Source organism: Nonomuraea sp. NPDC049758 (assembly GCF_040674635.1).
Classification (GTDB): Bacteria; Actinomycetota; Actinomycetes; order Streptosporangiales; family Streptosporangiaceae; genus Nonomuraea.
In genome coordinates this window covers 166106-223776 of sequence record NZ_JBFAMZ010000005.1, presented here as the reverse complement: position 1 = coordinate 223776, position 57671 = coordinate 166106, and the positions used below count along the sequence as shown (strand labels likewise).

Below are 57671 nucleotides of genomic sequence, written 5' to 3'. Positions count from 1 at the left end.
GCGTGTCCCGCAAGCAGATCACAGGCATCGGCCCCGCGCCGCGGACCGGGGTCGATGACAGCGGCTGCCCGATTCTCCACGTCGACATGGACGCCTTCTTCGCCAGCGTCGAGCTGCTGGAACGGCCGGAGCTGCGGGGCCGCCCGGTGATCGTCGGCTCGCCGGCCGGGCGCGGCGTCGTGCTCAGCGCCACCTACGAGGCCAGGGCGTTCGGCGTCCACTCGGCGATGCCGATGAGCAGGGCGCGCCGGTTGTGCCCGCAGGCCACGATCATCCCGCCCAGCCACGGCAAGTACTCCGAGGTCTCCCGGGGCGTCATGGAGATCTTCCACTCGATCACCCCGCTGGTCGAGCCGATCGCCTCCGACGAGGCGTTCCTCGACGTCGGCGGCGCCCGGCGGCGGCTCGGCCCGCCCGCGGCGATCGCCGCCATGATCAGGGAGCAGGTCCTCGACCGCTACGGCATCACCTGCTCGGTGGGGGTGGCCTCCAGCAAATTCGTCGCAAAGCTGGCCTCCAAGCAGTGCAAGCCCGACGGCCTGCTGGTGGTGCCCGAAGGGCAGGTGGTCGACTTCCTCCACCCGCTGCCGGTCGCGGCGTTGTGGGGCGTGGGGGAGCGCACCGAGCAGTCCCTCGTCCGGCTCGGCATCCGCACCGTCGGCGACCTGGCCAGGGTGCCGCTGGGCACGCTCCAGCGCGAGCTCGGGCAGGCCGTCGGCGGCCACCTGGCGACGCTGGCCTGGGGGCGCGACGAGCGTCCGGTGACCGCGCACGTGCCCGACAAGAGCATCGGCAACGAGGAGACCTTCGCGGCCGACGTCGACGACCCCGAGGTGATCCGGCGCGAGCTGCTGCGCCTGGCCGAGCGCGTGGCGGCCCGGATGCGTAAGGGCGGACACGTGGGCAGAACTGTAAGTGTGAAGCTGCGCCGGGCCGATTTCACCACGATCACCAGGTCGCGCACCCTGCGGGAGCCGACCGACGTGGCCCAGGTGATCTACGCCACCGCCTGCGAGCTGTTCCAGGCCGCCGGTCTCCAGCGGGTGCGCCTGCGCCTGGTCGGGGTCCGGATGGAGAACCTGCGCCCGGCCGGCGAGGCCACCCATCAGCTCGGTCTGGGCGAGCGCGAGACCGGCTGGCGCGAGGCCGAACAGGCGATGGACAAGGCGATCCGGAGATTTGGCCCCGATGCGGTGCTCCCAGCGTCGCTGGTACGTGGCAAGCTTGATGAAATAGAGACATGACGCCCATGTCCTACTTGATCGGCCAGTCGGGTAGGAGAAGGATGTCGCGATTTTGGGGGAAGGGGTGCGAGATGGTCCACAATGGAGCCATGACGTCACCTCCGGTTTGGTCTGCGTTGGACGTTTGCTTTCGCCTACGTCTACAGCCTCGTATTCTGGGGATAACCGACCGCGAGGTTCGGACACCCCGTGTCGTCCGTTGCCGTCTTCCCCGTCCTGGGGCTGTCCTTGGGAGGCGCCGTGCCGCTCTCTGAGCACGAGCAGCGCTTGCTCGACCAGATCGAGCAGGCCCTCTACGCCGAGGACCCGAAGTGGGCCAACACCGTAAGGATCAGTGACCCGCGCAGCCATTACAAGCGTCGCCTGATCAAAGCCTCCATCGGCTTTGCGCTCGGCGTCGTGATCATGATGGTCGGCGTGGTCATGAGTCAGATCCCGCTCGGCGTCGGCGGTTTCGTGGTCATGCTCGCCGCGTGTCTGTGGGGTCTGTCCAGCTGGAAGCGCATGAACGGGTTCGGCGACTCGCCGCCGGCCCCGGGCGCGGGCGCTACGGGCAGGCAGCCCCGGCGCGCCAACCGGGGCACCTTCATGGAGCGCATGGAGGAGCGCTGGCGCCGTCGTCACGACGAGCGCTGACCTCCTCGCCGGTCCCGGATCTTCCGCCCTACGCGAACGTGCGGCCGTTCCCCCTCCGGGGAGCGACCGCACGCTCGGTCCTGGGCAGGCGGCTCAGGCGCCCTTGTGGGCCGCCGTCCGCCGCAGCCTGATGTTCTCCAGCAGGTCGAAGCCGTCCAGCAGGCGCTCGCCCAGCGCCCGCAGCCGCCGCAGCGTCGAGGGCGGCAGCAGCACCGCCCGCATCCGCCGTCCCCGCGACACCGTCGCCGCCAGGGCCTGCCGCACCTTGCGCAGGTCCTTTCTCATGGGCCCGATCGTGCCCGGGTCCCTGGCGAACAGCACCCGCTCGACCGTCGTCGCGATGGCCGTCATGGCGGCCGCCGACTCGGCGTCGAACTCGTACTGCCGGCTCAGCCGCCGGGCCAGGGCCCGCGGGGTCTCGCTGGCGCCGCGGGTCATGCCGTAGTCGCACAGCACGTCGTCCAGCTCGGCCCAGACGGCCGCGATCGACGGGTGGTGGGCGGTCGCGATCCTGGCCGTCAGGTCGTCGGCCGGTTGCGAGACCTTCCAGCCCAGTGCGCGCACCCGCCGGTTCCTGGTGAGCAGCCGCAGCGCCGCCGGGACCAGCAGGAGCAGCAGCAACGCGCCCGCGCCGATGCCGATCTTGCCGATCAGCGGCATCGAGTCGTCCGGCGGCAGGCCGCCCGTGGCGATCAGGCCCTCACGGTCGAGCTCGCGCGGGTTGCGCCGGGTGGAGGGGTTGATCGGGTCGTCGGCGCCGGACTCGGTCGCGCCGCTGCTCGGCGAGGTGGACGGGGACGTCGAAGGCGCCGGCGGGACCGTGTAGTCCGGCACCCGCGCGCTGCCCTGCCCCAGCGACCCGGACGGCGTCGGCTCGAACGGCAGCCAGCCCACGCCCTCGAAGTACAGCTCGGGCCAGGAGTGCGAGTCGCCGGTCGTGACCGTCCAGTTGTCGCCGGCCTTCGTGCCGCCGGTGTAGCCGATCGCCACCCGCGACGGGATGCCGACGATCCTGGCCAGCACCGCCATCGAGGCCGCGAACTGCTCGCAGTAGCCCGTGCGGTCGCGCAGCAGGAAGTCCCGCAGCGCGGAGTTGCCGTGGCCCTGCGTCCGCAGGTCGTAGCGGAAGTCGCCATCCTTGGTGAAGAACTGCTGGAGCTTGACCGCCGCCTCGTAGTTGGAGTTGGTCTGCGCCGTCAGCGAACGCGCCAGCCGGACGATCTCCGGCGGCAGGTTGTCCGGCAGCTTCAGGTAACGCCGGTCCACGCTCGGCTGGACGCCCTCCAGCGACTCCAGCAGCTCCGGCGTGGCGGCCGGCTCGCTGGTGGCGACCTCGTACTCCAGGCCGGCCGCCTCGTCGGGGATGGAGAAGACCATCAGCGTGCCCACGTCGGCGCGCCAGTCGCCGTCCACCCGGATCTGCCGCGGCGGGTACGGCAGCGGCAGGAACTGCAGCCGCTCGATCTCGTCGCTCATCCGGATCCTGGTGACGACGTTGCTGACCTTCGTGCTCGCGCTCAGCCCCGGAGGCGGCGGCAGCGGGCCGTTCTCCGTCCTGTTGTCCGGCGAGCCCTTCGGCTCGGTCATGCCGAACTGCTGGCCGTCGAAGGTGTCCAGCGCGTAGATCCGCAGGTACCTGGGCTTGTTGTCGTTGTTGTTGTAGGTGAGCACCACGCGCCGCTCGGGCAGTTCGAGCTGCCCCCGCAGGCTCGCGATCGGGCTCGCGATGCTGATCGAATTGCCCTTGCCGCCGCCCCGGCCGCCCACGCCGAACTGGAAGAAGGAGACCGGCTCCATCACCGGCAGCGCGGCGGGCAGGAGCACGGCCAGCGCGATGGCGGCGAACCCGATGCGCTTGCCCGACAGCCGCAGTCCGCTGGTGTCGGCCCTGGCCCCGCCGGTGTCCGGACGCGGCCCGGTCGCCGCCCTGGTCCGGCGGACGAGCACCGCCCGTCCCCAGTGGCCCACCCGCTCGCGCCCGTCGGCGATCAGCAGGCTGACGAAGCCGAGCGCGGCGATGATGAAGGCGGGCCAGCTGATCGGCTCGGCCAGGATCGTCGCCGGGACCGTGGCCAGCGCCAGCAGCGGCAGCCCGGCCAGCGCCGCCCGCCGCAGCCGCGCGGCGAGCAGGTCCACGGCGATCGCGATGACGCCCACGCCGCCCGCGGTCAGCAGCGTGATGCCGTCCGTGGACGGCACGGGCGCGGCGTAGCGCTGGATGTCGGCCCAGCCGACCCCGAGCAGCCGGCCCAGCTCCCACACCGACTCCTTGGTCGGGATCACCAGCGCCCACGCCTTGCCGGAGGCGAAGACCACGGTCAGGAAGATCCATAACGCGGCCAGCCCGGCGAGCGGCGCGGCCCAGGCGGGCAGCGACAGGCGGGAGCCGATCACCCCGGCGGCCATCACGGCCAGCACCGCGCCGAGCGACGTCCAGAACCAGGCGCCGCCCTGGAAGAGCGGATAGAGCAGGATCGCCGCGGTGAACGCGGCCACACCCGAGGCGGCCGTCAGCCTCATGCCGCACCTCCTGTGGGGTTGAGCACGTACCTGCCGCGGTTGGCGGCGTCCGGCCAGACCGAGGCGATGGAGGTGCCGGCGGGCAGGCGGACGATCCGCCAGCCGTAACCGGCCAGGACGCCCTGAACGGCGTCGAAGTTCTCGTGCGAGCCCCGGCCGGCGCCCTCCCAGGTGCCGGCGTCGAGCAGGACCGCGACACCGGTGACGCCGCTGTGCCGCAGCCTGGCCAGCTCCCTGGCCTCCTCGGGGTCGAGCGCGCCGAGCACGGCCACGATCAGGCCGTCGCCGCCGCCCTGGCGCAGGGCCGAGACGCCCATCTCCAGCGAGCGGGCCGAGCTGTGCCGCACCACGGCGAGCGTGTCCAGCAGCGAGTAGCTGAGCCCCTGGTCGGTCAGGTGCTCGGCGCCCTGGTCGGTCACCAGCCGCAGGCCCAGACCCTCGTGGGCGAGGTGCACGCCGATCGAGGCCGCGGCCGAGACCGCCACCTCGAAGGAGGAGCGCGGGCCCTCGCCGCGGTGGGCGTGCCTGCGGGTGTCCAGCAGGAGCGCGCCGCGGCTCTGCCACTGCTGCTCCTCGCGGCGCACCATCAGCTCGCCGTGCCGGGCGGTCGAGCGCCAGTGCACCCGGCGCAGGTCGTCGCCCTGCCGGTACTCGCGCGGCGCCACGTCGTCGTCGCCGGCCGCGGCCACGCTCCTGGTGCGGCTGTCGCCGCCGCCCGTCCACTCGCCCGACAGCCGTACGTGCGGCAACGCCACCACCTGCGGCGTCACCACGAGCGTGTCGCTGATCGTGAACGCCCGCGTCAGCTCCACCAGCCCGAACGGGTCGGCGATGCGTACCGACAGCGGCCCGATCGTGTACCTGCCGCGCAGGTCGGACCGGACCCGGTAGTCGATCTCACGCACGCCCTTGGACTCCACCCGGTCGAGCACGAACCGCGGCCGCACGCCCAGCGCGTACGGCACGGTGTCCTCGATCAGCAGCAGCCCGGTCGGCAGCCTGGTCACGTTCTCCAGGCGCAACGTCACCGTGGCCTCCCCGCCCACCTCCGCCCTGGGCGGGTCCAGCCTCCGCGCGCAGCTCAGCCGGTACCTGGTACGTGCCACCACCAGCGCGGCCAGCAGCGGCAGCGCCGTGACCAGCACGCCGATCCTGAACAGGTCGTTCTCGCCGAGGATCAGCGCCATCAGCAGCGCCGCGATCCCCGAGGCCAGGAACGACCTGCCGCGGGAGGTCAGCGCCCGCAGTCCGGCCCTCACGACGCTCGCGTCTCCGGCACCGGCACACGCCTGACGAGGTCGGTCACCACCTGCTCGGGCAGACGGCGCTGGCCCTGGGCCTCGACGCTGGGCAGCAGCCGGTGCGCCAGCACGGGCACGGCCAGGTCCTGCAGGTCGTCGGGGATGACGTAGTCGCGTCCGGCCAGCGCCGCGTGCGCCCTGGCCGCGCGGACGAGCTGCAGCGTGGACCGGGGGGAGGCGCCCAGCCGCAGGTCGGGGGAGTGCCGGGTGGCCACGACGAGGTCGATGGCGTACTTCTTGACCGGCTGCGAGACGTACACGCCGCGCACGGCCTCGATCAGGGCGCGCACCTCGGCGGTCGTGGCGACCGGCTCCAGCTTGTCCAGCGGCGAGGTGCTGCCGTGCACGTCGAGCATCTCCAGCTCGGCGGTCGGCTCCGGGTAGCCCATGGCGACCCGGGCGGTGAAGCGGTCGCGCTGGGCCTCGGGGAGGGGATAGGTGCCCTCCATCTCGATGGGGTTCTGGGTGGCGATCACCATGAAGGGGGCGTCCAGGGGGTACGTCACGCCGTCCACGGTGACCTGGTGCTCCTCCATGCACTCCAGCAACGCCGACTGCGTCTTGGGGGAGGCGCGGTTGATCTCGTCGCCCACGACGATGTTGGCGAACACCGGCCCGGGCTTGAACTCGAACTCACGCGTCTGCTGGTTGTAGGCGCTGACCCCGGTGATGTCACTGGGCAACAGGTCGGGCGTGAACTGCACGCGGCGCACCGGGCAGTCGATGGACCGCGCCAGAGCCTTGGCGAGCATCGTCTTGCCGACCCCCGGCACGTCCTCGATCAAAAGGTGGCCCTCGGCGAGCAGGACGGTCAGCGTGAGACGGACGGCGTCGCTCTTTCCCTCGATCACCGACTCGATGGCCTGCCGAATTCGGTGGGCGGTGGAGACCAGCTCGTCAAGCTGGGGAGGGACGTCATGGGTTAGTGCCACCAGGCCTCCATAGTGCGACGGCTGTCCCGCACGGTGCCATTACGGGAGCCATGCCATTCCTTTTCCATTGTCTGTACGACCCTACGACGCTGCGGGTTCTTGAGCGACATTTGTGGATATTCCAGGGAACCCCGCTGATGTTCCTGTTCTTGTCGCATAGCAGTGCGAATCCCGTGACACTGACCCCCTTGGCCGCCCCACTTTCCTCCACCCCCGCCTTCGCGCCCACCGCGAGCCCCTATACCGCCGGTCTTTCCAACCCTCGACACGCCCATGAGGGTTGGCCCGCCCCCCGGCGCCCCCCACCCTCGCTCCACCGCTCTGACCTGCGGTAACGCAACGGAAACTGATGATGAAGACGGTTCGAATCAGTTGACGGTGGGGAGAAGTGGAGTATGGTGGTGCGCAGTGGAGGGCCCGGTGCACCAGCGCTGAGCGCTTCGCTGAGGCACGGGAGGTGGCGCCGATGTTCCTCGGCACCCATCAACCGCGTCTTGACGACAAGGGACGGCTGTTCCTGCCGGCTAAGTACCGTGAGGAGCTGGCGGAGGGTCTTGTGATCACCAAAGGCCAGGAGCGATGCCTCTACGTCTTTCCAGTAGAGGAGTTCCAGCGCATAACCGAGGCTCTCAGCACCGCCCCGGTCACCGCCAAGGCGGTGCGTGACTACAGCCGCGTCTTCTTCGCAAGCGCGTCCGACGAGAAACCAGACAAGCAGGGACGCGTCACGATCCCGCAGAGCCTGCGTCAATACGCCGGCCTGGAGCGTGACTGCGTCGTCATCGGGGCCAACACCCGGTTGGAGATCTGGGACTCGCAGGCTTGGGACACCTATCTCAACGCGCAGGAGCAGGCGTTCGCCGATCTGTCGGAGGAGGTGCTGCCAGGGATCTTGTAGTGACCACGGTCGATCCGTCGGTGATGTCGTTCGGCGAGGTCTCCACCCGCAACCACTGCCTGCCAACTGATGCACCTTCCCCGGTGTCAGAGGGCGGGCGTCCACGAAGAGGGTGCGGATGGGGACCTGGCCGGACGGCGCCGGGTGGGGACCCAGGAATGACTGACGATTGACCGATACGCGTCATCCGCGAGCAGGACGCGAGAGGGGGGTTGGAGATGGACGACAACGTAGGCACGGGCGGTCACGTTCCGGTGATGCTCGAGCGCGTACTGGAGCTGCTGGGCCCGGCGCTGTCGGGGCCGGAGCCGGTCGTCGTCGACGCCAATCTCGGGCTCGGCGGCCACTCCGAGGCCCTGCTCGCCGCGTTCCCGTCCCTGCACCTGATCGGGATCGACCGCGACCCGTTCGCGATCGACTTCTCCACCCGCAGGCTCGCCCCCTACGCCGGCCGCACCACCCTGGTCCACGCCTCCTCGGGCGACCTGGCCCAGATCGTCGCCGAGGCCGGGCATCCCACGGTCCACGGCGTGCTGTTCGACCTCGGCGTCTCCTCGCCGCAGCTCGACGAGGCCGAACGCGGCTTCGCCTACTCCTACGATGCCCCGCTCGACATGCGCATGGACACCGAGCAGGAGCTGACGGCCGAGCGGGTGGTCAACACCTATCCGGCCGCCGACCTGGCACGAATCCTGCGCGACTACGGCGAGGAACGTTTCGCGCCGAGGGTCGCGGGGCTTATCGTCAAGGAACGCGCCAAGGAGCCCATCACCTCCACCAAGAGACTCGCCGACATCGTGCGCGACGCGATCCCCGCGGCGACCAGGCGCACCGGCGGCAACCCCGCCAAGAGGACTTTCCAGGCGCTGCGCATCGAGGTCAACGCGGAGCTGTCCGCCCTGGAGGCGGCGCTGCCCGCGGCGCTCGACGCGCTGGCGCTGGGTGGGCGGGTCGTCGTGCTCTCCTACCACTCCCTTGAGGACCGGCTCACCAAGCAGGCCCTCACGGCGCGAACCAAGGACACCAGCCCGCCAGGGCTGCCCGTCCCGCTACCGGCACACCAGCCGAGGTTCCGCCTGCTGACGAGGGGAGCCGAGCTCCCCAGCGATGAAGAGCTCGCCCGCAACCCGCGGGCGGCCTCGGCCCGGCTACGGGCGGCAGAGAGGATCCGCGTTGACGATTGAGCAGGAGACCGGCCGGGTCGCGCCCGTCCGCCGCGCCATGCCCAAGCCGGGCACGCGCAGGCCGGGCGTCTCGCACCAGACCAAGCCGCGGCCCCGTCCTGACACCGGCGACCGGCGGCCGGCGGCCGCGCGTCCCGGCGAGAGCGCCGCGCCCGCGCGCCGTCCCGCCGCGCGGCGGCCCTCGACCAAGCGGCAGCGGGCGCCGTTCGTGCTGCTCGTCGTCGGGTTGATGTGCGGTGGGCTGGTGAGCCTGCTGCTGCTCAACATCATGCTCAACCGCGACGCCATCACCGACGCCAAGCTGCGCGAGGAGATCGCGGTTGCCCAGCAGGAGGCGGAAGCGCTCCGGCTGGAGTACGAGCGCAAGATGCAGCCCCAGGACATCGCGGGCCGCGCCGAGGCACAGGGCTACCACCCGGACAAGAACCTGCGGACATGGGACAAGGGCGAGCCGAGTGACCAGGCGGTCCCGGAGCGGTGAGGGATTCAGGCGGCAGGGGACAGGGTCCCGGCCGCGGCGCTGGCGGCGCCGGCTCTCCTGGAGGGCCCGGCGCCGCTCGTCGTACGCCGGGCGGTCCTGGGCGGGCAGGGCGAGGGGGATCTGCCCGTTCTGACGGGGCGGGCCGCCCGGGGGCGCCGGACGACTCGCCGCGCAAGCGTCCCCCCGACCCGTTCGACCTGCCGTTCGACGACGACCTGAGGGGCCGCCGGCCCCACGACCCCGACGACGACGCGCGCGGCAGCGCCCGCCGCGACTCCGCGGGCGGCTCCCGCGGCCGGCAGCGCCGCGACGACGGCGACCGCGCCCGGCCCCGCGACGACGAGGAGGGCACCCGCTCGCGCCGCGACCCGGGCGACGGCCCACGCCGCCGTCCGCGCGACGACTCCCGCGACGATTCCCGCAACCGCGCCGCCTCCCAGGGGCGCGACGACGACGACCGCCCGCGCGGGCGCACCCCGCAGAGCCGCGACGGCGACGACCGTCCGCGTGGCCGTGCCGCCCAGGGACGGGACGAGAGCGACCGGGCGCGCGGGCGCGCGTCCCAGGGGCGCGGCGACGGCGCCAGGGACAGGGCGCCGCAGGAGGGGGCGCGCCGTCGCGGCGACGGCCCCGCCCCCGACCAGGCCCGCGGCTCAAGATCCGACCAGGGGCGCGGCTCCCGGCCCGACCCGGCGCGCGGCTCGCGATCCGACCAAGGACGCGGCTCGCGGTCCGACCCGGCGCGCGGCTCAGGATCCGACCAAGGACGTGGCTCGCGATCCGAGGCGGCGCGGCCCGGCTCGGGGCCGGGCCAGAGCCGGAGCTCCCGGCCCGACCAGGGGCGCGGCGGCAGGCCCGACCAGACCCGCGGTCCCAGGGCCGGTCAGGCGCGCGGTCCGGCGTCCGGCCAGGCGCGCGCCTCCGGGCTGGACCAGGCGCGCGGGCGTGAGCGCGGCATGCTGCGCCGCGGCGCGGACGTGCCGCCCCCCAGGGGCCCGCGCCGCCCGCCGCCCACCCCGCCGCGGCCCCCGCTGGTGCTGCGCCTGGGCAGCCCGCGCCGGCGCATCAACATCGGCCTGATCGGCATGACGTTCATCCTGTCGATCTTCGCCGGCCGGCTGATCCAGATGCAGGGCCTCGACTCCAAGGTCTACGAGGCCGCCGCCGTCGGCCAGCGCCAGCACGTCGAGGAGATCCCCGCCAAGCGCGGCACGATCACCGACGTCAACGGCAACGCGCTGGCCCGTACGTCGGAGGCCCGCGAGGTGTCCATCGACCCCTCCAAGGTCCCCGCGGACGTCCGCGCCAACGTCGCCGCGATCCTGGCCAGGCAGCTCGGCAAGACCGTGGAGGAGATGACCGCCAAGCTGTCCAGGACCGGCAGCCGCTACCAGCTCCTGGCCCGGGACGTCGACCCGGTCGTGGCCACCCGCCTGCTCCAGGCCCGCGTGCCCGCCCTCAGCACGAAGAAGACCTACCGCCGCGACTACCTGGCCGGCGACCTGGCCGGCAGCCTCATCGGCTTCGTCGGCGACGAGGGCAACGGCCTGGGCGGCATGGAACAGGCCAAGAACACGATCCTGGCCGGCCGCGACGGCAAGCAGCGCGTCGAGACCGGCCGCGACGGCCTGCGCATCCCCATGACCAGCAGCGAGCGCACCGCGCCCGTCAACGGCCAGGACGTGCGGCTCACCATCGACCGCGACATCCAGTGGGCCGCCCAGAAGGCGGTCGCCGATCAGGTGCGCGAGTCGGGCGCGAGCAGCGGCGCGGTCATCGTCATGGACGTGAAGACCGCCCAGATCATCGCCATGGCCAACGCGCCCGAGCTCGACCTGGGCAACTGGCGCAAGGCCCCCGCGTCCTCCTACGTCAACAAGGCCGCCGCGGACGTGTTCGAGCCCGGCAGCACCAACAAGGTGATCACCGCCGCCGCCGCGCTGGAGGCCAAGGAGGTCACCCCCGACACGGTGTTCCAGGTGCCCGACAACATCAGGTGCGCCGACCGGGTGCTGCGCGACGCCCACGCCCACAAGCCCGAGGCGATGACCTTCCGGCAGGCCATGGCGCAGTCCAGCAACGTCGCCACGATCATGGCCGCCCGCAAGGTCGGCAGCGAGCGCCTGTACGCGATGCTCAGGGCGTTCGGGTTCGGCACCACCCCGGCGGGCGGCGTGCCCAACGCCGAGGCGGGCCTGCTGCCCAACTACAAGAACTGGTCGGGCAGCCAGAGCTGCACGGTCGCCTACGGCCAGGGCGTGTCGGTGACCGCCCTGCAGACCGCCAGCGTCTACCAGACCATCGCCAACGGCGGCGTCCGCGTCGATCCGCAGATCGTGGCGGGCACCACCGACGCGTCCGGCAGGTTCGTCCCGGCTCCCGCGGGCAGGCAGACCAGAGTGGTGAGCGAGACGACGGCCAAGGAGATCACGACGATGCTGGAGACCGCGGTGAGCGCCGAGGGCACCGGCGCGCTGGCCGCCATCCCCGGCTACCGGGTGGCGGGCAAGACCGGCACCGCCGACCGCTACGACGCCGAGCTGGGCCGCTACGACGGTTACACGGCCTCCTTCGCCGGGTTCGCGCCCGCGGACGCGCCCCGGCTGGTGGTGCTCTCGGTGCTCCAGAACCCCAAGAACGGCCATTTCGGCGGCCAGCTCGCGGCCCCCGTGTTCAAGGATGTGATGACGTTCGCCATCAAGAGCAGGAAGATTCCTCCCACAGGCTCGGACGCGCCGCCGGTGCGTACGCGCGCGGGACAGTGAGCAGGGAAGGTACGCTCTCGCCGTGCGTCCCCCGTCGTCTATGCGTCCCAAGACCAGCCCGCCCCGTCCGCTGACCGGGCTCGCGACCATGCTCGACGCCGATTCCGGCACGTCGAGGTCGCCCCATGCCGCCCTGACCGGCGTCACCATCGATTCCCGCGCCGTGCAGCGCGGCGATCTCTACGTGGCGCTGCCGGGCAACCGCGTGCACGGCGCGACCTTCGCCGCCGAGGCGATGGCGCGCGGAGCCGTGGCCGTCCTCACCGACCCGGCCGGGCGGGAGGCCGCCGTGGCCACCGGCCTGCCGGTGCTGATCGTGCCCGATCCGCGCGCGCTGCTCGGGCAGGTCTCCTCCTGGGTCTACGGCCAGCCGGCCCACGACGTCCAGGTCATCGGGGTGACCGGCACGAGCGGCAAGTCCACCACCACCTTCATGGTGGAGGCCGGCCTGCGGGCGGCCGGCCACACGACGGGCCTGGTCGGCGGCGTCGAGATCGCCGCCGGAGACCTCCGCTTCGAGCCCACGCTGACCACGCCGGAGGCCCCGCAGCTGCACGCCCTGTTCGCGCTGATGCGCGAGCAGGGGGTCACCGCGGCCACCATGGAGGTCTCCAGCCACGCGCTGGCGCTCGGCCGGGTCGACGGCATCTTCTACGACGTCGCCCTGTTCACCAACCTCTCCCAGGACCACCTCGACTTCCACAAGGACTTCGAGGACTACTTCGCCACCAAGGCCAGGCTGTTCCAGCCCGAGCTGAGCCGCGTCGGCGTGACCAACATCGACGACCCGCACGGCCGGGAGCTGCTGCACCGGGCCAAGGTGCCGATGACCACGTTCTCGGCGCTCGGCGACCCGGAGGCGGAGTGGCGGGCGCTGGAGGTCCGGCTCGGCGCCGACGGCAGCGCGTTCCGGGTGGCCGGTCCCGGCGGGGTCGAGGCCGACGCGCAGATCTCGCTGCCCGGCCCCTTCAACGTCGCCAACGCGCTCGGCGCGATCGTCTGCCTGGTGGAGTCGGGGGTGCCGCTCCAGACCGCCGTGCACGGCGTGGGCAGCCTCACCGGGGTGCCCGGGCGCATGCAGCGCATCACCTCCGCCGAGGAGGAGTTCCAGGCGCTCGTGGACTACTCCCACAAGCCGGGCGCCGTGGAGTCGGTGCTGCGCTCGCTGCGGGAGGTGACCGCGGGCACGCTGACCATCGTGCTGGGCTGCGGCGGCGACCGCGACACCGGCAAACGCCCGATCATGGGCGAGATCGCCGCCCGGCTGGCCGATGTGGCGATTTTCACCAACGACAACCCGCGCTCGGAGGATCCGCTCGCCATCCTGGCCGCGATGATGGAGGGAGCGCTCGGCGTTCCGCCCCGCGACCGCGCCCATGTGATCATTGAGCCCGACCGCGCGGCCGCGATCGACCTGGCCGTCGGCCGGGCCGGCCGCGGCGACGTGATCGTCGTCGCGGGCAAGGGTCACGAGCAGGGCCAGTACGTCTCTGGCGAAGTGATCCCGTTCGACGACCGCGAAGTGGTCGCCGAAGCGATCGACGCACGCAAGGAAAGCAGGAAGCACCGATGATCCCGTTGCCGCTGGCCAGGATCGCCGAGATAACCTCGGGCGCCCTGTCGGGCATGGCAGACCCCCGCGCCGTGGTGCGCGGGCCCGTAGTGATCGACTCACGCGCGGTGGAGCCGGGATCGCTGTTCGTCGCCCTCGCCGGCGAGCGGGTCGACGGCCACGACTACGCCGCGCAGGCGATCCGGGCCGGAGCGGTCGCCGTCCTGGCCTCCAGGCCGGTCGACGCGCCGGCGGTGATCGTCCCCGACGCCGCGGTCGCGCTGGCCGAGCTGGCCGCCGCGCAGGCCGCCGCGCTGCCGCAGGCCACCGTGATCGGCGTGACCGGCTCGGCGGGCAAGACCAGCACCAAAGACCTGCTGGCCAGGCTGGCCGGCCGGATGGGCCCGACCATCGCGCCCGTCGGCAGCTTCAACAACGAGCTGGGCCACCCGCTGACCGTGCTGCGCGCCGACGTCGACACCCGGTTCATGGTGCTCGAACTGGCCGCCCGCAACATCGGCCACATCAAGGACCTCACCCGCATCGCGCCGCCGACGATCGGCGTCGTGCTCAACGTCGGCACCGCGCACCTCGGCGTGTTCGGCGGCAAGGAGGCCATCGCCAAGGCCAAGGGCGAGCTGGTGGAGGCGCTGCCGCGCACCGGGGTGGCGGTGCTCAACGCCGACGACCCGCTGGTGTCGCAGATGGCCTCGCGCACCGACGCGCGCGTCACGTACTTCGGGCGCGGCGAGGACGCGGCCATCAGGGCCGAGCAGGAGACGGTCGACGGGCGCGGGCGGGCCTCGTTCACGTTGCGCACCCCGTCCGGGGCCGCGCCGGTCACGCTCCAGCTCTACGGCGCCCACGCCGTGGAGAACGCCCTGGCCGCCGCCGCCGCGGCCTACGAGCTGGGCCTGCCGGTCGCCACGATCGCCGAGGAGCTGTCGGAGGCCACGCCGCGCAGCCGCTGGCGCATGGAGGTCACCGACCGGCCCGACGGCGTCACGGTGGTCAACGACGCCTACAACGCCAACCCCGACTCGATGCGGGCCGCGTTCGACATGTTCGGCGTGATGGGGCAGGAGCGGCGGCGGTTCGCGGTCATCGCGGCGCTGCGCGAGCTGGGCGAGGAGAGCGCGGCGCTCAACGCCGAACTGGGGCGGCTGGCGGGCGGTTCGGGCCTGACGGGCCTGGTCGTCGTCGGTCCCGACGCGGGCCCGGTGCTGGAGGGCGCGAACGAGGCGGCCTCGGCCGCCGCGGGACCGCCAGGTGGCGGAGGGCCATATGCTCCCCAGATGACCCGGATCGTACATGTCCCAGATGCCGAGGCAGCGGCGGCCGCCCTGGCCGGCCTGCTGCGCCCCGGCGACGCGGTGCTCGTCAAGGGCCCCCGCGCGATGGGCCTGGAACGCACGGCGGAGCTCCTTCTCGGAGGTGCCGCTCAGTGATCAACATCGTCATCGCCGGCGCGGTGGGCCTCGTCCTGTCGATGCTGGGGACCCCCTTGGCGATCAGGCTGTTCTCGCGGCGCGGCTACGGCCAGGAGATCCGCGAGGAGGGAGTGCAGGCCCACCTGGGCAAGCGCGGCACCCCCACCATGGGCGGCATCGTGTTCGTGCTGGCCGCGCTGCTGGCCTACGGCGGCTCCCACCTGGCCACGCTGTCGCCGCCGACGGTGTCGGGCATGCTCGTGCTGTTCCTGATGACCGGCCTCGGCGCGGTCGGCTTCCTCGACGACTTCATCAAGATCTACAAGCAGCGCAGCCTGGGCCTGCGCAGCGGCGCCAAGGCCCTCGGCCAGCTCGTCGTCGGCGCCGTGTTCGCCGTGCTGATCACCCGCCAGCCCAACGTCTACGGCATCACCCCCGCCGAGACCCGGCTGTCGTTCCTGCGCGACATCGGCCCCTCGATCGGCATCGTCGGCTTCACCATCTGGGTGCTGTTCATGATCGTCGGGTTCTCCAACGCCGTGAACCTCACCGACGGCCTCGACGGCCTGGCCAGCGGCGCGACCGGCGTCGTGCTCGGCGCGTACGTGCTGATCGGCAACTGGCAGCTCCGCAACAACTGCATCGACCAGCTCGGGCCCAACTGCTACTGGGTGCGCGACCCGCTCGACCTGTCGGTGGTGGCCGCGGCCGTGCTGGGGGCGCTGGTCGGGTTCCTGTGGTGGAACGCCCCGCCGGCGAAGATCTTCATGGGCGACACCGGCTCGCTGGCCCTGGGCGGCGTGCTGGCCGGCCTGGCCATCGCCACCCGCACGCAGCTCCTGCTGATCATTCTGGCCGGCCTGTGCGTGATCATCACGGCGTCCGTCATCATCCAGGTCGGGTTCTTCAAGATGACCGGGAAACGGGTGTTCAGAATGGCGCCGCTGCAGCACCACTTCGAGCTGAAGGGCTGGGCCGAGACCACGATCGTGGTGCGGTTCTGGCTCATCGCCGGGCTCTGCGCGGCGCTCGGGCTCGGGCTGTTCTACGTCGAGTGGATGCCCAAGCCATGACGTTGACGTGCGTGGCCGGGCTCGGCGTCTCGGGCACCGCGGTGGCCGGGGCGCTGGCCGGACGCGGCGAGCGGGTCGTGGTCGTGGAGGCCGTGGAGGGCGAGCGGCAGCTGACCGCCGCGGCCGAGCTGGCCCGCGCCGGGGTCGAGACCAGGTTCGGCGAGATGGTGCTGCCCGAGGGCACGACCAGGCTCGTCACCACCGGCTGGGCCCCGCACCACCCGCTGGTCGCCGCCGCGCTGGCGGCCGGCGTCGAGGTCGTCGGCGAGGTGGAGCTGGCCTGGCGGCTGCGCCCGCCGCACGCCGCCCCCTGGCTCGCGCTGACCGGCACCAACGGCAAGACCACGGCCGTGCGCATGCTCACCTCGATCCTCCAGGCCGCCGGGCTCGACGCCCTGGCCGTTGGGAACGTGGGCGTCCCGGTCGTCCGCGCCGTCGCCGAGCCGTACGACGCCCTGGCCGTCGAGCTGTCCAGCTTCCAGCTCCACTGGTCCAGCACCCTGGCCCCGCACGCCGCGGCGATCCTCAACATCGCCCCCGACCACCTCGACTGGCACGGCTCCATGGCCGAGTACGCCGCCGCCAAGGGCCGCATCTACGAACGCGCCGGCACCGTCATCTACAACGCCGACGACCCCGAGTGCGCCCGCCTGGCCGAGCCCTACGAGGGGGCCGTCGGCTTCACGCTGCGGGCCCCGCGCAGCGGCCAGATCGGCGTGGTCGAAGACCTGCTGGTCGACCGGGCGTTCGTGGCGGACCCGGTCGAGGCGGCGGAAGAGCTGGCCACGTTCGCCGACATCCGGCCCCTGGCCCCCCACAACGTGGCCAACGCCCTGGCCGCCGCCGCCCTGGCCCGCTCGCTCGGCGTGCCGTCCGAGGCCGTACGGCTGGGCCTGCGCGCCTTCAAGCCCGACCCCCACCGCCTGTCCCACGTCGACCGGGTCGGCGACGTCGACTACGTCGACGACTCCAAGGCCACCAACCCGCACGCCGCCGCGGCCGCGCTGAGCGCCTACCCGTCGATCGTGTGGGTGGCGGGCGGTCAGCTCAAGGGCGCCGACGTCGACGACCTGGTCCGGCGGGCCGCGCCCCGCCTGCGCGGCGCGGTGCTGCTGGGCGCCGACCGCGCGGCGATCGCCGAAGCACTCGCGCGACACGCGCCGAATGTCCCCGTCGTGGACATCCCGGGCCAAGACACTGGTGTGATGGACACCGTCGTCACCGAAGCCGCGCGGCTGGCCTCCCCCGGGGACACCGTGCTGCTCTCCCCAGCGGGCGCCTCGCTCGACATGTTCCCCGGCTATCCGGCACGAGGGGAGGCCTTCGCCCGTGCCGTCCACGAGCTGAGGCGGCGGCGTGAGCAGTAGCACCGGCACCGCCGGCGCCCGCCCGGCCGCTGGCGAGTCCACCCGGTCCAAGGCCCAGGAGGGCCCGGCGAGCTGGGTCCGCGAGCAGCGCGCCGTGCTGAAGGAACTGCTCGACAAGCCGCTGACGACCTACTACCTGATCATCATGTGCAGCGCGCTGCTGCTCGCGCTCGGGCTCATGATGGTGCTGTCGGCCTCCGCGATCGAGGCCCAGCAGAAGACCGGCAACCCGTTCTCGTGGTTCATCAAGCAGTCGTTGTCGGCCGGCGTCGGCGTGCCCGTGATGTACGCCTGCTCGCGCCTGCCGCCGAAGTTCTTCCGCTGGGCGGGCTACCCGCTCATGGCGCTGGCGGTGCTGGCGCTGGTCATGGTGCTGTTCATCGGCGAGTCCGAGCTGGGCGCGCAGCGGTGGATCTACCTCGGCCCGTTCACCCTCCAGCCGTCCGAGCCGGCCAAGCTGGCGCTCGTGCTGTGGGGGGCCGACCTGCTGGCCAGACGGGCCAGGCAGGGCCGGATCGAGTGGCGGCAGATGCTGATCCCGCTCATGCCAGGCACCGCGATCCTGGTCGTCATGGTCCTGCTCGGCCGCGACCTCGGCACCACCCTCGTGCTCTTCATGATCTTCCTGGCGCTGCTGTGGGTGGTGGGGGCGCCGATCAAGCTGTTCGGCGGCATCCTGGCGCTGGCGGTGCTGGCCGCGGCCATCATGATCAAGGTGGAGCCGTACCGGATGAAGCGCATCGGGGCCTTCCTCGACCCGTGGGCCGACGCCCAGGGCGCCGGCTACCAGGCCGTGCAGGGGCAGATCGCGATGGGCTCGGGCGGCTGGTTCGGGCTCGGCCTGGGCAGCAGCCGCCAGAAGTGGAGCTGGCTGCCCCACGGCGAGAGCGACTTCATCTTCGCCATCCTCGGCGAGGAGCTCGGACTGATGGGCACGCTGATGGTGGTGGCGCTGTTCGGCCTGCTCGGCTACGCGGGGCTGCGGGTCGCGATCCGCGTCAACGACGGCTTCGTCCGCCTGGCCGCGGCCGCCATGGTGGCCTGGATCGTCGGGCAGGCGGCCGTCAACATGGGCGCCGTGCTCGGCGTCCTGCCCATCACCGGCATCCCGCTGCCGCTGGTCTCCTACGGCGGGTCGTCCCTGCTCCCCACGCTCGCCGCGCTGGGCATCCTGCTGTCGTTCGCCAAACGCGAGCCCGGCGCGCGCGAAGCCTTGGCCGCGCGTGGCCCCGGACCCGCCGCACGGGGCCTAAGCTGGCTTGGCCTGGGGGGTACGTCCAGAGGCCGAGTGAGACGTTAGGGAGTGACCGAGATGAGGGTGGTCCTCGCCGGTGGGGGGACGGCCGGGCACATCGAGCCCGCGCTCGCCCTTGCGGACGCGCTGCGCCATCTTGACCGGAGCGTCGGCATCACCTGCGTGGGCACCGAGCGCGGCCTGGAGACGCGGCTCGTGCCCGCCAGGGGCTACGATCTCGAACTGGTGCCGGCCGTGCCGCTGCCCAGGGCGATCACCCCGAGCCTGCTGACCGTGCCGGGCCGGCTGGCCGGGGCGATCAACGCCGTGTCGGGCGTCCTCGACCGGGTCGGCGCCGACATCCTGGTCGGGTTCGGCGGCTACGTCGCCACGCCCGCCTACCTGGCGGCCAAGCGCAAGGGCCTGCCGATCGTCGTCCACGAGGCCAATCCCCGTCCCGGCCTGGCCAACCGGCTGGGCGCCCGGCTGACCGACCACGTCTTCACCGGCTTCCCCGACGCCGCGCTGCCCAAGGCCGAGTTCATCGGCACCCCGCTGCGCCGCGAGATCGTCACGCTCGACCGGCTGTCCACCGGCGACAAGGCGCGCTCCTGGTTCGGGCTGGAGAACGACCGGCCCACGCTGCTGGTGTTCGGCGGCTCGCAGGGCGCCAGGTCGCTCAACCAGGCCGCGCTGGCCGCCGCGCCGGTGCTGCGCCGGGCCGGCATCCAGGTGCTCCACGTGCTCGGGCTGAACAACACCGTCGAGCACGAGCCGCCGCCCGGCGACCCCCAGTACGTGCTGCTGCCCTACGTCGACCGCATGGACCTCGCCTACGCCGCCGCCGACGTCGCGCTGTGCCGCAGCGGGGCCCTGACCTGCGCCGAGCTGACGGCCGTGGGGTTGCCGGCCGCGTACGTGCCGCTGCCGCACGGCAACGGCGAGCAGACCGTCAACGCCGAGCGCGTCGTGCGCGGCGGCGGCGGCCTGATGGTCGACGACTCCGACCTGTCACCCGATTGGATCATCCAGAACGTGCTGCCCATGCTCCACGACCCCGAACGGGTCGCCGTCATGTCGGAGGCCGCCTCCCGGCTGGGGCGCAAGGACGCCGATATCATGCTTGCCAGGAAAGTGTTGGAGATAGCCCGATGAGTCTCGTCAAGCTGGTCGATCCCGTAGCCGTCGAAGACCTCGGCCGCGTGCACTTCATCGGCATCGGCGGCGCGGGCATGTCGGGCATCGCCCGCATCCTGCTCAAGCGCGGCGTCCGCGTCACCGGAAGCGACGCGCGCAGCTCCGAGCTGGTGACCGAGCTGCGCGAGCTGGGCGCGACCGTGCACATCGGGCACGCCGCCTCCCACATCAGGGACGTCGACACCGTGGTCGTCTCCACCGCCATCCGCGACTCCAACCCCGAGCTGGGCGAGGCGCTCAAGCAGGGCCTGCGGATCATCCCGCGGGCCGCCGCGCTGGCCTCGGTGATGGCCGGCCGCACCGGCGTGGCCATCGCCGGCACCCACGGCAAGACCACCACCACCTCCATGCTCACCGTGGCGCTGCAGAAGTGCGGCGCCGAGCCGTCCTACTGCGTGGGCGGCCAGCTCGTCACCACCGGGCTGGGCGCCGACGAGGGCGCGGGCCGGGTGTTCGTGGCCGAGGCCGACGAGAGCGACGGCTCCTTCCTCATGCTGGCCCCCGACATCGCCGTGGTGACCAACGTCGAGGCCGACCACCTCGACAACTACGGCGACCCGCGCGCGGTGCACGACAGCTTCGCCCGTTTCGCCGACCGGGTGGGCTCGCTGCTCATCGTCTGCGCCGACGACCCGGGCGCCGCCGAGCTGGTCGGGCGGGCGCGCGAGCGCGGGCTGCGGGTCAGGACCTACGGCGAGCAGGGCGAGGACTACCGGGTGACCGGCGTGCGTCCCGACGGTTTCGGCACGGTGTTCTCCATCGAGGGCAGGGGAGACGTGCGGCTGGCCGTCCCAGGGGCGCACAACGCGCTCAACGCCACCGCCGCCATCGCCGTGGCCGACGAGCTGGGGCTGACGTTCGAGGACATCAGAGACGGCCTGGCGGCCTTCACGGGGGCCAAGCGGCGCTTCGAGGCCAAGGGCGAGGCGGGCGGCGTCGCGGTGTTCGACAGCTACGCCCACCACCCGACCGAGCTGGCCGCCGACCTGCGAGCCGCGCGCGACGTCGTGGCCTCCTACTCGGGCACCGGCCGGGTCATCGCGATCTTCCAGCCCCACCTGTACTCGCGCACCCGGTTCTTCGCCGACGAGTTCGGCGCCGCCCTCGCGCTGGCCGACGAGGTCATCGTCCTCGACGTCTACGGCGCGCGGGAGGATCCCGAGCCGGGCGTGTCCGGCGCGATGGTGGCCGGGCGCGTGCCGCTGCCCGCCGAGCGGGTGGCCTACGCCCCCGACCGGGCGGCGGTGCCCGACCTGGTGGCCGGGCGGGCGCGGCCGGGTGACATCGTGCTCACGATGGGGGCGGGCGACGTGACGGAGCTCGGGCCGCAGCTCGTGGCGCGCCTGTCCTGAGCCGTACGGGCGTGGCGGGCGGGCGCCGGACGGCCCGGCGGCGTACGTTCGAAGCCGGCGTGCGAGGAGGGCGATGAAGGCGCGTAACGCGTTCCTGGTGCTGTTGACGGCGGGGGTGGTCGGCTCGGCCGCCTGGCTGGTGTTCTTCTCGCCGGTGCTGGGCGTGCGGTCGATCGAGATCGTGGGAAATCTCACAGTGACCAGCGAGCACATCAAGCAGCAGGCCGCCGTCCCCGACCTGCATCCGCTGGCCACGGTCGACCTGGCCGACGTCCAGGCGCGCGTGCTCGGCATCCGGCAGCTCGCGACGGCGAAGGTCGACCGGGTGTGGCCGGGCACGCTCAGGATCGAGGTGGTCGAGCGCGAGCCGGTCGCGGTGATCCCCGCGGGCGGCCGGTTCGCGGTGGTCGACAAGCAGGGCGTGGTGATCGAGGTCAAGGACACGTCGCCGTTCATGCTGCCGTTGCTCAAGGTCGACCGGCCGGCCGCGGGCGACCCGGCCACCATGGCGGCGCTCCAGGTCGTCCAGGCGTTGCCGCCGGTGGTGGCGGGCAAGGTCCGGCAGGTGCGCGCCGCCTCGGCCGAGGGCGTGACGCTGGAGCTGTCCGACGGCCGTACCGTCCTGTGGGGCGGGGCCGACAGGCCGCAGGAGAAAGGCCGCATCCTGGTCTCGCTCCTGAGCCGCAAGGCCACCCTGTACGACGTCAGCTCTCCCGACGTCGTCACCTTGAAGTGATCACGAGTGTCAGGGTCTGGCAACTCCGTGGCAAGGGCATCGCGTGCCTGTGCGAGGTGGGGGTCGCGGCGTGAGAGCCTGTAGATCGGAGCTTCGGCAGAGGAAGGCCCCGACCAGGCGCGACTCCGGAGCGAATCGGACAGCCCGCGACACGCCGGACGTGCTTGCGGCGCGGTTAGTTGACCCGCCTGGTAGGGGCCTCCTACTGTCCGTATCAATCCTCAGGTTGACATAAATCTAAATCTCAACCTGAGGTTGAGAGTTACGAAACTGAGAAAAAGCGGAGACGATCCGCACCGAAATGGCAAGTCAACGAGCGGAAAGGCCCCTCGTCGTGGCAGCACCGCAGAACTACCTCGCGGTCATCAAGGTCGTCGGCATTGGCGGCGGCGGAGTGAACGCCGTCAACCGGATGATCGAGGAGGGACTCAAGGGCGTCGAGTTCATCGCCATAAACACCGACGCCCAGGCGCTGCTGATGAGTGACGCCGATGTGAAACTCGACGTGGGCCGCGAGCTCACGCGCGGACTGGGCGCCGGAGCCAACCCCGACGTGGGGCGCAAGGCGGCCGAAGACCACCGTGAGGAGATCGAGGAGGTCCTCAAGGGGGCCGACATGGTCTTCGTCACGGCCGGCGAGGGCGGTGGCACGGGCACCGGCGGCGCGCCGGTCGTGGCCAACATCGCCCGGTCGCTCGGCGCGCTGACGATCGGCGTGGTGACCCGGCCCTTCAGCTTCGAGGGGCGGCGTCGCGCCTCGCAGGCCGAGGCCGGTATAGAGACACTGCGCGACGAGGTCGACACCCTCATCGTGATCCCCAACGACCGGCTGCTGTCGATCTCCGACCGCCAGGTGAGCGTGCTCGACGCGTTCAAGGCGGCCGACCAGGTGCTGCTGTCCGGTGTCCAGGGCATCACCGACCTGATCACCACGCCCGGCCTGATCAACCTCGACTTCGCCGACGTCAAGTCGGTCATGTCGGGCGCGGGCTCGGCGCTCATGGGCATCGGCCACGCGCGCGGCGACGACCGGTCGGTCGCCGCCGCCGAGATGGCGGTCTCCAGCCCGCTGCTGGAGGCGAGCATCGACGGCGCCCACGGCGTGCTGCTGTCGATCGCGGGCGGCTCCGACCTCGGCCTGTTCGAGATCAACGAGGCGGCCCAGCTCGTCTCGATGGCCGCCGCGCCCGACGCCAACATCATCTTCGGCACGGTCATCGACGACGCCCTCGGCGACGAGGTGCGGGTCACCGTGATCGCGGCGGGCTTCGACGACGTGCCGCCGCCGGCCGAGAAGCCGCTGCCCAGGCCCGCCGCCCGGCCCGCCGCGCAGCCCGCTGCGCCGGTGTCGTCCTCGGCCCTGCGGCCCGGTGTGCCGGCTTCGCCCAGCGTGAAGTCCGAGCCGCCCGCGCCGCGCCCTGAGCCGAGGCCGGAGCCGCGTCCTGAGCCGCGTGCCGAGCTCCGGTCGGAGCCGCGCCAGGAGTTCAGGCCGGAGCCGCGCCAGGAGTTCAGGCCGGAGCCGCGTCCCGAGTCTCGCCCGGAGCCGCGCGAGTTCAGGCCGGAGCCGCGTCCTGAGCCCCGCCCGGAGCAGCGTCCCGAGCCGGTGCGGCCGGTGGAGTCGGTCCAGGCCGCCGAGCCCGTCGCCGCACTCGGCGACGACGAGCCGCAGGCCCCGGTCTCCATCCCGAGGCCCACGCCCGAACCGGCCAACCCGCCCACGCCCATCACCTCCCGCATGTCGGAGCCTCCCAAACGTCCTCGGGTGATCTTCGAGGAGCAGGAGGAGGAACTCGACGTCCCCGACTTCCTCAAGTAGCTCACCACCCACCGCCGCTCCCCGCAGGCGTACGGGAGCGGCGCCGTCGTGTGTGCCGGGATCCGACCCGCGGCACGGAAAGGGGGCCATCGTGGCGTACGGCGTACAGGCCGAACTGCGAGGCGATGGAGGCAGGGAGAGGGAGACAGACGTGCGGAGGGACGAGATCGCGGCCGGTCTCACCGAGATCGAGGACCGCATCGGCGCGGCCTGCCACGCGGTGGGCCGCGACCGCGGCGAGGTCACCCTGATCGCGGTCACCAAGACCAGACCGGCCGACGACGTGCGCATCCTGTGCGAGCTGGGTGTGCGCGACGTCGGCGAGAACCGCGACCAGGAGGCCGCGCCCAAGGCGCACGAGCTGGCCGGCCTGCCGCTGACCTGGCACTTCGTCGGCCAGTTGCAGACCAACAAGGTGCGGTCCGTCGTCGGGTACGCCGACGTGATCCACTCGCTCGACCGCCTCCGGCTGCTGGAGGCGATCAGCAAGGAGGCCGTGCGGCAGGGCCGCAAGGTCGGCTGCCTGATCCAGGTGGCGCTCGACGACGACCCCTCCAGGGGCGGCGCCCGGCCCGCCGACGTGCTTGCGCTGGCCGACGAGGTGGCGCTGGCCGACGGCGTGTGGCTGGGCGGCGTCATGGCGGTCGCCCCGCTGGGGGTGGAGCCCGCCCGCGCCTTCGCCGTGCTGCGCGATGTCGCGACCCGCGTCCAGGAGCAGCATCCGCGGGCCACGATGGTCTCCGCGGGCATGAGCCAGGACCTCGACGAGGCGGTCGCGTACGGTGCGACACACGTGCGGATCGGTACGGCGTTGCTCGGTCGTCGCAGGCCCTTCGTCAGGTAATGTCCCCTCAAGTGGGTCTTCAGGCCCATGATCAAGTAGAGGTCGATCCGCGGTGAGCTCCAAGGGGGTACGGCTGCCGCCTCGGCCCCGGCGACGGGTCCGAGCCAGTGCGACCATGAGCAGGAGGACGACGTAGCGATGGCCGGCGCGATGCGCAAGATGGCGGTCTACCTCGGTCTCGTGGAGGACGACCGCTACGAGAGGTACGAGACCTACACCGACGAGTACGCCTACGACGACGATGTCCAGCGGACCGGCGAGGAACGGCCCGTGGCGGTCCAGGACCGCGACGAGGAGGCCGACTCCGCGGTCCCCGCGCCCAGGCCCGCCACGACGATCCTGGAGCGCCGCACGACCGACCTGGCGCGCATCACGACCCTCCATCCCCGGACCTACAACGAGGCCCGAACCATCGGAGAGCACTTCCGCGACGGCACCCCGGTCATCATGAATCTGACCGAAATGGTTGACAGCGACGCGAAGCGGCTCGTGGATTTCGCGGCAGGTCTGGTCTTCGGCCTACATGGAAGCATTGAACGTGTTACCAACAAGGTGTTCCTGTTGTCCCCTGCCAATGTCGAGGTGACCGCCGAGGACAAGGCCCGAATCGCGGAACGCGGGTTCTTCAACCAGAGTTAGAGTCTCTGTATGTCCATCGCACCCAACCGGGTCCACGCGCGGCCGGGAGGGCACACCAGAAGTGGAGGCGCGGCCGGGCCGTGGAGATCGTGAGTGGGATCTTGGTCGTAGTCCTGTCTCTGTATTTGGTGCTGCTCATCGGCAGGATGATCTTTGAGACGGTGCAGGCGTTCGCCCGGCAGTGGCGGCCTTCCGGGGTCGTGCTGGTGCTGGCGGAGGCCACGTACACCGCGACAGACCCACCTCTCAAGTTCCTCCGCCGTTTCATTCCCCCGCTCCGGTTGGGTACGGTGGCCTTTGACCTAAGCTTCACTGTCCTGTTCATCGTCGTTCTGATCTTGATCCAGATCGCTGGGTCACTGGGCGGCCGGTGAGGCGGGCTGGTGGGGTGGCCGGTCGTGATCCAACTCGTGTCCGCGCTGAAGTGATTCGGGTTCACCGTCCCTCCGGACAGACTCCAAGCGCGCCAAGGAGACCAAAAAATGCCGCTGACGCCCGCTGATGTGCGGAACAAGCAGTTCAGTACCACCCGGCTGCGGCCGGGCTACGACGAGGAGGAGGTCGATGCCTTCCTCGACGAGGTGGAGGCTGAGCTCGACCGCCTGATCCAAGAGAACGAGGAGCTACGCGCCAAACTGGCCGAGTGCCTGCGTGGGAAGGTGCCGGGCGGCATGGGCATGCCCATGGCCTCCGCGCCCGTCCAGGAGCAGCCGAAGCCGGAGATGATGGCGCCGCCGCAGCCGGAGCCCATGCGGGCCCCCGAGCCGCAGCCGATGCGGGCCCCCGAGCCGCAGCCCGTGGCCATGAGCATGCCTCCCGCCGAGGACAACATGGACACCGCGGCCCGCGTGCTGGCCCTCGCCCAGCAGACCGCCGACCAGGCGATCGCCGACGCCCGCCGGGAGGCGGACGAGACGGTGACCCGCGCCCGCCGCGAGGCCGACGAGATCCTCACCAAGGCCCGCCGCCAGGCCGAGCAGGTCATCGGCGACGCCCGCGCCCGCGCCGAGACGCTCGAGCGCGACGCGCAGGAGCGCCACCGCCAGGCGATGGGCTCGCTGGTGCAGACCCGCGACGAGCTCGAGCGCAAGGTCGAGGAGCTGCGCAGCTTCGAGCGCGAGTACCGCAGCCGCCTCAAGCTCTACCTGGAGAACCAGCTCGCCGAGCTCAACGTCTCCGCGGAGGGCAGCGGCGGGTTCCCGGTCATGTCCGGTCCGCAGGGTCAGGCTCCCGCCATGTCGCACGCGGTTCCCCAGGGTGGCCAGCAGCCTCTTCCCGGTGGCCCCAACCCGTTCGGCGGCGAGGCTCCGCAGGGCGCCTTCCCCGGCGGCGACGGTCCGCACAACGACCGCCGGTAAAGTAACGGGTCACTAGGACCTGTCACTCGAAAGAGCCCCCTGTGATCCTTATCAGTGCTGGTTTGGTGCTCGCGGCGGTCGTGTTGCTGATCGCGGGCTTCGTACTGGCTAAGCCGTTCCTGATCATGTGGTCCATCGTGGTCAGCGTGCTGTCCGCGCTGTTCCTGGTGATCGGGGCGTTGCTGCGGCGTCACGAGCTGTTTCCCGGTGGTGGGCGGGCCGCTGCGCCGGCCACCCCTCCGGCCCCGCTCCCGCCGCCCGGCCTGCCGTACAACCAGACCGGTCCTGCCGGGCCCCAGCCGCACCCGCGGCCACAACCCCACCCGCATCCGCACCCGCAGACGCTTCAGCGGACCGCCGTTCCGGCCTCCGCGCCTCGCCGCCCCGCGGCGAGCGGCATCTCGCCGGACGCGATCGTGCTGGTGATCCCGGGCCGCAAGAGATACCACGTGCCGGGCTGCCGCCAGCTGGCCGGACGGGATCACGAGGAGCTCACCCACGAGGAGGCACGCGAGGAGGGCTTCACGCCCTGCACCACGTGCCTTCCGGACGCCGCGCTCGGCGGACGGCAGTTGCCGCCTGCCGCCGACCCCGAGCCCGCCGTCGCCCCCGGCCCCGGTGCCACCCCCTCCGCCGTGGCGGAGAGCCGGGCCGAGACCTCCGCGGAGACCCGGGACCTGCGCCCGCCGGTCGTACCGCCGAAGCCCGACACGAAGGCTTCCACCCCCACCCCGGAGCCCGCCGCCCCCCGCGAGGAGGGCGCCACCGGGTGGTTCGGCCGTCCGGCCGCCGCCGCGCAGGCGAGCGACCCGGCCACGTCCCCCTCCTCGCCCGCCGCCGCGCCTGATTCCGAGGCCGGTCCGGACGACGAGCAGGGGGAGATCCAGACTTCCTACTTCCGGCCGCCGTCGGAGCGTGAGCGGCCCGCGCGTCCCTCTTCGCCGGACGACGCCAAGGGCCCGACGGCCGCCCCTTCGAGCCCTGCCGCCGCCTCCAAGACCTCGCCGGCTTCGGGGGCGTCCAAGAGCCCGTCGGCTGCCGGGGTGGGTGAGGGGGAGGCTCCGGCCAAGCCGTCCAAGGGCGCGGCTGCGGCCGAGGCCGGTGCGGGTGCGGCGGCTTCGGGCCGGACGGGCGATGACGCGGCTGGTTCCGGCAAGTCGGTCGAGAGCGCGCCGGGCAAGCCGTCCTCGGCCGCCCGGCCCACCGACCGGCCTGCACGGCCCGCCGAACAGCCCGCCGGTGACGGTGACGACGCGTCCGACCCCGACACGGCGCCGCAGCCTCGTGTGACCGCCTCCGGGCTGCCGGTCCAGCCGGAACCCTCTGATGGGGCTTCCAAGGCGTCCGAGCGGCCTTCTGGGGCTGCACCGGCCCCTTCCGCCCGTCCGGCGGCGGCCGCCCCGGCGCCGAAGACCGGGAGCAAGGACACCAAGCCCGGCACGACCGGCAAGGAGAGCCCGGCGAAGGGCGAGACGTCCGGCGCCAAGCCCGGCAAGACGGGTGAGGGCTCGAAGGGCGAAGCCGGCGGCGCGTCCGGTCCGGCCGGGCGCCCAAGGACGGTCAAGGTCATCACCGGCACCCGTCGCTACCACAGCGGCACCTGCCCGCTGATCAGGGGCGCGGGGGAGACGGGAGTGGAGACCATGACGATCCCCGAGGCCGAGGACGCCGGTCTGACCAGCTGCCCGGTGTGCCAGCACGACCGCGAGACGGCCAAGTAGCCCCCGCCCACCCCAGCCCCGCCGCGCATTCGCCGGCGGCCCTTCGGGGCTCAAGGACGCCCATCTCCATGGGCCCGGCTCAAGGGTGTTCACACTGGCGGGCTCGTTCGGCGTCCGCCGGGTTGGGCGTCAGGGGTGGGGGCCGTGGTGCAGGCGGGGGAGCCAGGCGTGGGGGGTGTGCTCGGTGCGCGAGGCCGCGGCCAGCCAGTGGCGGCGGCCGTCGTCCGGCAGTGGCAGGACGGTCTCGAAGTCGATCTCGTCCTTCGGGCGGGGAGCCGTGGACTTGTAGCGGAGCTGCACTTCCGGTGCGAGGTGCCGGAAGCCGTCCCGCATGATTGTCAGGTCTGTCAGGGGACGGCGGATCCGCGGGTCGCGGCGGTAGATCCACTCGTCCTCGGCGGACTCACGGGCCAGGGGCGCAGGGCGCCGGGTCTGATCGCGGCGTGCACGTCCCAGCCGGTCAGGAGCCGCCGGACGGCGAGCTGGCCGCGGCGCAGCAGCGCGACGATCTCCTCCAGGGCCCGGACTCCCAAGGTCCCCACGGCGTGTCGATCCGCGTCATGCGGTCATTGTCCGCCCTTCTCCGGACGAGGTACCGCAGGGAAACCCCGAACGCCCCGCGACCGGGCAGAGCTCACCGGGCTGTCCACGTGGCCGCCGTCCTGCTGGTGGACTTGGCCGTGAGCGGATCGGCCTGCGGGGCGGGCCACACCTGGATCAGGTACTCCTCGAGGGGGGCGTCGTCGTCCCGCGGGTCGCCGTCGTCGCGGTTGCGTCCGTGGACGCGCAGCCGGTAGCCGCCGGGGCCGGGCAGTTCCAGCTGTGCGGCCGGGTTCTCGCCGCCGCCCGTCGTCGCGAAGTCCATGAACGCCGATCGCCAGGCGACGGACACCTCGGCGACGTCCTGCCAGCCGTCGGTCATCAACGGCGGGGCGGCGTCCCACAGTTCGGCGGTGACGACGATGTCGCCGATCTCCTGGCCGCACACGATGCGCGCGCCGTCGCCGTCGGGATCGGCCTGGACCAGGCCCGTCGCGGTCATGTCCCACGCGAACTCCGTCACGAGGTCCTCACCGGCCAGGTCGACGGTGGACGCGTCCACGAACACCCGAGCGCTGGCGCGGCGGATCAGAGTCGGCACAGAACGGGATCCTTTCGGAACGCGAGAGGAGGCGAACGCACGCGGGGGCGCCACCGAGGTGATCGGTGGCGCCCCCGCGTGGACGGATCGCGGCCTGGGTCAGGCGCGGCGGAGGTGGAACGTCAGGCCCAGGTCCTCGTCGTGGTGGGCCGGGAGGTCCTCCTGGGCGCCCTCGGTGAGGGACGTGGCCAGGACCTCGTCGGCGACCGTGCCGCCGCCGGAGCGCAGCGCGGCGGCCAGGTCGGGCGAGGAGGCCGTCCACCACAGGTCGATGCGGTCGGTGATCGACAGGCCGGAGGACTTGCGGGCCTCCTGGACCAGCCGGATCACCTCGCGCAGCAGGCCGGCGCGGCGCAGCTCGTCGGACAGCTCCAGGTCGAGGGCGACGGTCTCGCCCGTGCCGGTGCCGATGGCGCCGGTCTCCACGGCCCAGCCCGCGCGCGGCTGCTCGGTGACGATCACCTCGTCGGGGCCGAGCATGATCTCGCCCAGCTCGTCCGCCTCGATCATGACGGGGGTGCCGCCACGCAGCGTACGGGCCACGCGGGTGGCGTCGGCGGCGGTCACCGCGGCGGCCACCAGCTTGGTACGCGACCCGAACCGCTTCCCGAGCGCCCGGAAGTTCGGCTTCACCGTGTACGACACGAGATCGGCGTCGAATCCGGACATGTCCTCCAGGGCCTGGACGTTGAGCTCGTCCGCCACCAGCCCCCGCAACTCGGCGGGCAGCGACGGCCAGCCGTGCGCGCCCACCAGCGCCCGGCGCAGCGGCTGCCGCGTCTTCACGCCGGAGGAGGCCCGCGCCGAGCGGCCCAGCTCGACCAGCCTGCGGACCATGGCCATCTGGTCCGACAGCGCCGGATCGAGCAGGTCCTCGCGCACCTGCGGCCAGCTGGTCAGGTGGACCGAGGAGGGGGCGCCGGGCGCGCGCAGCACGTCCCAGAGGTAGTCGGTGACGAACGGCGTGATCGGCGCCATCAGCCGGGTGACCGTCTCCAGGCACTCGTACAGGGTGGCGAACGCCTCGCGCGAACCCTGCCAGAAGCGGCGGCGCGAGCGGCGGACGTACCAGTTGGACAGGTCGTCGAGGAAGTCGGCCAGGCGGCGGCCGGCGCGCTGGGTGTCGTACTCGTCGAGGGACGCGGTGACCTCGGCAACCGTCCGGTGCAGCTCGGCCAGCACCCAGCGGTCCAGCAGCGGACGCTCGGCGGCCGGCGGAGCGGGCTCGGACGGGCTCCAGGACTCGGCGTTGGCGTACAGGGTGAAGAAGGAGGAGGTGTTCCACAGGGTCAGCAGGACCTTGCGGACGATCTCCTCCAGGGCGTTGTGCCCCACCCGGCGGGCCGCCCACGGCGATCCGGAGCAGGCCATGAACCAGCGCAGCGCGTCGGCGCCGTGCTGGTCCATCAGCGGGATCGGCTCCAGGATGTTGCCCAGGTGCTTGCTCATCTTGCGGCCGTCCTCGGCCAGGATGAGGCCGAGACACAGCACGTTCTCGTAGGAGGACTGGCCGAAGACCAGCGTGCCGACCGCCATCAGCGAGTAGAACCAGCCGCGGGTCTGGTCGGTGGCCTCGCAGATGAACTGCGCGGGGTAGACGCCCTCCGGCTTGCCGTGCTCGCCCCACTGCGCGAACGGCATCGAGCCCGAGTCGTACCAGGCGTCGATCACGTCGGGCACGCGGGTGGCGAGCTCGCCGCAGGAGGGGCAGTCGAAGGTCACGTCGTCGACGTACGGGCGGTGCGGGTCGAGCGCGGAGACGTCCTGGCCGGCCAGCGTGCTCAGCTCGGCCAGCGAGCCGACGCAGGTGACGTGGCTCTCGTCCGCCGAGCACACCCACAGCGGCAGTGGCGTGCCCCAGTAGCGCGAGCGCGACAGCGACCAGTCGACGTTGTTGCGCAGCCACTCGCCGAACCGGCCCCACTTGATGGTCTCGGGGAACCAGTTGGTGTTGGCGTTCTCCGACAACATCTGGTCCTTGACCGCGGTGGTGCGGATGTACCAGGACGGGAGCGCGTAGTACAGCAGCGCGGTGTGGCAGCGCCAGCAGTGGGGGTAGGCGTGCTCGAAGTGGGTGCCCCGGTACAGCAGGCCGCGCCGGCGCAGGTCCTCGGTGAGCTCCTCGTCGGCGTCCTTGAAGAAGCGGCCGCCGACCATGGGCACGTCGTCGAGGAACCGGCCGTCGGGGCCGATCGGGTTGACGATCGGCATGTCGTACCGCTTGATGACGGCCATGTCGTCGGCGCCGAAGGCGGGGGCCTGGTGGACCAGGCCGGTGCCGTCCTCGACGGTGACGTAGTCGCCGAGCACGACGTAGTGGGCGCCGGGGATGTCGACCAGGTCGAAGGGGCGGCTGTAGCGGGTGCGCTCCAGCTCGCGGCCGGTGCAGCGGGCCACCTCGGTGACGTCCTCGCCGAGGACGGACAGCAGCGGCTCGGCCACCACCAGCACCTCGCCGTCGGCGGTCCTGGCCGCGACGTAGGTGACGTCGGGGTGCACGGCGACGGCCGTGTTGGACACCAGCGTCCAGGGCGTGGTGGTCCAGATGAGCAGCGCCGCGCCCAGCTCGGCCAGCGGCCCGGACGTCACGGGCATGCGCACGTAGACCGACGGGCTGGAGACGTTCTCGTAGCCGCCCGGCTGGCCCAGCTCGTGGTCGGACAGGCCGGTGCCGCAGCGCGGGCAGTACGGCGTGATGCGGAAGTCGCGGAACAGCAGCCCCTTGTCGAAGACGACCTTCAGCGACCACCAGACAGACTCGATGTAGGACGGGTCCATCGTCCGGTACGCCTGGGACAGGTCGATCCAGTAGCCCATGCGCTCGGTCATCTGCTCGAACGCGTCGACGTGCCGCAGCACAGACTCGCGGCACTTGGCGTTGAACTCGGCGATGCCGTAGTCCTCGATGTCCTTCTTGCCGGTCAGGCCCAGCTCACGCTCGATGCCGACCTCGACGGGCAGGCCGTGGCAGTCCCAGCCGGCCTTGCGCGGGACGCTGAAGCCGCGCATCGACTTGTAGCGCGGGAACAGGTCCTTGAACACCCGGGCCTCGACGTGGTGCACGCCGGGCAGGCCGTTGGCGGTGGGCGGGCCCTCGTAGAACACCCAGGCGGGGTTGCCGGCGTTCTGCTCGACGGACCGCTCGAAGATCTTCCCGTCCCGCCAGCGGTCGAGGACCTCGCGCTCGAGCGCGGGCAGGTCGACCTGCGCGGGAAGAGAGCGGAATGATGGGGAAGACATGTCGGGCGGGACCTCCACGCGTCGTCGGCCGGTTGTGGCGTGCGCGAAGGGACGAAGCCTCGCGGCTCCGCGGTACCACCCTTCTTGGCCTCCGGGGAGGCCCTCTTCATTCGCTTGCTGCCGGGTCTAGTGAGCTCTGCCGAGCCGTTCTTCCGGCGGCTCCGGGGTGATATCCCTCACAGCATCGCTCGCGGTGGGGCCCCATCAACGCCTTGCAGTCTCAAACCATAACGCAGAGTGGAGCCGAAGACTTCCAGGTTTCCTCCCGCAGCCGGGGGCGTTGGTACGCAAGGAGGAAATTTGTGGGAATGGACGTCCCCGGGGAGGAGTTGAACGGGCGAGGCGGGATAGTACGGGTGAGGTAAACCATCCGGCGGGTCGTTTGCCGTTCCGTTATGAGGATCCTAAGCTGCCCGCACCATTCACGGCCTTGATCAGCATGGAGGCAGCCATGGCGGCAGTCACGCAGACCGCTACACCGTCGATGTGGTCGGAAGAGGAGCTGGCCGAGGTACGCGGCAGGCTGCGCACCGAGATCGACGAGCTCGAGGCCGACATCCTCCGCCACGAGTCGGAGATAGCCTCTGGTGACGTCACCCAGGGCGCGGGCGACGACCAGGCGGACGCCGGCGCCAAGACGTACGAGCGCGAACGCGAGATCGCCCTTACCCTGAATGCGCGCGATCTGGTCGCGCAGAACGAACGTGCGATCGCCAGGATCGACGCAGGGACCTATGGAGTGTGCGAATCGTGCCACAAGCCGATCGGCAAGGAACGCCTTCAGGCGTTCCCGAGGGCGACGCTGTGCGTGGCCTGCAAGCAGAAGGAGGAACGCCGCTAGGCAGGCCACGCGGACGTCTCCTCGCGATCCTCACCTCGCTGGCGGTCGTCGTCTACGCGGCTGACCTGATCAGCAAGACGATCGTGCTGCGAACGCTCGAAGGCAAGGCGCCGCTCGTCGTCCTCCAGGACGTCCTGCAGTTCCGGGTGATCTTCAACTCGGGTGCGGCGTTCAGCATCGGCACGGGGATGACGTTCGTGTTCACGTTCATCGCGGCGGGCGTGGTGGTGGCGATCGTGCGCACCGCGCGCAAGCTCCACAGCCTGCCGTGGGCGATCACCCTCGGGCTGCTCCTCGGCGGGGCGCTCGGCAACCTGACCGACAGGCTGCTGCGCTACCCGTCGGGGTTCGGCCGGTCCACGCAGCTCCAGGGGCACGTCGTGGACTTCATCGAGGTGCTGCCCGGGCACTTCCCGGTGATCGACTACTTCCCGGTGTTCAACGTCGCCGACTCGGCGATCGTCTGCGGCGGCATCCTGGCGGTGCTGCTGGCCTGGCGCAACGTGCAGATCGACGGCACCAGGGAGACCGACACCACCGAGGAGACCATCGCGGAGACCGGGAAGGAGCCCAAGGATGGCTGAGCGGCGGAGCCTGCCCGTCCCCGACGGGCTGGAGGGCGAGCGGGTCGACGCGGCGATCTCGCGGCTGTTCGGCTTCTCGCGCACCCGCGCGGCCGAGCTGATCGCCGCCGGCGAGGTGCACGTCGACGGCGGGCAGCCGGCCAAGTCCGACCGCGTGCACGCCGGCGCCTGGCTGGAGGTGACGCTGCCGCCCCCGGTCAGCACGCCGATGCCGGTGGCCGAGCCGGTGCCCGGCATGACGATCGTCTACGAGGACGACGACATCATCGTGGTCAACAAGCCGATCGGGGTGGCCGCCCATCCCACCGTCGGCTGGACCGGCCCCACAGTGATCGGCGGCCTGCTCGGCGCCGGGCACACGATCGCCACCAGCGGCGCGGCCGAGCGGCAGGGCATCGTCCACCGCCTCGACGCCAACACCACGGGCGCGATGGTCGTGGCCAAGAGCGAGCACGCGTACTCGGTGCTGAAGCGGGCCTTCAAGGAGCGCACGGTCGACAAGCGCTACCACGCGCTGGTGCAGGGTCACCCCGACCCGTTCAGGGGCACCGTCGACGCGCCCATCGACCGCCACCCCTCGGGCGAGGGCAAGTTCGCCGTGGTCGCGGGTGGCAAGCCGTCGGTCACCCACTACGACACGATCGAGGCGTTCCGGGCGGCCTCGCTGCTGGACATCAAGCTGGAGACCGGCCGTACGCACCAGATCCGCGTGCACATGTCGGCCCTGCGCCACCCCTGCGTCGGCGACATGCTCTACGGCGCCGACCCCACGCTCGCGGCCCGGCTGGGCGTCACCCGGCAGTGGCTGCACGCGGTCGCGCTCGGCTTCGAGCACCCGGCCACCGGCGAGTGGATGTCCTTCAGCACCGACTACCCCGAGGACCTGCAGAAGGCGCTCGACGCCGTCGCCGCCGACACCTGAGCCGGCCGCTACTCCTCGCCGTCCTGCGACGGGTCGATCTGGCCGGGGGTTCTGGAGGGGGCGTCGTCCTTCTTCTTGTCCTGCTCGTCCCGCTGGGCCGCCGATCTGGTCGGCGTCGGCTTCTTCGCCGGGGACTTCGCTGGGGTGCTGGTCCGTTCGCCGCTGGTGGGCGAGGGGGCGCTGCGCCGGGGGGCGGCGGACTGCGAGGGACGCGCGGGATGTGAGGTCGCCGGGGGCGGTTCGGAGTCGGTGACGGTGGTCTTCGGCGCCTCCGTCGGGGCGTCGGTGCCGGGCGGGGTGACGACCGCCGGGATCGTCGGGGCGCGGCCCTGCACCGGCTGGTCCGACTGCTTCGTCCACCAGGCCGCGCCGCCGGTGACCAGGCCCACCAGCAGCGCGCCCGCCGCGATCGCCAGGATCGGCATCCTGCGCGGGCGGCGTACGGCCATCGGGGGCACCGGCACCGGGCCGGTCTGCTCCAGCGGCCCGCCGGTCAGGACCAGTCTCAGCCGCTGCTCGGCCTCCTCCAGCGACATGCGCTGCGCGGGGTTCTTGCGCAGCAGCCCGAGCAGCACGGGGGCGAGCACGCCCGCGCGGGCCAGCGGTTCCGGCTCGGCGTGCATGACGGCGCCGAGCGTGGCCAGGGCGTTGTCCCGGTGGAAGGGGGAGTGGCCCTCGACCGCCATGTACAGCGTCACGCCCAGCGACCACAGGTCGGAGGCGGGCCTGGCCTGGCCGCCGGCCGCCCGTTCGGGGGCCATGAAGGCGGGGGTGCCGATGAGGACGCCGGTCCTGGTGACGGGGGCCTCGTCCTCGGTGGTGGCGATGCCGAAGTCGGTGAGCACCGCCCGGCCGTCCTCGGTCAGCAGCACGTTGTCGGGCTTGACGTCACGATGGAGCACGCCCGCCGCGTGCGCGGCGCGCAGCGCCTCCAGCAGTTGCAGTCCGATGGCGGCGACCTTGGCCGGCGGCAGCGGGCCGTCGGCGCGGATGGTCTCGCCCAGGGTGCGGGAGTGCACGAGCTGCATGACGATCCACGGATGCCCGCCCTCCTCCAGCACGTCGTAGACGGCCGCCACCCCCGGATGCGCCACCCGGCCGGCCGCCCGCGCCTCGCGGAACGTGCGCACGGCGAACACCTCGCGCTCAGGGCCGCTCAGATCCGGTGGTGGCAGCACCTCCTTGACGGCCACGTCACGGCCGAGCACCTCGTCGTGCGCCTGCCACACGGTTCCCATACCGCCCTGGCCGATCGTCCTGAGCAGCCGGTAGCGGCCACCGACCATCCCCGCAGAATCGGACATGCACGGCGACTACCCAAGAAACATCCGGGCAAGCGCGGTGACGACGGCCGCCGCCGCCAGGATCACCAGGAACGGCGCCCGCAGCACCAGGGCGACCACGGCCGCCACCAGCCCCGCCGTCCGCGCCGGGTCGAACGCGGGCCGGCCCTGCTCGGTGAACATCTGCACCGCGATCAGAGCCGACAGCAACGCCACGGGCACCAGTTCGGCGAACCTGCGCACCGCCGGATGGTCCAGCACCCGGCGCGGCGCGGCCAGCCCGGCCAGCTTGAGCGCGTAGCAGCCGAGGCAGACCGCGACGATCGCCCACCAGACCGTCATCGCACCATCACCACCAGCACCGCGACCGCCGACAGCAGCACCGGCACGCCCGGCGGGAAGAACGGGCTGGCCGCCAGCGCGACCGCCGCCCCGGCCACCGCCAGCACCCGCAGCCGCCCGCTGGCGGCCAGCCGCGGCCACAGGATGGCCAGGAACGTGGCCGGGCCCACGGCGTCGAGCCCGAGCACCCGCGGGTCGCCCAGGAAGGACGTGCCGACCGCGCCGGCCAGGGTGGTGAGGTTCCAGGCGACGTACAGGCTGGCGAAGGTGGTGAGGAAGCCGGTGCGCGCCGACGGCTCGTCCGGCTGGGCCAGTGTGACGGCCGTGGTCTCGTCGATCACGCCGTGGGCGGCCAGCAGCCGGCGCGGGCCGCGGACGTTCAGCAGGTCGGCCAGGCGCAGGCCGTAGAGGGTGTTGCGGCCGCCGAGCAGCAGCGCGCCCGCGGCCGCGGCCGTCAGGTCGCCGCCCGCGCCGATCGCCCCGGCCAGCGCGAACTGCGAGGCGCCGGTGAAGGCCAGCAGGCTCAGCACGCACGCCTGGGGCACGCTGAGCCCGGCGGTGATCGCCGCCGCGCCGAACGCGAGACCGGACAACCCCACGGCCAGACCCACACCGAGGCCGTCACGCACCGCGGCGGAACGGCGAGTTGTCTGTTCCATGGGAAACAGCTTATGAACTGGGCAAATATCCGGTCTTGTACGTTCCTGCGGCCTTTTGGTAGGCGGCGGGCGGCACGCCCACGACGCGCTTGAAGTGCCGGTTCAGGTGGGCCTGGTCGGTGAAGCCCACATCCGCCGCCACCTGCGCCGGGCGTACCCCCTCAATGAGCAGCCGGCGGGCCTGCCGCACGCGCAGCGAGGTGAGGTAGGCGTGCGGCGGCAGGCCCGTCACGGCCTTGAACGCGCGCAGCAGCGGGAACGGCCGCACCCCCACCGCCGCCGCCAGCGCCTCCAGCGTCGGCGGGTCGAGCAGGCTCTCGTGCAGCAGCGCCATCGCCTCGCGCACCGCCTGCCGGCCCGCGCCCGGCGGGCTCGCGTCCGGCCTGGGCGCGGCGTGCCTGCTCAGCAGCTTGGCGAACAGCGTGCGCGACAGCGTGGAGGCGGCCAGCGCGTCGCCGCGCTCGGCCGCCTGGTGCGCCCGCCCGAGCAGGGTCGCCACCTCCGGGTCACGCACCACCTGGTGGGGGAAGTACGGGGTGGCCAGGGGCGCGTCGAGCTCGGCCGCGATCCCGGCCAGCGCCTCGACCGACGGATACAGCATCCGGTACGCCCACCCGCCCGGCGTGCCCGCCTGACCGGTGTGCACCGAGTCGGGGTTGACCAGCACCAGCTCGCCCGCGCCCGCCCGGTGCAGGGTGCCGCGGTAGTCGAACTCCTCCACGCCCGCCACGATCAGCCCGATGGCGTACCCGTCGTGGACGTGCCGGGAGAAGCGGTGGGTGACGTAGCGGGCCTTGAGCAGGTCGGTCTCGGGGACCGCCGGATGCCGCCAGAACCGGGCCCGTTCCCGCGCGCCGTCGTGCTCCGGCGTCATTCCGGGCGGAAGGTCTTGACGAAGGTGTCGAACCAGTGCCGGTCGGCGGCCCAGCGGGAGTCGAGGGTCTCCCAGTACAGGGCGTACGGGCGGCCGGCCGCGGTGTGGAAGCCCCGGTTGATCACGTGGATGAGCTGGCCCTTGCGCATCTGGGTGAACTCCCAGTCGGAGGCGCGCAGGCCGAGGTATTCGGTGGGGGTGATGCCGATCCGGGTGTAGTGGTCGAACTCGCCCTTGGCCTTGATCTCCTTCTCCAGGCCGAGCCAGTGTTGTTGCGGGTCCTTCCACGGGATGTCGGGGACGGTCCACTCGACGATCATCGCGCCGGGGGTGCCTGGGCCGGACAGGCGGATGCTGTCCCTGGTCGGGTTCTTGGCGGCCGTCCAGGTCTTGGGGACGGCCATGGAGAAGTGGCCGGCGTCGCTGGTGAGGGGGCGCCAGCCGGCGGGCACCGCCGGGGCCGTGGGGGTCGGCTCGCCGGTGGGGTCGTCAGTGGGTTTCTCGGTCGGCTGGGGGCTCGGCTCGGGCGTCGGGGACTTCGACGGCGGCGTCGAGGGATCGGGGGTGGGGTCGCCGGTGGCGGGCGGCTGGGCGCCGGCCGTCGGGGTGGGCGTGGCGGACACTGACAGCTGGTCGTAGAGCAGCACGCCGCCGCCGCCCAGGAGCGCCAGGACGGCCACGGTGGCGGGCACCGCGATCCACATCGTCCGGCCGCGCCGCCGCGGGTCCCCCGGGACCGTCCGGTGCGGCGGCCGCGCGTCGCCGGTGACGGGCTGCGATCCCTGCGGCGCAGGGTAGGGGCCGCTGGGGGTGGGATGGGGGCCGCTGGGCGTGGCGTGCGGGCCGTGCGGGCCGTGCGGGGCCGGGTTCTGGGGGTACGGGCCTTGGGGGGACGGGCCGGGGGCGGCGGGTCCCGGGGCCGGGAAGGGGGCCGACCACATGGGGGTCTGGTCGGCCAGCAGCGGCTGCCCGGTGGCCACCTGGTGGAGCAGGCGCGCGGCCTCGCCGGCCGGCATCCTGGCCGCCGGGTCGCGCCGCAGCAGCCCCATGATGACCGGCTGCAACGCCCCCGCCCGCACGGGCGGCTCGGGCTCGTCGCGCAGCACGGCAGCCACCGTGGCCGCCCACGAGTCGCGCTTGAACGGCGGCCGCCCCTCCACCGCCGCGTACAGGGTGGCCCCCAGCGACCACAGGTCGGACTCCGGACGGGCGGCCTCGCCGTTGAGCCGCTCCGGCGGCATGTACGCCGGGGTGCCCACCAGCCCGCCGGTCGCCGTCAGCCCCGACTCGGCCTCCAGGGCGGCGATGCCGAAGTCGGTCAGCACGACCCTGCCGTCGTCGGCCAGCAGCACGTTCTCGGGCTTCACGTCACGATGGAGCACCCCGGTGGCGTGGGCGGCCCGCAGCGCGTCGAGCACCCGGCCGCCGACCATCGCCACCAGCGCCGCCGGCAGCGGCCCGCGCTCGCCGATCACCTCGGCCAGCGAACGGGACCGGACGAGCTGCATGACGATCCACGGCCGGCCGTCCTCCTCGACGACGTCGTGGATGACGATCACCGACGGGTGGTCGAGGCGGCCGGCCGCCCTGGCCTCCCTGATGGTCCTGCGGTTGAGGTCGGCCCGCTTGGCGTCGCCCACGCCCGTGTAGCGGACCTCCTTGATCGCCACCGTACGGTCGAGCAGCTCGTCGTAGGCACGCCAGACCACCCCCATGCCGCCCTCCCCGAGGGGCTCGATGAGGCGATACCGGTTGCTGACCTGCCTTTCCACGCAGGGAAGCCTACTTGGCGGGTTTGAAGGTCGCGCTGAAGCCCTCGAAAAGGTGGTAGTCCTTCTTCCAGTGGCTGTTGAGGGTGTGCCAGTAGATGGCGTACGCCTTCCCGTTCTCGGTGATGAAGCCGCGGTCGCGCACCCGGGTCTTGCCCGTGTTGGTGTTCCAGGTGAAGTCCCAGTCGGCGGCGGCCTTCATGTAGTCGACCTTCTTGATGCCGATCTTCTTGTAGCCGCCGAAGTTGTGCTTGAGCGACGGCTCCTGCTTCTTCCAGTCCTTGTACGGGTCCTTGCCGGGCTTGGCCGCCTCCTCGATCATCAGGTAGGCGTTCGGGGCCGCGCCGGGGCCCTTGAACTTGACCTGCCGGCCGCCGCGGTCCCAGACGTCCCAGCCCTTGGGCAGCCCGATGGAGAAGCCGAGCTCCTTGTCCTTGTACATCTTCCAGCCGCTGGGCAGCGGGTCGGAATCGTCGGTCTTGTCCGGCGAGGCCGAGGGCGAGGAGGACGGCGAGGACGAGGGCGTGCCCGTGGCCGGCGGGTTCGACTCGGTGCCCGAGGTGGACTCGGTGGGCGCGGCGGACGAGGTGTGGGCCTTGGCCGACTGCCTGGCCTGCGGCGGCCTGGACGAATGGTCGTCGGGGGCCGACCTCAGGCCGAGATAGCCGCCGACCCCGGCGACCAGCACGACCGCCGCGGCGGCCAGCGCGATCGGCCCGAACTTGCGGCCCTGCTGGCGGCTGCCCACCGTGGGCTCGCCGGTGGGCTCGCCGGGGAGCGCGGAGTCCCTGGTCGAGGGCGGGATTCGCCCGCCGGTCCCGACGGGCGGCGGCGTGCCGACGGCCCTGCTCCTCGGCGTGGGCGCGGGTCTGGGCGTGGTCCGGGGCGCGGGCCTGGGCGGGGGGACGGGCAGGTCGGGGTCGGTCGGGGTGTCGTCCTCGTCCTCGACGGGGTCCGGGGCGGGGACGGCGGCGCGCAGCTTCCGGCTGGGGAAGCGCCTGGTCTCCGCCGGGCTCGACGCGGTGGCGGCCTCGCGCAGCATCCGCGCGGCCTCCTCGTACGTCAGGCGCTGCACCGGCTCCTTGACCAGCAGCCCGCTGATCACCCCGGCCAGCGGCCCGGCGTGCGGCGCGGGGTCGGGCTCGTCGGTCAGGACGGCGTGCATCGTGGCCAGCGCCATGCCGCGCTCGTGCGGCGAGCGGCCCTCGACGGCCGTGTAGAGCGTCGCGCCCAGCGACCACAGGTCGGACTCACGGCGCGCGGGCAGCCCCTTGAGCCGCTCGGGCGCGATGAACGCGGGGGTGCCCGCCAGGCCCGTCACGGTGAGCTGCGTCTCGGTCTCCAGCGTGGCGATGCCGAAGTCGGTCAGCACGACCCTGCCGTCGTCGGCCAGCAGCACGTTCTCGGGCTTGACGTCGCGGTGGAGCACCCCGGCCTCGTGCGCCCGGTGCAGCGCGTCGAGCACGGCGACGCCGATCTCGGCCACCCGCTCGGGCGGCAGCGGCCCCTCCTGCTTGATCACCGCGCCCAGGGAGCGCGACTGGACCAGCTGCATGACGATCCAGGGCCGGCCGTCCTCCTCGATCACGTCGTGGACGACGATCACGTTGGGGTGCTCGAACCTGGCCGCGGCCCGCGCCTCGCGCATCGTGCGCCGGTTGAGCAGCTGCACCTCGTCGCCCAGGGCAGCGGCGTAGCGGACTTCCTTGATGGCGACGGTGCGGTCGAGGAGCTCGTCGTGGGCGCGCCAGACGATGCCCATGCCCCCCTTGCCGATGGGCTCCAGCAGCTCGTACCGGCCGGCGATGCGGCGTCCGTCCTGCTTGCGATCCGACATCAACGGCCTCAAACCCTCCCTCTCGGCCAAGAAATACTCCCATAGCGAGGGATCATCGGCGACTCGCCGGAAGGTCAGTCCGCCATATGAGAAGGAACGTCCAGCAGGTGGAGGCGGGTGTAAGGTTTCAGACATGACTTGTCGCTACACCTTTACCGAGCCGGCTCCGGGAGGGCCGGTCGTCAGCTAGCGACCACCTGGAGTCGGCACAAGGCAGAGACGCCCCGTCTCTGCCTTTTTGGTTTTCCTGCCGGCTTCGCTGGGCCGGCCCGAGTGGGGAGTCGACATGACATCGACCTTGGAGCGGCACATGGTGACGATCGGCGGGCTGCGCGTGGGGCACGGCCCGGCCGTGGTGATCGGCGGGCGGGTGAGCCTGCGCCCGCATCGGGGGCAGGTCGACGCGCGTGAGGCGCTGGGGGAGCGGGCCACGCTGGTGGAGCCGTACTCGGCGGCCGACCTGCCGGCGATCGCGGCGCTGGCCGACGCCGTGGTGGTGGGGGCCACGTGGACGCGCGACATCCCGCTGGTGCGGGCCGCGGCCGGGCTCGGGCTGCCGGTGGTGGTCGAGCGGCGGCCGTCGGCGTCGGTGGAGGAATGGGTGGGCCTGGCGGGCTACTGCGCGGCCGAGGGGAACGACCAGGTGGTCCTGTGCGAGGGGGGCCGGCTCGACCTCGGGGTGCTGCGGGCGGCGCGGGCCGCGTCGGGGCGTCCGGTGCTGGCCGACGTCTCGCGCGACCCTGGGCTGGCGGCGGCGGCCGTGGCGGCGGGCGCCGACGGCCTCGTGGTCGCCGGTCCCGGCGGCTCGGGTGGCTCCGGGGGCTCGGGCGGCTCCGGGCGGGCGGACGAGGCTGCGGACGTGCGGGCGGCCGAGGAGGCCGTGACGCTGGTCGGCGCGTTGTTGCGGCCCGAGTCGCCGGCGACGCTGGCCGAGTGCCGGGAGGCGATCGACCGTGTCGATGCGGCGCTGGCGACCCTCCTGGAGCGGCGCGCCGCCCTGGCGGGCGTCGTGCAGCGGCTCAAGCCGGTGGGTGGGTTCGCGGGGCGGGACCTGGCGCGGGAGCGGGCGCTGGTGGCGCGGATGGCGACGCGGGCGCCCCAGCTGGGGGAGGAGCGGCTGGCGGCGGTGATGAACGCCGTCATCGAAGCGGGCCTCCACCTGGCCGAGGAACGCGCCCGCCACTGAGCCCCTCCCTGAGCCTCGGGCAGGCCGTCTCTAAGCTGCGGGAGGGCCGCCTCTTGGTCACCGCCGAGCCGTGGGCAGGCCGTCTCTGAGCCGCCTCTGAGCCGCGGGCGGGCCGCCCGCTCGCGGATCGGGAGCCTCTGGTCGAACGTCGTGCGGGGGCGGCCGGGGTGTGGGGGCGATGAGGCCGGGGGCGGGACGCTCGCGGCTCAGGGGGTGGTGAGGCGGTAGTTGTGCAACGGGCGGCCGGGGCCGGTGGCGATCTGCTGGTTGATCAGCTCGGCGAAGCGGCGGTAGCCGTCGCCGGTGGGGTGGAAGCTGCGGGCGTTGACGGTCAGCGGGTCCATGTCCACGGCCAGGCTGTTGAGGTACGGCTGCGGCGTGCCGGCCTCGTGGCCCGTGAAAGCCTCGTAGGCGTCGACGTACTCGACGCTGCCGGGGGCGCCGAGGCCGGCCAGGCCGCGGTCGTGCTCGGCCGTGACGGCGCCCACGGTGTCGTTGAGCCTGCGCGTGACGGTGTTGAGCCACCGCTGGTCGGCCACGCTCAGGTTGTCCACCGTGCGGACGGGCGAGGCGGGGAACGGCCTGGGGTAGCCGAGCACGATGACCCGGGCCCCCGGCGCGCGGGCGCGCAGCTCACCGAGCACCCTGGTCAGGCTGGGCCGCAGCTCGGCGATGCGCCGGGCGACCGTGGCGTCCTGGTTGACGCAGGCCGACGACCAGGGCAGCTTGACGATGCACCCGGTCAGGACGTCGGTGAACCCGGCGTCGTTGCCGCCGATGCTCAGCGTCACCAGGCTGGCCGACGGGCCGACCCGGGTGATCTGGGGCTGCTGGCCGTACTGGCCGGACAGGAGCTGGCGGGTGGTGGCGCCGCTGCAGGCGTAGAAGGCGCTGCCGCCGGTGAACGGGTGGGCCTTCGCCACCAGCGGGACGTAGGAGCCGCGGGCGCGGTGGCAGCGGTCGGCGCCGTCGTTGACCGGGCCGGCGTCCTGCTCGTAGACGCCCTCGCCGGAGGAGTAGGAGTCGCCGAGCGCGACGTACGTGCCGCTCAGCGCGGCCTGGACGGGCGTCAGCCGGGTCAGCCGCGGCAGGTCGCCGCGCGGCTCCTGCAGCGGCTGCGACGGGCAGCCGGGGGAGAGCACGGCGCAGGCGAGCTTCCGGTAGACGCCCAGCGGCACGCCGACCAGCGCGAGCGCGGCGCCCACCGCCGCTGCCGCCGCCGCGACCCGCCACACCTGCCGCCCCCGCCCCCGCCGCTCCGCCCCGACCCCGACCGGCGCCGACGGCTCGACGGCGGGCACGCCGGACGGCCCGGTGGCGGGCTCAGTGGCGGACACGGTGAGGGGCATGGTGGCGGACATGGTGGCGGACATGGTGGCGGACACGGTGGCGGGGTCGGGCCCGGTGGTGTCCGGTGGCTCGGTGACGGGGACGGCGGTCGCCGCCCGGCCGAGCGCGGGATCGAGTGTGTCGTCCAGCTTGTCCAGTGTGGCCTCCCCCGAGCGGCGACTCCTGCCCGGACGAGACTAACCCGCCTCCTACGCGGCCTCCCGCGTCCGGCGGCGGCGGCGTACCACCAGCCAGCCGAGCGCGATGCCCGCGACCAGGGCCGGGATGAGGAAGAAGGCCACCCGCTGATCGCGGTCGGCGAACGGCATCAGCAGGATCACCAGCGCCAGGAACCCGAGCGTCAGCCAGTTGGTGTACGGCGAGCCCGGCATCGGGAACGCCGACCGGTGCCCGGTGGCGCGCAGCCGGGTCTGGCAGTAGACCAGCACCCCCCACGTGGTGATCACCCCCAGCGAGGCGACCGCCGTGGCGATGTTGAAGGCGCGCTCTGGAAGGTAGTAGAACAGTGCCACGCCGCCGAGGAACATGGCCGCGGTGAACACGATCCCGCCGATCGGCACGTGCCGGGAGCTGAGCGCGGCGGCGAAGGCGGGGGCCTCCCGCTTGGTGGCCATCGACCGCAGGATGCGGCCGGTGGCGTACAGGCCCGAGTTGCAGGACGAGAGCGCGGCCGTGATCACCACGAGGTTCATCGCGTCGGCCGCCCAGGGCACCCCGAGCCCGGCGAAGAACGTGACGAACGGCGAGGTGCCGGCGCTGTAGGCGGTCCAGGGCAGGACCATCGCCAGCAGCAGCACCGAGCCCACGTAGAAGATCGCGATGCGCCAGATCACGCCGTTGATCGCCCGCGGCATGACCTCGTGCGGCCGGGCGGTCTCGCCGGCGGTGATGCCGACCAGCTCGATCGAGGCGTAGGCGAACACCACCGACTGCAGGCTCATCAGCACCAGCGGGAAGCCGGTGGGGAAGAAGCCGCCGTGCGCGACCAGGTTGCGCGGCCCGGCGTCGCCGACGGCGAAGACCACCAGCACCAGCGCGACCACCAGGAAGATCACGATGGCCAGCACCTTCAGCATCGCGAACCAGAACTCCAGCTCGCCGAACAGGCGGACCGACAGCAGGTTGACCACCAGCACGAACCCCAGCGCGAGCAGCGCGGTCAGCCACTGGGGGAAGCCGCCGGCCCAGTAGTGGACGTACGCGGCGATGGCGGTCAGTTCGGCGATGCCGGTGAAGGCCCAGTTGACCCAGTACATCCAGCCGCTGGCGAAGGCCGCCCACGGGCCGATGAACTCGCCCGCGTACTCGACGAAGGAGCCCGAGGCCGGGCGGTAGAGCACCAGCTCACCGAGCGCCCGCATGACGAAGAAGGCGGCCAGCCCGGCGGTGGCGTAGGAGAGCACGAGCGCGGGCCCGGTGGCGGCCAGGCGGCCGCCCGCGCCGAGGAAGAGGCCGACCCCGATCGCGCCGCCGATCGCGATCATCTGGATCTGGCGGTTGCCCAGCGCGTGGCTGTACCCCTCGTCGGACTGCGTGCGCACCCGGTGTCTCCTTCATTACTTTGCGTGAGGGAGACGATATCGAGGCCGGTGGCCGCGACGCTTCCGGCGCGCCGGTCCCGCGGGGCGCGCGAGGCGGCTCCGGGATGTCGGTCCGGCCCACTAGAGTCGGAGCGCACCATCGCATCCAGACCCGGGGAGGCGCCGCTCCATGTCGTCCAGCGACTCGTTCGTCCATCTGCATGTGCACACCGAATACTCCATGCTCGACGGGGCCGCCCGGCTCAAGCAGATGTTCAAACAGGTCGGCGACCTGGGCATGCCCGCCATCGCGATCACCGACCACGGCAACATGCACGGCGCGTACGACTTCTACAGGCAGGCCACGGGCGCCGGCATCAAGCCGATCATCGGCATCGAGGCCTACGTCGCGCCGGAGCTGCGGCACAACAAGAAGCCGGTGCTGTGGGGCGAGCCGCACCAGAAGAAGGACGACGTCTCGGCGGGTGGCTACTACACCCACATGACGATCTGGGCGCGCAACAAGACCGGCCTGCACAACCTGATGAAGCTCAGCTCGCGCGCCTACACCGAGGGCTTCGTGCGCAAGTGGGCCCGCATGGACGCCGAGATCCTGGCCGAGCACGCCGACGGCCTGATGGCCACCACCGGCTGCCCGTCGGGCGAGGTGCAGACGAGGCTGCGGCTCGGCCAGTACGACGAGGCGCTCAAGGCCGCCGCGAAATATCAGGAAATCTTCGGCAAGGACAATTTCTTCCTGGAGATCATGGACCACGGCCTCGACATCGAGCGCCGGGTCCGCGACGGCCTGACCCGCATCAGCAAAGAGCTCGCCATCCCGCCGCTGGTGACCAACGACTCCCACTACACCTACGAGTCCGACGCCGCCTCCCACGACGCCCTCCTGTGCATCCAGACCGGCAAGCAGCTGTCCGACCCCGACCGCTTCCGCTTCGACGGCTCCGGCTACTACATCAAGACCGCCGACGAGATGCGCGCCGTCGACTCCTCCGACCTGTGGGCCGAGGGCTGCCGCAACACGCTCCTGGTGGCCGAGAAGGTCGATCCGACCGGGTTCTTCGAGTTCAAGAACCTCATGCCCACCTACCCCATCCCCGACGGCCTGACGGAGAGCGAGTTCTTCCGCAAGACCGTCTGGGAGGGCATGGACCGCCGCTGGCCCGAGGGCTACGACGACGAGCACAAGCGGCAGGCCGACTACGAGATCGGCATCATCGAGCAGATGGGCTTCCCGAGCTACTTCCTCGTGGTCGCCGACTTCATCATGTGGGCCAAGCAGAACGGCATCCCGGTCGGCCCGGGCCGTGGCTCGGCGGCCGGCTCGCTGGTGGCGTACGCGATGGGCATCACCGACCTCGACCCGCTCCCGCACGGCCTGATCTTCGAGCGCTTCCTCAACCCCGACCGCGTCTCCATGCCCGACGTCGACATCGACTTCGACGAGCGCAGGCGCGGCGACGTGATCCGCTACGTGACCGAGAAGTGGGGCGCCGACAAGGTCGCCATGATCGCCACGTTCGGCACCATCAAGGCGAAGGCCGCCATCAAGGACGCCGGTCGCGTCCTGGGCTATCCCTACGCGCTGGGCGACAAGGTGTCCAAGGCGTTCCCGCCGGCCGTGATGGGCAAGGACATCCCGCTGTCGGGCATCTTCGACAAGGACCACCCGCGCTACAACGAGGCCGGCGAGCTGCGCCGGCTCTACGAGGAAGACGTCGACGTCAAGGCGACGATGGACCTCGGCAAGGGACTGGAGGGCCTGATCAGGCAGACGGGCGTGCACGCCGCCGGCGTGATCATGTCCCGCGAGGTGATCACCGACCACATCCCGATCATGCGCCGCGACTCCGACGGCGCGATCATCACGCAGTTCGACTACCCGACCTGCGAGACGCTCGGCCTGCTGAAGATGGACTTCCTGGGCCTGCGCAACCTCACGATCATCGACGACTGCCTGAAGATGATCGAGTCCACCACCGGCGAGCAGATCGACCTGCTGAAGCTGCCGCTCGACGACCGCAAGACGTACGAGCTGCTGGGCAGGGGCGACACGCTGGGCGTGTTCCAGCTCGACGGCGGCGGCATGCGCTCGCTGCTGCGGCTGATGAAGCCCGACAACTTCGAGGACATCTCGGCCGTCGGCGCCCTCTACCGTCCCGGCCCGATGGGCGCCAACTCCCACACCAACTACGCCCTGCGCAAGAACGGCCAGCAGGAGATCACCCCGATCCATCCGGAGTTCAAGGAGTCGCTGGCCGAGATCCTCGACACGACCTACGGCCTGATCGTCTATCAGGAGCAGGTCATGGCCATCGCGCAGAAGGTCGCCGGGTTCTCGCTCGGCAAGGCCGACCTGCTGCGCCGCGCGATGGGCAAGAAGAAGAAGGCCGAGCTGGACAAACAGTTCGAGTCCTTCGAGAGCGGCATGAAGGACAACGGCTACTCGGCCGACGCCGTCAAGACGCTCTGGGACATCCTGCTGCCCTTCTCCGACTACGCCTTCAACAAGGCCCACTCGGCGGCCTACGGCCTGGTCTCCTACTGGACGGCCTACCTCAAGGCCAACCACCCGGCCGCGTACATGGCGGCGCTGCTGTCGAGCGTCAAGGACGACAAGGACAAGTCGGCCCTCTACCTCAACGAGTGCCGCCGCATGGGCATCAAGGTGTTCCCGCCCGACGTCAACGACTCCGACTTCGACTTCACCCCGCGCGGCACCGACATCCGCTTCGGCCTGTCGGCGGTGCGCAACGTCGGCGGCAACGTCGTCGACGGCATCATCTCGGCGCGCAAGTCCAAGGGCCGCTTCGCCGACTTCAAGGACTTCCTGCGCAAGGTGCCCGCGATCGTGTGCAACAAGCGCGTGATCGAGTCGCTGGTCAAGGCCGGGGCCTTCGACTCGCTCGGCCACGTGCGCAAGGGCCTGGTCATGGTGCACGAGCAGGCCGTCGACGCGATCATCGACATCAAGAAGAACGAGGCCATCGGCCAGGACTCCCTGTTCGGCGCGATCGACGGCGGCGAGGACCAGACCTTCGACGTGCAGATCCCGCCCGGGGAGTGGGACAAGAACACGCTGCTGCAGTTCGAGCGGGAGATGCTCGGCCTCTACGTCTCCGACCACCCGCTGTTCGGCGTGGAGCACATCCTGGCCGCGGGGGCCGACTGCTCGATCGCCGCCGTCCAGGACGAGAGCCGGGCCGACGGGCACGTCGTGACTCTGGGCGGCATCCTGAGCGGGGTGCAGCGCAAGGTCACCAAGAAGGGTGACACGTGGGTGCTCACCCAGCTCGAGGACCTCGAAGGCGCGATCGAGGTGATGATCTTCCCGTCGGCGTACCAGCTGTGCTCGACGATCCTGGCCGAGGACGCGATCGTCTTCGTCAAGGGGCGCATCGACAAGCGGGAAGACGTCGCGAAGGTCATCGCCATGGAGGTGACCGCGCCCGACCTGACCCAGGAGGCGGGCGGCCCGCTGCTGGTGAGCCTGCCGCTGACCCGGTGCACGCCGCCGGTGGTCGGGCGGCTGAAGGAGATCCTCACCACGCATCCGGGCACCTCGGAGGTGCACCTCCAGGTGCACAACGGGCCGAAGACGACCGTCATGCGGGTCGACGACCGCCTGCGGGTGTCGCCGTCACCGGCGCTGATGGGCGACCTCAAGCAACTCCTCGGCCCGGCCTGCCTGGGCGCCTGACCCTCCGGAGCCTCCCCGGCCGGTTTGTGGGCGGGTGCCAAGGCGGGCGGGGGAGGTGGGCAAAGGTCGCCGTCGTGTCCCGGCGCGCGGGTGGGGCAGGATCGCAGGGTGAGCGAACTGCACTACCTGACCGCGACCGAGATGGCCCGCCTGATCAGGGCCGGGCAGGTGAGCGCCGTGGAGCTGCTCCAGGCCCACCTCGACCGCATCGAGCAGGTCAACCCCCAGGTCAACGCCATCGTGACGCTGGTGGCCGAGCGGGCGCTGGAGGCGGCCAGGGCGGCCGACGCGGCCGAGCCCGAGGGGCCGCTGCACGGCGTCCCGGTCGCCCACAAGGACCTGGTGGACACCGCGGGCATCCGCACCACGTACGGTTCGCCGCTGTTCGCGCGGAACGTCCCCGACAAGGACGACCTGATCGTGCGCCGCCTGCGCGCCGCCGGGGCGATCACGATCGGCAAGACCAACACGCCCGAGTTCGGCACCGGCTCGCACACCGTCAACGAGGTGTTCGGCGCCACCAGGAACCCCTACGACCTGGTCAGGTCGGCCGGCGGCAGCAGCGGCGGGGCCGCGGCGGCCCTGGCCACCGGCATGGTCCCGCTGGCCGACGGCTCGGACATGGGCGGCTCGCTGCGCAACCCCGCCTCGTTCTGCAACGTCGTGGGCCTGCGCCCCACGCCGGGGCGCGTCCCCGACCCCTCCGACACGGCCGCCTGGTACACGCTGGCGGTGCCGGGGCCGATGGCGCGCACGGTCGACGACCTCACGCTGATGCTCGGGGCCGTCGCCGGGTTCGACCCCCGCTCGCCGTTCGCGATCAAGGAGGACTTCTCGCCCGAGCCCGAGCAGGGGGTGCGCGGGCTGCGGGTGGCGTGGAGCCCCGACCTGGGCGGGCTGCCGGTCGACCCGCGCACGGCCGCGGTGACCGCGACGGCGCCGGCCGTGTTCGAGGAGCTGGGGGCGCACGTGGAGCAGGTCGCGCTCGACCTGTCGGACGCCGAGGACGCCTTCCGGATCTACCGCGCCTGGTACTACGCCCTGTCCTTCGGCGACCTGACCGGCCTCGGCCCCAACACGAGCTGGAACGTCGAGCGGGGACGCACGGTCACCGGCGCCGACCTGGCCCGCGCCGAACGGCTGCGCAGCGGCCTCTACCAGCGCATGGCCGGCTTCTTCGACACCTACGACGTGCTGATCGCGCCGGTCAGCCAGGTGCCGCCGTTCCCGGTGGAGCAGCCGCACGTGAGCGAGATCAACGGCGAGCGGCTGCCCGACTACCTGGCCTGGATGCGTTCGGCGTACTGGATCAGCGTGCTGCACGCGCCGGCGGCCTCGGTGCCGGCCGGGTTCACGCCCGAGGGGCTGCCGATCGGGGTGCAGATCGTCGGGCGGCCGTTCGCCGACGCCCGGGTGCTGCGCGTGGCCCGCGCGTTCGAGCAGGCCACCGGCCACGGCCTGCGCCGCCCGCCGGTCTAGGGCTCGATGCCGTACGGGTGCCGCAACGGCGACTCGCGGTAGCCGTGCATGCCCTCCAGCAGCCCGAACAGGCCGACCGCGAGCAGCGGCCAGGCCACCAGCACCCCCTCGGCGGTCAGCTTCAGCGCCCCGGGGACGATCCGCACCCCGGGCTCGGCCGCGGCCTCCACCACCACCGCGCCGACCGTGAACGTGGACCCGGCCCACAACGTCAGGAAGCTGCCCGCCACCCCGCCCGCGCACAGCCCGAGCAGCACCGCCAGCATCCAGCGTCGCCCGGCGAACCACGCCAGACCGCCGCAGAGCAGCCCCAGCGCGCCCGTGATCACCGCGAACCAGCCGTCGGCCGCGATCAGCGCCTGCGTGGTGAGGTCGGCCAGCACCAGGCCGTGCTCGGTCACCTGGTAGGGAGCCCGCGGCGAGATCGCGGACCAGCTCAGCCCGGCGGCGACCCCGAGAGTGGCGAGTATGAGGACAGTTACCGCAAAAGCGCGTACTTCCCTCGTCACGCCATTCCCCCTCACAACTGCATCCGAACCAGCTCGATGGTATCTCCCGGTTAGGCTCGCTTCGTGATTGCAGAAGAGGTCTGGCTGATCGAGCCCTCCGGCCCCCTCCGCGGGGACGTCGTCGTACGGGGCTCCAAGAACGGTGTGTCCAAGCACATGGTCGCCGCCATGCTGGGCAACGGCGAGAGCAGCATCCACAACGCCCCCGACGTGGGCGAGGTGGGCATCACCGCGGCGATGCTGGAGGCGCTCGGGATCCACGTCGAGATCGCCGGTTCCGAGATCCGCATCGAGCGCGGGGCGGAGATCAGGCCGCGGGTGCCCGACGCGTTCACCGGGCTCAACCGCATCCCCATCCTCATGCTCGGGCCGTTGCTGCACCTGGCGGGGGAGGCGTTCGTGCCGCTGGTCGGCGGCGACCCGATCGGGCGGCGGCCGGTGAACTTCCACGTGGAGGCGTTGCGCTCGATGGGGGCCGAGGTGGAGGTGGGCGACACCGGCATCTCGGCCAAGGCCAAGCGGCTCAACGGGGCCCGGCTCGAACTGCCGTACCCCAGCGTGGGGGCGACGGAGACGATCCTCATGTCGGCGGTGCTGGCCGAGGGCAAGACCGTGCTGAAGAACGCCGCCATGGAGCCCGAGGTGGTGGAGCTGGCGCTGTTCCTGCAGCGCATGGGCGCCCGGATCGAGCTGTCGCCCGACCGCCGGATCGTCATCGAGGGCGTCGACCACCTGCGCGGCGCCTCCACCTGGCTGACCGGCGACCGCATCGAGGCGTTCTCCTACCTGGCGGCCGGGCTGATCACCGGGGGAGAGGTGCGCGTGCACGGCTGCCCCCAGGACCGCCTGGTCACCGCGATCACCACGCTGGCCAGGATGGGCGCCCGGTTCGACATCAACGACGAGTACCTGTGCGCCACCGCCCCGCCCGAGGGGCTGCGCTCGGCGGCCGTGCAGACCGACACCCACCCCGGCTTCATGACCGACTGGCAGACGCCGCTCATGGTGCTGTTCACGCAGAGCCAGGGCATGTCGGTGCTGCACGAGACGGTCTTCGAGAACCGCCTGGTCTACGTGCCCGCGCTGCAGCGGATGGGCTGCGAGATCGAGGTGTTCGACCAGTGCCTGGGCGGGCCGGCCTGCCGCTACCACGACACCAACGCCCGGCACTCGGCCGTGGTGCGCGGCGTCTCCAAGCTCAGGGGCGCCGACGTGACGCTGCCCGACATCAGGGCCGGGTTCTCGGCCGTGCTGGCCGCGGCGGTGGCCGACGGGACGTCCACGCTGCGCGGCGTGCACCACATCGAGCGGGGCTACCACCGGCCGTACGAGCAGTTCGCCTCGCTTGGTCTGAACATCCGAAGAGAACGGTAAAGACCGGGGAAGTGGGCGTTTGCCGATGATCTGCTGGTTGCAGATCATCTGCGTGACCGTACTCAGATCCATCGGTGGCCTCGCCATGGCGGGGGCGCTCGGCGGGGTGCTGGCGGCGGCACTGGCCGTTCCCGTGGTGAGCGGCGGCGGCCTGGCCGCCAAGAACGTCGCCGACACCTTCGTCGACCTGCCGCCCGCGCCCCGCGAGGAGCCCCTGGCGCAGGTGACCAGGCTGCTGGACAAGGACGGCAGGCAGTTCGCCCAGTTCTACGAGGCCAACAGGACGGCCGTGCCGCTCGGGGCCGTGGCGCCCCTGATGCGCAAGGCCATCGTGGCCATCGAGGACGCCCGCTTCTACGAGCACGGCGGCCTCGACGTCCGGGGCACGTTGCGGGCGTTGCTCACCAACACGCAGGCGGGCGGCATCCGGCAGGGCGGCTCGTCGCTGACGCAGCAACTCGTCAAGAACATCCTGGTCGAGAGCGCTCGCACCGATGCCGAACGGGACAAGGCGCGCGCCCCCAACCTGGCCCGCAAGATCACCGAACTGCGGTACGCGATGGCCCTGGAACACAAGTACCGCAAGGACGAGATCCTTGAGCGCTACCTCAACATCGCCTACTTCGGCGCGGGCGCCCACGGCGTGGAGGCGGCGGCCCGGCGCTTCTTCTCCACCACCGCCTCCAAGCTGACGCTGACCCAGGCGGCCACGCTGGCGGGGGCGGTGCGGATGCCGTACTCGACCGACCCCTCGCTGGGCCGCTCGCACCAGGCGCGGCTGAAGGAGCGGCGCGACCTCGTGCTGGACCGGATGGCCGGGCTCAAGCTCATCACGCAGGCCCAGGCGAGCGCCGCCAAGAGCACGCCGCTGGCCCTGCGACTGAAGCCCGAGCCGGGCGGCTGCGGGCAGAGCGCGTACCCGTACTACTGCCTGTACGTCCAGAACGAGATGTTGTCGAACCCGGCGTTCGGCAACACCCCGGCCGAACGGCGGGCCAGGATGGCGAGGGGCGGCCTGGTGATCAGGACCGGCCTGGACCCGGTCGCGCAGCGCGCGGCCGAGCACGCGATCCGGCGGCACGTCTCGCCGGAGGACACCGAGGTCGCCGCGGAGGCCATGGTCGAGCCCGGCACCGGCCGGATCAGGGCGATGGCGGCCAGCAAGGAGTTCGGCCGCAACCGCGGCAACAAGAAGAACGGCCCGAGGACCACCTTCAACCTGCCCGCCGACGTGGCGCACGGCGGCGGCCAGGGCTTCCAGGCGGGCTCGACGTTCAAGGTCTTCACCCTGGCCACGGCGTTGCAGCAGGGCTGGCGGTTCGGCGACGGCTTCCAGACGCCGGGGGAGCTGGTGCCCGCGCAGGGCTACCGCAACTGCGCCGGCCGGCCGGTCAACGACCCCGGCACGCGCATACTCAACGCCAGCGGCGAGGGCTCGGGCGGCCCGCACAGCATCGAGACCGGCACCTGGAAGTCGGTGAACATCTTCTACATGATGCTGGAGCGCAAGGTCGGGCTCTGCAACGTGGTCAAGACGGCCAGGGCCCTCGGGGCGGTGCGGGCCGACGGCCGGCCGCTGCGCGAGGTGCCGACGTTCACACTGGGCGTCAACGAGATGGACCCGGTGACGGTCGCGGGGGCCTTCGCCACGTTCGCGGCGCGCGGCTTGCACTGCCGGCCGCTGGCGATCGTGGAGATCACCGACCGGAGCGGCCGGCGCGCGCACGTTCCGCCGTCCTGCGAGCAGGTCATGGAACGGCCGGTCGCCGACGCCGTCAACCACGTGCTGTCCGGGGTGTTCGACAAGGGCACCATGCAGGGGCAGAGCATCGGCCGCCCGGCGGCCGGCAAGACCGGCACCAACAACGGCTACACCTCGGCCTGGTTCGCCGGGTACACGCCGGACCTGGCGGCGGCGGTGAGCCTCGGCGACATCCGGGGCTCCTACCGCTACCCGCTGCAGGGCGTGCAGATCGGCGACCAGTACTACGGCGCCGTGCAGGGGGCGTCGCTGCCCGGCCCGATCTGGGTCGAGTCGATGCAGCAGGCCCTGGACCACACCGAGCCGAGAGGCTTCCCCGGGCCGGACATGGGCCGGTTCGGCGGCGGGTTCACGCCCGGCCTGAAGGAGGCCGAGGCGCAGGAGCAGGACAAGAAGAAGAACCGGCGGCAGGGCGAGCGCGCGTTCTTCCGGCATCACCGGCGGCTGTTCGAGTGGCTGCTCGGGCAGGGCCCGCCCGACCCGTCGTTCCGCCGGCCGCGCCACCGCTCCCGGTAGCCGCCCGCCGGGACGCTCAGCCCGCCTTGCCGATGGGGGCGGTGACCGCGCGGGTGAGGGTGACCAGGTTGTCGGGGGCGGTCTCGATCTGGAGCCCGCGCCGGCCGGCCGAGAAGTAGATCGTCTCGTGGTCGAGCGCCGAGGAGTCGACCACGGTGGGAAGCTGCTTGCGCTGGCCGAGCGGGCTGATGCCGCCCACCACGTAGCCGGTCACCCGCTCGACCTTGGCCGCCTCGGCCATGGCGGCCCGCTTGCCGCCCAGCGCCGAGGCCAGGGCCTTGAGGTCGAGCTTGCCCGACACCGGCACGACCGCCACCGCGAGGCCGCTCTCGGTCTCGGCGACCAGCGTCTTGAAGATGCGGTCGTAGGGCACGCCGAGCGCGTCGGCGGCCTCCTCGCCGTAGGCCTGGGCGCTCGGGTCGTGGTCGTAGGGGTGGAGCGTGAAGTCGGCCTTGGCCTTGGTCAGCGCCATGGTGGCCGGGGTGCCGCCGCCCTTGCCTTTCGTTTTGCTCACGTCTGACAAGTGTAGCGAATCTACATTGTAAAGGCGCGGCCCGGCGTGTACCCGAGCGCCCGCCGGAAGACGTCGATGAACGCGCTGGCCGAGGCCCAGCCGCAGCGATGGGCGACCACGGTCACCGGCAGGCCGTCGGCCAGCAGCAGCAGCGCCTGGTGCAGGCGGAGCTGGGTGCGCCACTGAGGGAAGCTCATGCCGAGCTCGCGGCGGCACAGCCGGGCGAGCGTGCGCTCGCTGGTGCCCGCCAGGGCGGCGAGGGTGGCCAGGGTGCGCCCGTCGGCGGGGTCGTCGTGCAGGGCGGCGCAGACGGCGGCCAGGCGCGGGTCGCGCGCGGCGGGCACGTGGAAGGGCTGCTCGGGGGCCCGCCTGAGCCGGTCGAGCAGGACGGCGAGCAGCCGTTCGCGCTCCTCGCCCACGGGGGCGTCGTCGTCGGTGTAGGCCATGACGAGCTCGCGCAGCAGCGGGCCGACGGCGAGCACGGCGGGCCGGCCGAGGTCGAGCGGATTGTCGGTGAGCCCGACCAGGCGCAGGTCGGTGCTGCCGTGGGCGCGGTGTTCGTGCACGGTGCCGGCGGGCACCCAGATGGCGCGGTTGGCGGGGGCGACCCAGGTGCCGGCGTCGGTGGTGACGGAGAGCATGCCGGCGCAGGCGTAGGCGATCTGGTGGGTGTCGTGCCGGTGGGCGTCGATGCCCGTGCCGGGGGCCAGGGGGCGGCGGCCGGTGGGCGCCACGGGGGTGTGGCGGATATTCGGCATAGATTGGCATTTTATCGGAAGCAGGCCAGGTCGGGCCGGGGACATCATCGGTGGCGTGAACAGGATCCGGTCGCTGGCGGCTGGGCACGCGTGCGTGGACTTCTACCAGGGCGCGGTGCCCGCGTTGGTGCCGTTCCTGGTGTCCGGGCGGGGGTACGGCTATGTGGCGGTGTCGGGGATCGTGCTGGCGGCCACGTTGTCGTCGTCGGTCGTGCAACCGGTCTTCGGGCTGCTGACGGACCGGTGGCGGATGCCGTGGCTGATCCCGTCGGCCATGGTGGTGGCGGGGGCGGGCGTGGCGGCCGCCGGGGTGACAGGGTCGTACGCGGTGACGTGGCTCGCGGCGGCGGTGTCGGGGCTGGGGGTGGCGGCCTACCATCCGGAGTCGGCGCGGCTGGCCAGGATCGCCAGCGAGGGCGGTCACGTGCGGATGAGCTGGTTCTCCTTGGGCGGGACGCTGGGGTTCGCCGCGGCGCCGGTGCTGGTGACGCCGCTGCTGTCGGCGTGGGGGCTGGGGGCCTCGCCGTTGCTGGCCGGGCCGGCGGTGCTGGGGGCGGTGCTGACGCTTCCGGCGGTGCGGGCCCTGGCGGGCGGCCGGGGCGGGGCGCGTCCGGCGATGCGGGCGGCGGGGCGTGACGACTGGCCGGGGTTCGCCCGGCTGACGTCGGTGATCGTCTTCCGGTCGGTGGTGTACGTCGGTCTGAGCGCGTTCGTGGCCCTGTACGTGGGCGGCGGCGCGGCGGGCGCGGTGGCGTTGTTCGTGCTGTTCGCGGGCGGGGCGGCGGGCACGGTGCTGGGCGGCCGGCTGGCGGCCCGGTGGGGGAGGGTGCCGGCGATGCGGGCGGCGTACGCGGCGGCGGTGCCCGCGGTGGCCGGGGTGGTGCTGGCGCCGGGCCCGCTGGTCTACGTCTTCGTCGCCGCGTCGTCGGTCGCCCTGTACGTCCCGTTCTCCCTGCATGTGACCCTGGGCCAGGATCTCCTGCCGAACCGGGTGGGCACGGCGAGCGGCGTCACGCTGGGGCTGGCGGTGAGCGTGGGCGGCCTGACCAGCCCGCTGGTGGGCGCGGTGGCCGAGGCCGCCTCGCTCCGGACGGCGCTGGCCTGCCTGATCGTCTTCCCGGTGCTGGCCTGGCTGCTGGCGCGGACGTTGCGGGAGCCGGCGCTGGACGCTGCCTAGCCGGTGGCGGTGCGCAGGCGCAGGACGGCGGAGTTG

48 protein-coding genes (1 of these 48 cut by a window edge) are annotated in these 57671 nt (G+C 72.2%); 29 read left to right on the top strand and 19 right to left on the bottom strand.

The genetic code is table 11. The annotated features are described in order from the left end of the window. Positions 1-2: 2 nt before the first annotated feature. Entirely contained in the window at positions 3-1244 is a 1242-nt protein-coding gene (dinB, locus tag AB0J46_RS15305; RefSeq protein ID WP_364331449.1) for a DNA polymerase IV, read from the top strand. A 240-nt stretch (positions 1245-1484) separates the two neighbouring features. Beyond that, positions 1485-1880 (top strand): DUF3040 domain-containing protein, encoded by a 396-nt coding sequence (locus AB0J46_RS15300; protein ID WP_364331446.1) that lies wholly within the window; start codon positions 1485-1487, stop codon positions 1878-1880. Positions 1881-1973: 93 nt separating this feature from the next. Here AB0J46_RS15300 and AB0J46_RS15295 read toward each other — a convergent pair whose 3' ends face one another. The 3 genes from AB0J46_RS15295 to AB0J46_RS15285 are packed head-to-tail and all read right to left on the bottom strand — an operon-like array spanning position 1974 to position 6633. Then, positions 1974-4400: a DUF3488 and transglutaminase-like domain-containing protein gene (locus tag AB0J46_RS15295; RefSeq protein WP_364331443.1), complete on the bottom strand. Its 2427-nt coding sequence runs from the start codon at positions 4398-4400 to the stop codon at positions 1974-1976. Continuing rightward, positions 4397-5659: a DUF58 domain-containing protein gene (locus AB0J46_RS15290; protein WP_364331440.1), complete on the bottom strand. Its 1263-nt coding sequence runs from the start codon at positions 5657-5659 to the stop codon at positions 4397-4399. The genes AB0J46_RS15295 and AB0J46_RS15290 overlap by 4 nt, the downstream gene beginning before the upstream one ends. Next, the gene (locus tag AB0J46_RS15285; RefSeq protein ID WP_352326975.1) at positions 5656-6633 is read right to left on the bottom strand and encodes a MoxR family ATPase; all 978 of its coding nucleotides are present in this window, start codon (positions 6631-6633) and stop codon (positions 5656-5658) included. Before AB0J46_RS15285 ends, AB0J46_RS15290 begins: the two co-directional genes overlap by 4 nt. A gap of 466 nt (positions 6634-7099) precedes the next feature. On the opposite strand from AB0J46_RS15285, the gene mraZ reads away from it, so the two are divergent. The 18 genes from mraZ (at position 7100) to AB0J46_RS15195 (ending at position 28280) form a co-directional block, all read left to right on the top strand. Then, entirely contained in the window at positions 7100-7531 is a 432-nt protein-coding gene (gene mraZ / locus AB0J46_RS15280) for a division/cell wall cluster transcriptional repressor MraZ (protein ID WP_352326976.1), read from the top strand. Between the two features lie 218 nt (positions 7532-7749). Further along, on the top strand, positions 7750-8715 hold the full coding sequence (rsmH, locus tag AB0J46_RS15275; protein WP_364331437.1) for a 16S rRNA (cytosine(1402)-N(4))-methyltransferase RsmH: 966 nt from the start codon (positions 7750-7752) through the stop codon (positions 8713-8715). After that, positions 8705-9196, top strand: coding sequence for a hypothetical protein (locus AB0J46_RS15270; protein ID WP_364331435.1), 492 nt, complete (start codon positions 8705-8707; stop codon positions 9194-9196). Before rsmH ends, AB0J46_RS15270 begins: the two co-directional genes overlap by 11 nt. Further along, positions 9193-11961 carry a penicillin-binding transpeptidase domain-containing protein gene (locus tag AB0J46_RS15265; RefSeq protein WP_364331432.1) on the top strand — a complete coding sequence of 923 codons (2769 nt, stop codon included), beginning with the start codon at positions 9193-9195 and terminating at the stop codon, positions 11959-11961. Before AB0J46_RS15270 ends, AB0J46_RS15265 begins: the two co-directional genes overlap by 4 nt. A gap of 40 nt (positions 11962-12001) precedes the next feature. Continuing rightward, positions 12002-13534: a UDP-N-acetylmuramoyl-L-alanyl-D-glutamate--2,6-diaminopimelate ligase gene (locus tag AB0J46_RS15260; RefSeq protein WP_364332241.1), complete on the top strand. Its 1533-nt coding sequence runs from the start codon at positions 12002-12004 to the stop codon at positions 13532-13534. Next, a complete protein-coding gene (gene murF, locus AB0J46_RS15255; protein WP_364331429.1) occupies positions 13531-14961 on the top strand; it encodes a UDP-N-acetylmuramoyl-tripeptide--D-alanyl-D-alanine ligase in 1431 nt (476 codons plus the stop codon). Before AB0J46_RS15260 ends, murF begins: the two co-directional genes overlap by 4 nt. Next, positions 14958-16016 carry a phospho-N-acetylmuramoyl-pentapeptide-transferase gene (gene mraY / locus AB0J46_RS15250; protein WP_352325068.1) on the top strand — a complete coding sequence of 353 codons (1059 nt, stop codon included), beginning with the start codon at positions 14958-14960 and terminating at the stop codon, positions 16014-16016. The genes murF and mraY overlap by 4 nt, the downstream gene beginning before the upstream one ends. Then, positions 16013-17383: a UDP-N-acetylmuramoyl-L-alanine--D-glutamate ligase gene (murD, locus tag AB0J46_RS15245; protein WP_364331425.1), complete on the top strand. Its 1371-nt coding sequence runs from the start codon at positions 16013-16015 to the stop codon at positions 17381-17383. Before mraY ends, murD begins: the two co-directional genes overlap by 4 nt. Next, positions 17373-18683: a putative lipid II flippase FtsW gene (gene ftsW, locus AB0J46_RS15240; protein ID WP_364331422.1), complete on the top strand. Its 1311-nt coding sequence runs from the start codon at positions 17373-17375 to the stop codon at positions 18681-18683. The genes murD and ftsW overlap by 11 nt, the downstream gene beginning before the upstream one ends. Positions 18684-18695: 12 nt before the next feature. Then, complete coding sequence (gene murG / locus AB0J46_RS15235; RefSeq protein ID WP_352358438.1) at positions 18696-19772, top strand: undecaprenyldiphospho-muramoylpentapeptide beta-N-acetylglucosaminyltransferase; 1077 nt, start codon at positions 18696-18698, stop codon at positions 19770-19772. Then, complete coding sequence (gene murC, locus AB0J46_RS15230) at positions 19769-21166, top strand: UDP-N-acetylmuramate--L-alanine ligase (protein WP_364331418.1); 1398 nt, start codon at positions 19769-19771, stop codon at positions 21164-21166. Before murG ends, murC begins: the two co-directional genes overlap by 4 nt. Positions 21167-21239: 73 nt before the next feature. Beyond that, positions 21240-21902: an FtsQ-type POTRA domain-containing protein gene (locus tag AB0J46_RS15225; protein ID WP_364331415.1), complete on the top strand. Its 663-nt coding sequence runs from the start codon at positions 21240-21242 to the stop codon at positions 21900-21902. A 334-nt stretch (positions 21903-22236) separates the two neighbouring features. Beyond that, positions 22237-23718 carry a cell division protein FtsZ gene (gene ftsZ, locus AB0J46_RS15220; protein ID WP_364331412.1) on the top strand — a complete coding sequence of 494 codons (1482 nt, stop codon included), beginning with the start codon at positions 22237-22239 and terminating at the stop codon, positions 23716-23718. A gap of 151 nt (positions 23719-23869) precedes the next feature. Next, on the top strand, positions 23870-24562 hold the full coding sequence (locus AB0J46_RS15215; RefSeq protein ID WP_364331409.1) for a YggS family pyridoxal phosphate-dependent enzyme: 693 nt from the start codon (positions 23870-23872) through the stop codon (positions 24560-24562). A gap of 138 nt (positions 24563-24700) precedes the next feature. Continuing rightward, the gene (gene sepF / locus AB0J46_RS15210) at positions 24701-25201 is read left to right on the top strand and encodes a cell division protein SepF (protein ID WP_357968056.1); all 501 of its coding nucleotides are present in this window, start codon (positions 24701-24703) and stop codon (positions 25199-25201) included. Between the two features lie 80 nt (positions 25202-25281). After that, positions 25282-25575, top strand: a complete 294-nt coding sequence (locus tag AB0J46_RS15205) for a YggT family protein (RefSeq protein WP_125630468.1) — start codon at positions 25282-25284, stop codon at positions 25573-25575. 108 nt (positions 25576-25683) lie between these two features. Beyond that, entirely contained in the window at positions 25684-26559 is an 876-nt protein-coding gene (locus AB0J46_RS15200; RefSeq protein WP_352325076.1) for a DivIVA domain-containing protein, read from the top strand. 41 nt (positions 26560-26600) lie between these two features. After that, positions 26601-28280 carry a hypothetical protein gene (locus AB0J46_RS15195; RefSeq protein WP_364331404.1) on the top strand — a complete coding sequence of 560 codons (1680 nt, stop codon included), beginning with the start codon at positions 26601-26603 and terminating at the stop codon, positions 28278-28280. A gap of 129 nt (positions 28281-28409) precedes the next feature. Here the strand turns inward: AB0J46_RS15195 and AB0J46_RS15190 are convergent, their stop codons facing one another. From AB0J46_RS15190 to ileS, 4 genes are all read right to left on the bottom strand, one after another. Continuing rightward, complete coding sequence (locus AB0J46_RS15190) at positions 28410-28613, bottom strand: hypothetical protein (protein ID WP_364331401.1); 204 nt, start codon at positions 28611-28613, stop codon at positions 28410-28412. A 14-nt stretch (positions 28614-28627) separates the two neighbouring features. After that, a complete protein-coding gene (locus AB0J46_RS15185; protein WP_364331398.1) occupies positions 28628-28822 on the bottom strand; it encodes a hypothetical protein in 195 nt (64 codons plus the stop codon). Between the two features lie 92 nt (positions 28823-28914). Further along, the gene (locus AB0J46_RS15180; protein ID WP_364331395.1) at positions 28915-29421 is read right to left on the bottom strand and encodes a hypothetical protein; all 507 of its coding nucleotides are present in this window, start codon (positions 29419-29421) and stop codon (positions 28915-28917) included. A 99-nt stretch (positions 29422-29520) separates the two neighbouring features. Then, positions 29521-32661: an isoleucine--tRNA ligase gene (gene ileS / locus AB0J46_RS15175; protein WP_364331392.1), complete on the bottom strand. Its 3141-nt coding sequence runs from the start codon at positions 32659-32661 to the stop codon at positions 29521-29523. Positions 32662-33100: 439 nt separating this feature from the next. Between ileS and AB0J46_RS15170 the strand changes: the two genes are divergently transcribed. The 3 genes from AB0J46_RS15170 to AB0J46_RS15160 are packed head-to-tail and all read left to right on the top strand — an operon-like array spanning position 33101 to position 35008. After that, entirely contained in the window at positions 33101-33502 is a 402-nt protein-coding gene (locus AB0J46_RS15170; RefSeq protein WP_352324926.1) for a TraR/DksA C4-type zinc finger protein, read from the top strand. Between the two features lie 26 nt (positions 33503-33528). Then, on the top strand, positions 33529-34086 hold the full coding sequence (gene lspA, locus AB0J46_RS15165) for a signal peptidase II (RefSeq protein ID WP_364332238.1): 558 nt from the start codon (positions 33529-33531) through the stop codon (positions 34084-34086). Further along, complete coding sequence (locus AB0J46_RS15160; RefSeq protein WP_364331389.1) at positions 34079-35008, top strand: RluA family pseudouridine synthase; 930 nt, start codon at positions 34079-34081, stop codon at positions 35006-35008. The genes lspA and AB0J46_RS15160 overlap by 8 nt, the downstream gene beginning before the upstream one ends. 8 nt (positions 35009-35016) lie before the next feature. On the opposite strand, the gene AB0J46_RS15155 is transcribed toward AB0J46_RS15160, so the two are convergent. Genes AB0J46_RS15155 through AB0J46_RS15130 form a run of 6 tightly spaced genes read right to left on the bottom strand, consistent with a single transcriptional unit; the run spans position 35017 to position 41772 of the window. Next, on the bottom strand, positions 35017-36312 hold the full coding sequence (locus AB0J46_RS15155; protein ID WP_364331386.1) for a protein kinase: 1296 nt from the start codon (positions 36310-36312) through the stop codon (positions 35017-35019). A gap of 9 nt (positions 36313-36321) precedes the next feature. Beyond that, positions 36322-36633 carry an AzlD domain-containing protein gene (locus tag AB0J46_RS15150; protein WP_358293921.1) on the bottom strand — a complete coding sequence of 104 codons (312 nt, stop codon included), beginning with the start codon at positions 36631-36633 and terminating at the stop codon, positions 36322-36324. Then, positions 36630-37292 (bottom strand): AzlC family ABC transporter permease, encoded by a 663-nt coding sequence (locus AB0J46_RS15145; RefSeq protein WP_357968077.1) that lies wholly within the window; start codon positions 37290-37292, stop codon positions 36630-36632. The genes AB0J46_RS15150 and AB0J46_RS15145 overlap by 4 nt, the downstream gene beginning before the upstream one ends. Before the next feature lie 10 nt (positions 37293-37302). Further along, positions 37303-38166: an AraC family transcriptional regulator gene (locus AB0J46_RS15140; RefSeq protein ID WP_364331382.1), complete on the bottom strand. Its 864-nt coding sequence runs from the start codon at positions 38164-38166 to the stop codon at positions 37303-37305. Then, positions 38163-39938, bottom strand: a complete 1776-nt coding sequence (locus tag AB0J46_RS15135) for a protein kinase (RefSeq protein ID WP_364331379.1) — start codon at positions 39936-39938, stop codon at positions 38163-38165. The genes AB0J46_RS15140 and AB0J46_RS15135 overlap by 4 nt, the downstream gene beginning before the upstream one ends. A gap of 10 nt (positions 39939-39948) precedes the next feature. Next, positions 39949-41772 carry a serine/threonine-protein kinase gene (locus AB0J46_RS15130; RefSeq protein WP_364331377.1) on the bottom strand — a complete coding sequence of 608 codons (1824 nt, stop codon included), beginning with the start codon at positions 41770-41772 and terminating at the stop codon, positions 39949-39951. 286 nt (positions 41773-42058) lie between these two features. Here AB0J46_RS15130 and AB0J46_RS15125 point away from each other — a divergent pair, with 286 nt between their 5' ends. After that, the gene (locus tag AB0J46_RS15125) at positions 42059-42958 is read left to right on the top strand and encodes a chorismate mutase (RefSeq protein ID WP_364331374.1); all 900 of its coding nucleotides are present in this window, start codon (positions 42059-42061) and stop codon (positions 42956-42958) included. 206 nt (positions 42959-43164) lie between these two features. Here the strand turns inward: AB0J46_RS15125 and AB0J46_RS15120 are convergent, their stop codons facing one another. Together AB0J46_RS15120 and AB0J46_RS15115 are read right to left on the bottom strand one after the other, a co-directional pair. Continuing rightward, entirely contained in the window at positions 43165-44331 is a 1167-nt protein-coding gene (locus AB0J46_RS15120; protein WP_364331371.1) for an SGNH/GDSL hydrolase family protein, read from the bottom strand. A gap of 165 nt (positions 44332-44496) precedes the next feature. Next, on the bottom strand, positions 44497-45849 hold the full coding sequence (locus AB0J46_RS15115; RefSeq protein ID WP_364331368.1) for an amino acid permease: 1353 nt from the start codon (positions 45847-45849) through the stop codon (positions 44497-44499). Positions 45850-46018: 169 nt separating this feature from the next. On the opposite strand from AB0J46_RS15115, the gene dnaE reads away from it, so the two are divergent. Together dnaE and AB0J46_RS15105 are read left to right on the top strand one after the other, a co-directional pair. Next, positions 46019-49546: a DNA polymerase III subunit alpha gene (dnaE, locus tag AB0J46_RS15110; protein WP_364331365.1), complete on the top strand. Its 3528-nt coding sequence runs from the start codon at positions 46019-46021 to the stop codon at positions 49544-49546. A 108-nt stretch (positions 49547-49654) separates the two neighbouring features. Beyond that, complete coding sequence (locus tag AB0J46_RS15105) at positions 49655-51025, top strand: amidase (RefSeq protein ID WP_364331362.1); 1371 nt, start codon at positions 49655-49657, stop codon at positions 51023-51025. Here the strand turns inward: AB0J46_RS15105 and AB0J46_RS15100 are convergent. Then, positions 51022-51534 carry a hypothetical protein gene (locus AB0J46_RS15100; protein WP_364331359.1) on the bottom strand — a complete coding sequence of 171 codons (513 nt, stop codon included), beginning with the start codon at positions 51532-51534 and terminating at the stop codon, positions 51022-51024. The genes AB0J46_RS15105 and AB0J46_RS15100 overlap by 4 nt on opposite strands. 63 nt (positions 51535-51597) lie before the next feature. Here AB0J46_RS15100 and murA point away from each other — a divergent pair, with 63 nt between their 5' ends. Together murA and AB0J46_RS15090 are read left to right on the top strand one after the other, a co-directional pair. Beyond that, entirely contained in the window at positions 51598-52908 is a 1311-nt protein-coding gene (gene murA, locus AB0J46_RS15095) for a UDP-N-acetylglucosamine 1-carboxyvinyltransferase (protein ID WP_358293905.1), read from the top strand. 52 nt (positions 52909-52960) lie between these two features. After that, positions 52961-55186: a transglycosylase domain-containing protein gene (locus AB0J46_RS15090; RefSeq protein WP_364331355.1), complete on the top strand. Its 2226-nt coding sequence runs from the start codon at positions 52961-52963 to the stop codon at positions 55184-55186. A 16-nt stretch (positions 55187-55202) separates the two neighbouring features. Here AB0J46_RS15090 and ybaK read toward each other — a convergent pair whose 3' ends face one another. Continuing rightward, positions 55203-55658: a Cys-tRNA(Pro) deacylase gene (gene ybaK / locus AB0J46_RS15085; protein ID WP_364332235.1), complete on the bottom strand. Its 456-nt coding sequence runs from the start codon at positions 55656-55658 to the stop codon at positions 55203-55205. Positions 55659-55720: 62 nt separating this feature from the next. Continuing rightward, positions 55721-56458 carry a helix-turn-helix transcriptional regulator gene (locus AB0J46_RS15080; protein ID WP_364331352.1) on the bottom strand — a complete coding sequence of 246 codons (738 nt, stop codon included), beginning with the start codon at positions 56456-56458 and terminating at the stop codon, positions 55721-55723. Positions 56459-56513: 55 nt separating this feature from the next. On the opposite strand from AB0J46_RS15080, the gene AB0J46_RS15075 reads away from it, so the two are divergent. Continuing rightward, a complete protein-coding gene (locus AB0J46_RS15075; RefSeq protein WP_364331349.1) occupies positions 56514-57635 on the top strand; it encodes an MFS transporter in 1122 nt (373 codons plus the stop codon). On the opposite strand, the gene AB0J46_RS15070 is transcribed toward AB0J46_RS15075, so the two are convergent. Then, positions 57632-57671 carry the end of a trypsin-like peptidase domain-containing protein gene (locus tag AB0J46_RS15070; protein WP_364331346.1) on the bottom strand. The gene runs 1583 nt beyond the window's last position, so the window shows 40 of its 1623 coding nt (coding positions 1584-1623); its start codon lies beyond the right edge, outside the window; it ends in the stop codon at positions 57632-57634. The two genes, AB0J46_RS15075 and AB0J46_RS15070, sit on opposite strands and share 4 nt — an antisense overlap.

Bases quoted from the DNA above. Each gene is read 5' to 3' on its own strand.
- AB0J46_RS15155 (WP_364331386.1), bottom strand. From the start codon at position 36,312: ATGTCCGATTCTGCGGGGATGGTCGGTGGCCGCTACCGGCTGCTCAGG.
- ybaK (WP_364332235.1), bottom strand. From the start codon at position 55,658: ATGGCGCTGACCAAGGCCAAGGCCGACTTCACGCTCCACCCCTACGAC.
- AB0J46_RS15145 (WP_357968077.1), bottom strand. From the start codon at position 37,292: ATGGAACAGACAACTCGCCGTTCCGCCGCGGTGCGTGACGGCCTCGGT.
- mraZ (WP_352326976.1), top strand. From the start codon at position 7,100: ATGTTCCTCGGCACCCATCAACCGCGTCTTGACGACAAGGGACGGCTG.
- AB0J46_RS15120 (WP_364331371.1), bottom strand. From the start codon at position 44,331: ATGTCCGCCACCATGTCCGCCACCATGCCCCTCACCGTGTCCGCCACT.
- AB0J46_RS15190 (WP_364331401.1), bottom strand. From the start codon at position 28,613: ATGCGGGACGGCTTCCGGCACCTCGCACCGGAAGTGCAGCTCCGCTAC.
- AB0J46_RS15130 (WP_364331377.1), bottom strand. From the start codon at position 41,772: ATGTCGGATCGCAAGCAGGACGGACGCCGCATCGCCGGCCGGTACGAG.
- AB0J46_RS15170 (WP_352324926.1), top strand. From the start codon at position 33,101: ATGGAGGCAGCCATGGCGGCAGTCACGCAGACCGCTACACCGTCGATG.
- AB0J46_RS15200 (WP_352325076.1), top strand. From the start codon at position 25,684: ATGCCGCTGACGCCCGCTGATGTGCGGAACAAGCAGTTCAGTACCACC.
- AB0J46_RS15260 (WP_364332241.1), top strand. From the start codon at position 12,002: ATGCGTCCCAAGACCAGCCCGCCCCGTCCGCTGACCGGGCTCGCGACC.
- murC (WP_364331418.1), top strand. From the start codon at position 19,769: ATGAGTCTCGTCAAGCTGGTCGATCCCGTAGCCGTCGAAGACCTCGGC.
- murG (WP_352358438.1), top strand. From the start codon at position 18,696: ATGAGGGTGGTCCTCGCCGGTGGGGGGACGGCCGGGCACATCGAGCCC.
- ileS (WP_364331392.1), bottom strand. From the start codon at position 32,661: ATGTCTTCCCCATCATTCCGCTCTCTTCCCGCGCAGGTCGACCTGCCC.
- AB0J46_RS15225 (WP_364331415.1), top strand. From the start codon at position 21,240: ATGAAGGCGCGTAACGCGTTCCTGGTGCTGTTGACGGCGGGGGTGGTC.
- AB0J46_RS15150 (WP_358293921.1), bottom strand. From the start codon at position 36,633: ATGACGGTCTGGTGGGCGATCGTCGCGGTCTGCCTCGGCTGCTACGCG.
- AB0J46_RS15160 (WP_364331389.1), top strand. From the start codon at position 34,079: ATGGCTGAGCGGCGGAGCCTGCCCGTCCCCGACGGGCTGGAGGGCGAG.
- AB0J46_RS15295 (WP_364331443.1), bottom strand. From the start codon at position 4,400: ATGAGGCTGACGGCCGCCTCGGGTGTGGCCGCGTTCACCGCGGCGATC.
- AB0J46_RS15140 (WP_364331382.1), bottom strand. From the start codon at position 38,166: ATGACGCCGGAGCACGACGGCGCGCGGGAACGGGCCCGGTTCTGGCGG.
- murD (WP_364331425.1), top strand. From the start codon at position 16,013: ATGACGTTGACGTGCGTGGCCGGGCTCGGCGTCTCGGGCACCGCGGTG.
- rsmH (WP_364331437.1), top strand. From the start codon at position 7,750: ATGGACGACAACGTAGGCACGGGCGGTCACGTTCCGGTGATGCTCGAG.
- sepF (WP_357968056.1), top strand. From the start codon at position 24,701: ATGGCCGGCGCGATGCGCAAGATGGCGGTCTACCTCGGTCTCGTGGAG.
- dnaE (WP_364331365.1), top strand. From the start codon at position 46,019: ATGTCGTCCAGCGACTCGTTCGTCCATCTGCATGTGCACACCGAATAC.
- murF (WP_364331429.1), top strand. From the start codon at position 13,531: ATGATCCCGTTGCCGCTGGCCAGGATCGCCGAGATAACCTCGGGCGCC.
- AB0J46_RS15125 (WP_364331374.1), top strand. From the start codon at position 42,059: ATGACATCGACCTTGGAGCGGCACATGGTGACGATCGGCGGGCTGCGC.
- AB0J46_RS15080 (WP_364331352.1), bottom strand. From the start codon at position 56,458: ATGCCGAATATCCGCCACACCCCCGTGGCGCCCACCGGCCGCCGCCCC.